The organism is Macrococcus sp. S115, assembly GCF_030067655.1.
GTDB classification, from domain to species: domain Bacteria; phylum Bacillota; class Bacilli; order Staphylococcales; family Staphylococcaceae; genus Macrococcoides; species Macrococcoides psychrotolerans.
Genome location: NZ_JASJES010000002.1, coordinates 57,672 through 115,342, shown reverse-complemented (window position 1 = coordinate 115,342; position 57,671 = coordinate 57,672). Strand labels below are relative to the sequence as shown.

Genomic DNA, 57,671 nt, shown 5'->3' with positions numbered 1-57,671 from the left:
GCATGCGAATGTTGAGATAGAAGTGCAGGTGCATGGAATGACATGTATGTTCCAGTCAAAACGTAATTTACTCGGGAACTACTTTATGTATCAAGATAAAGTAATGAAGATAGAGAATAGAGCACAAGCTGATAGCATGCTGTTATATGATGAAGAGCGTAATAATAAATATCCAATCTTTGAAGATAGTAATGGAACGCATATTATGAGTCCAAACGATATTTGCGTCATCGAAGAATTAGAAGAGCTGCTTGAAGCAGATATCGATAGCTTTAAGATTGACGGTGTATTGCATAGTGAAGATTATATTACGACAGTAACGAGAGCTTACCGTCAGGCAATCGATCTATTTAACGAAGACCCTGATCTATATGATGATGCGAAGTTTGATTTAATCGATATGATTGAAGAAATCCAGCCTGAACATCGTCCACTTGATCAAGGATTCTTATTTAAACAAACTGTTTACTAATATGGAAATTAAGGAATGATAATATGAAAACTGAAATGGAAATCATCAATCAGCAACCAAAAATTAAAAAGCCGGAATTATTAGCGCCTGCTGGAAACCTTGAAAAGTTAAAAATAGCAGTACATTACGGTGCCGACGCTGTCTTTTTAGGTGGACAGGAGTATGGTCTGCGCTCTAATGCTGATAACTTTACAATAGAAGAAATCAAAGAAGGCGTTGAATTTGCCAACCGATATGGTGCAAAAATATATATAACAACAAATATTATTGCTCATGACGAGAACATGCCTGGATTAGAAGAATATTTACAGAAGTTAGAAGGGGCTGGGGCAACAGGTATTATCGTTGCAGACCCGTTAATTATTGAGACGTGTAAGCGCGTCGCACCGAAATTAGAAATCCATTTATCAACACAGCAATCATTATCGAATGTTAAAGCCGTTGAGTACTGGAAATCTGAAGGGTTAGAGCGTGTTGTATTAGCACGTGAGACTAGCGCAGAAGAAATAAAAGAAATGAAAGAGAAAATAGACATCGAGATTGAAGCGTTTATTCATGGTGCAATGTGTATTGCATATTCTGGGCGCTGTACATTAAGTAACCATATGACAGCACGAGACTCAAACCGTGGTGGCTGTTGTCAGAGCTGTCGCTGGGATTATGATCTTATTACAGTTAATGATGGTGAACTGGATGTAGCTTATGAAGGAGATAACGTAACACCATTTGCAATGAGTCCAAAAGACTTGAAGCTTATTGAAAGCATTCCGAAGATGATTGATATCGGTGTTGACTCACTTAAAATTGAAGGACGTATGAAATCAATCCATTATATTGCAACGGTTGTATCCGTTTATCGTAAGGTCATTGATGCTTATGTCAATGACCCGGAAAACTTTAAGATTGATCCAGAATGGTTAGTCGAGCTTGATAAATGTGCGAACCGTGATACAGCCTCTGCTTTCTTTGAAGGTGTACCAGGATTTGAAGAGCAGATGTTTGGACACGAGCAATCTAAGAAAACACCGTATGATTTCTGTGGTTTAGTACTAGATTATGATGAAACAACTCAAATTGCGACCATTCAGCAACGTAATAACTTTAAACCAGGTCAGGAAATTGAATTTTTCGGTCCGGAAATTGAAAATTTCAGACAAGTTGTAACTGAAATTGTCGATGAAGAGGGCAATGTATTAGATGCTGCCCGCCACCCGTTACAAATTGTACAAATTAAAGTAGATCATCCGGTCTATCCGATGAATATGATGAGGAAGGAACTGAACTGATGAGCAAAACGACGATTATCGGCATTGCGGGAGGATCAGGTTCAGGTAAAACTTCCGTGACATCTAAGATATTAAAGAATCTAGAAGGATATAGTGTTGCTCTCATTGAGCAGGATTACTATTACAAAAATCAGGATCATCTCACCTTTGAAGAACGTCTAAAAACAAACTATGATCATCCTTTTGCGTTTGATAATGAACTGCTCATTCAAAACTTGAAAGATTTGCGTAATGGTAAGACGGTAGAAGTTCCGACATATGATTATTCAAATCATACAAGAAGTGAGAAAACGATTACATTTGAACCAAAAGATGTTATTATAGTAGAAGGCATTTTTGCACTGGAAAATAGCGATCTTCGTGACCTCATGGATGTGAAGATCTATGTAGATACCGATGCCGATCTAAGAATACTGCGTCGTATCGTCAGAGATATTAAAGATCGCGGACGCACGATGGAATCTGTTATCGATCAGTATTTGACGGTGGTAAGACCGATGCATAATCAGTTTATCGAGCCAACCAAGAAATATGCTGATATTATCATTCCAGAAGGTGGAAGTAATTCAGTTGCAATCGATATAATGACAACAAAAATACAATCATTAATTCAAGTTTAGAATTAGGAAAGAAGGATTATTTATGGAAATGCAAAAAGAGTACCCAATGACACAAGAAGGTTTTGACAAATTAGAAGTTGAATTAGAACATTTGAAGACAGTACGTCGTCCTGAAGTTGTAGAAAAAATTAAGGTTGCGCGTAGCTTCGGTGATTTGTCTGAGAACTCTGAGTATGATGCAGCAAAGGATGAGCAGGGTTTCGTTGAACAGGAAATTACAAAAATCGAAATGATGTTACGTCATGCTGTAATCATTGAAGATGACGGTTCAAAGTCAGAGGTACAAATCGGTCGAACTGTAACATTTGCAGAAGTACCTGGAAATGAAGAAGAATCATATAAGATTGTCGGTAGCGCAGAAGCTGATCCATTTGAAGGTAAGATTTCTAATGAATCGCCAATTGCTAAAGCGTTACTTGGTAAAAAAGTTGGCGATGAAGTGAACGTGCCGCTTCCAAACGGTAATGAAATGCGAGTAAAAATTGTTGAAATTAGCTAAATAAATGTTGAAAAGGTTGAGCAGGTGTCCTTTGAACCTTTTATGTGGAGGAAAATTATGATTGGTATTATTGGTGCGATGGAAGAAGAGGTTGCAATTTTAAAAAGTGAAATACAAAACTTAACGACTGAAAAAATTGCACATGTTGAAATTTATAGAGGCTTACTTTTGGGCAAGGAAGTTGTTCTGATGCAAAGCGGTATCGGTAAAGTGAATGCAGCCATTTGTACAACTTTACTGATTTCTAATTTTAAACCAGACTATATTATCAATACAGGTAGTGCAGGTGGTTTAGGTTCAGGACTTACGGTTGGAGATGTATTAGTGAGTACAGATGTTCTGCATCATGATGTAGATGCAACTGCATTTGGGTATGCACAAGGTCAGGTGCCGATGATGCCTGAAACTTATAAAGCAGATGACATGCTAATAGATAAAACTAAACGTGCGATATCCAAACATAACTATACTGCACAAACGGGTTTAATCGTTTCAGGAGATAGCTTTATCGGCTCAGCTGAGATGAAAGCATCGATATTAGAGAAGTTTCCTGACGCAATGGCTGTTGAGATGGAAGCAGCGGCAGTTGCACAGACGTGTTATCAGTTTAATACACCATTCATCATTACGCGCGCTGTAAGTGATTTAGCAAATGGTGAAGCTGAGATGAGTTTCGAGCAATTTTTAAAAGTAGCTTGCGTATCAAGTTCTAACATTGTAAAATCATTATTAGAGACATTATAATAAGCTAGGGGGCTTATATATGATATTTATTATGGCATTAGCAGTGATTGCAACTTCTATTATCGGTTTTGTAATCTATAATGGAACTGAAGTAGATTACGCTCCAAATCAAGAAATCGAATAAGTTGTACAGAGCGAATCAATCGTTTGGTTCGCTCTTTTGTTTTACAGAAGGAATAGTGGGTATCATAAATGTAATAAATATAAGAGGTGTATCATGGGAATATTTAAAAAATATTTGTTACCAAGCAAGTATGCAAAGTCAGTATTTGAAATTACGCCGGAAGAATTAACAGGCAGAGGTGTAAAGGCAATAATAACTGATCTCGATAATACGTTAGTCGGCTGGGATGTTGAACTTGCTACGCCTGAAGTGATTGAATGGTTCAATGGTATGCGTGAAGCAGGCATTCAAGTGACGATTGTGTCGAATAACAATCAAGCACGTGTAGCAACGTTTGCAACACCACTTGAAGTTGATTATATCTTTGGAGCACGTAAACCAATGGGACAAGCATTTAAGAAGGCTGTAAAGGCGATGAATGTGAAACCGGCAGAAACAGTTGTTATCGGTGATCAGATGATGACGGATGTTCTAGCTGCCAACTCAAATGGATTCTACTCTATTATGGTCGTCCCGGTCAAAGCAAACGACGAATGGAAAACGAGAGTGAACCGTATGATGGAGCGTAAGTTTTTAGCGTACTTTAAGAAAAAGGGATATATCACGTGGGAGGATTAATTTTATATCGATAATGTAAAATTAATCCTTTACTTTGTAAAATAATTTTTGTATTATTATCTTACAAAGTTGATATATGCGGGTGTAGTTTAGTGGTAAAACCTCAGCCTTCCAAGCTGATGTTGTCGGTTCGATTCCGATCACCCGCTTCTAAATAGGATGGGACGTATGTCTCGTCCTTTTTTATTGTGACTTGCAATACTAATAACATCATTTATGATAAAATATACAATAGTGAGTTTAATAATGGAGGAATATAATTTGAGTGAACACATGAAATGTATCGGTTGCGGTGCAGAACTTCAGTCAGATGATCAGAATAAACCTGGATATGTACCTGCTTCAAGTTTAAAGAAAGAAGACGTCATATGCAAACGTTGCTTTAGATTAAAGCATTATAATGAGATTCAGGACGTAAATATGACAAGCGATGACTTTTTAACGATGTTAAATGCATTGAGCGAAAAACAAGGAATCATTGTTAATGTGATAGATGTATTTGATTTTCAAGGTTCATGGATTAACGGATTAAAGCGTATCGTAGGTAATAAGAAGGTCATCATTGCTGCGAACAAAATGGATCTATTACCGAAACTGATTAACAAACGCCGTGTAAAACTATGGATTGAAAAACAGGCGAAAGCACTTGGTATGAATCCAGATGACGTCGTATTAATTTCGGCACAGAAAAATCACGGTATTGAAGAACTGCTTGAGTCGATTGAAACTTTAAGATCAAATCAGGACGTCTATGTTGTAGGGACGACAAACGTCGGTAAATCGACTTTAATTAATAAATTGATTGAGACGAGCGTGGGTGAGAAAGATGTTATTACGACAAGTCACTTCCCGGGCACAACGCTTGATTTAATCGATATTCCACTCGATGAACATTCATTTCTGTTTGATACACCGGGTATCATCCAGGCACACCAGATGACCCATTACGTTACTGATAAGGAACTCAAAGTAATTATGCCAAAACAAGAAATCAAGCCTCGTAACTTCCAGTTAAACGAAGGACAGACGTTGTTTCTAGGAGGCTTAGTACGCGTTGATTATGTGTCTGGAGGTAGAAGAAGCTTAAACTGTTTCGTAAGCAATTTACTGAACATTCATAGAACAAAGACAGATAATGCGCAAAGTTTGTGGCATCGTCAGATTGGTGAACTATTAGTACCCCCCGGTAGTGGCGAATTTGATTTTGATAATGTGAAGCAAGTTCAGTTATCTGTGAAAGAAGAGAAACAGGATATCATTATTTCAGGCCTCGGTTTTATTACGGTGGATAAAGGTGCGCAAATCATCGTACATGCACCGAAGCAAGTTGATGTATATTTAAGACCGAGCATATTGTAGAGGTGACATTATGAAATTTGCAGTTATAGGTCATCCTATTAAACATTCACTATCACCGTTGATGCACCATGCCAATTTCAAAGCGTTGCAAACTGATGATGAATACACTGCACTTCACATCAATCCGAAACACTTTCATCATTTGAGAGATATTATTCACGAGAAGGCCATTGACGGCTTTAATATTACGATTCCGTATAAAGTGGATATGTTGCAAGTTGTGGATGTAGTAGACACAAAAGCGCAGATGATTGGTGCAATTAATACGGTGCACATTAAAGATGGTGTATGGTATGGCTATAATACAGACGGTGCAGGATTTAAAGCATCTATAGAGGAACATATTGGTGGAAAGAATATTGTCGTACTCGGGGCTGGTGGTGCGAGTCGAGCGATATGTTATACGTTATTTAAAGATAATAAAGTTACTGTACTGAACAGAAATTGTAATCGTGTTGCAGACTGGCCGTTTCAAATAGACGCTTACAAGTATGAGGAGAGTGACGTGATCATTCAGCAAGCGGATATTGTTATCAACACGACACCGGTCGGGATGGAGGGATTTATGTCGGAGACTTTAATCGATATAGCCCAGTTGAAGTCAAGTGCTGTCGTATGCGACATTATATATACACCTGACACGACACCGATACTGCAAAGTGCAGCACAACGAGGATTAAAGATTATCAACGGCCTTGATATGTTTGTGAATCAAGGTGCGCTGAGTTATGAAATATGGACTGGTAAGCAAGCGAATAAAGCAGCGATGAAACAAGCTGTAATAAATCATTTATAAAGGAGCACATTATGTTAACAGGAAAACAAAGAAGATATTTACGCGCAAAAGCTCATAATTTGGACCCAATCTTTCAAATTGGTAAAGGTGGTATTAGCAATAACTTAATTGAGCAATTAAATGATGTACTGGAAAAACGTGAACTCATAAAAGTCAGTGTATTGCAGAATAATATGGATGATAAAGAGGAGCTTGCAGAAACAATTGCACGCCGTGTGTACGGGGAGCTTGTACAAGTCATCGGTTCGACAATTATTCTGTATAAACCTTCAGTAAATCATAAAAAAATAGAACTCCCACGCTAATGGAAATCATACTTTACGGTGGCTCATTCGATCCTGTTCATATTGGTCATGCATTTGTTGCAAATGAAGTGTATCAGCAGTTTAGACCAGATAAATTTATCTTCATGCCAGCAGGACAAAGCCCGCATAAAACATCAAGACCAAACGTATCAGATCAACATCGGTTAAATATGATAGAACAGACGATTGAATATTTAACTTTCGGTGAAATTGATACGTTTGAAATAGAGCAGTCAGGAAAGAGTTATACGTATCATACTGTTTTATATTTGAAGGAAAAGTATAAAAATTGCACGCTAAAAATATTAATCGGATATGATCAGTACGAAGCGATTGATAAATGGTACAATCTAGAAGCAATTACTTCACTTGCATCGTTCATCGTCGTGAACAGATCGCGTGATGAACTGAATTTAAGAGAGCCTTTTATACCTTTTACATTGCCAAGGATGGATGTGAGTGCTACTGATATTAGGAAGCGTATGCTTAATGGACAGTCAGTGAAATGCTTACTACTAGACGATGTAGAGAAGTATATTAGAGAGGAGCACTTGTATGAAGAGAAAAAAAGCGATTAAATTAGTAGAAGAGAAATTACCTAAGAAGCGATTTGAACATTCATTACGTGTTGCTGAAACAGGTGTTAAACTCGCTGAAATGTTCGGTGGTGACAAAGATGTCGTAGAGATTGCAGGGATATTGCACGATTATGCAAAGTATGATGATTTAAGCGTACTTTATCAGGCAGTGACACATTATGAACTTGATAATGAACTACTGGCTTACAACTCAGAAATATTACATGGACCTGTTGCAGCTGAAATTATGAAGCATGAACATCATATTGAAGATGAAGAAATATATCATGCGATCTATCATCACACTTGTGGCCGTAAGCAGATGAGATTAAATGAAAAAATTATATTTGTGAGTGATTATATTGAGCCGGGTAGAACACAGCCTGGTGTTGATGAGATTAGAGACATCGTGTATAACGAGCAAAATTTAGACAAAGCAATATATGAAATTTCAAAACGTACGACACTCTATTTAGTTGAAAATGATAAGACAATTTATCCGAAAACGATTGAATGTCTTAATTATTATAATTTACAAAGATAAAGGATGGATTTAATGAATAGTAAAGTATTATTGGAGCTTGCATTTAATGCATGTGATAACAAACGAGCAGAAGATATTATTGGTATAAATGTCGCAGATGTAACGGGTGTTACGGATTATTTTGTAATCTGTGAGGGAAATTCTGATCGACAAGTACAAGCAATTGCACGCGAAGTTAAAGACGAAGCACAAAAGAATGGCATTGAAGTTAACCGTCTGGAAGGATTTAATGAAGCGCGTTGGGTACTTGTGGATCTTGGAGATGTTGTAGTGCATGTCTTCCATCATGAAGAACGTGATTATTATAATTTAGAGAAATTATTCCGAGATCAGGAAATCATTACGTACGAGTCGGAAACGATATAATGGAATACGGGCAATTTGCGCACATCTATGATCGATTTATGTATGATCAGCCTTATGACACCTGGGCACAGATCGTTCAGCGATATATCCCAGCAGAGGGCTCGATTCTAGATGTTGCGACGGGGACAGGAAAGTTATTGCAGCTCGTCACTGCCAATGAAAAGATCGGTGTCGATCTAAGTGAGGATATGCTTGCTGTTGCTCAGCATAATGTAGGCAATGCACAATTTATTGCACAGGATATGACTGAACTTAATCTTGCGAAATCATTCGATACGATTACGTGTTTATGTGACAGTCTAAACTACCTGCAAGATGAAGATGCTATAGCCCGCACATTTCAAAATGTGTATGCGCATCTGAAACGTGAAGGTACATTTATTTTTGATGTGCATAGTGTTCAGAAGTTTGAGCGCTACTTCAATAATGCAACCTATAGTGACGATCTATCAGACGTTGTGTATATATGGCATGCCATTAAAGGTGAGACACCATTTTCTGTGTATCATGATATGACCTTTTTCGTATCAGATGGAACACGTTATGATAGATTCGATGAATCTCATGAACAACGGACGTTCCCGATTGATTTCTATAAGATGCAGCTCGAACAGGCAGGATTTGATATCGAGAGAGTATTCTTTGATTTTAATGAAGCGCAAGTGACGGAAACTGACGACGTAGAACGCGTATTTTTTGTCGCAAAAAAACGATGATAGATAAAATAAATTTTAAATTGTTACAAATAAGAGATTTTGTTCACTTCCTGATATAACTATTCAGGAGGTGTTTTTTTGCAGAAATTATTAAATTTCGGGACGCTACTAGACAGATACAATGTGAACAAGCAGATGATCGGATTAACAATCGTAACCTTTATCGTTGGGATGATTGTATTGATGAAATCAATATCAAGTACAGAAATTAGTGAGGAAGAAATACAACAACCGGCTGAAACTTCTGAGGTAGCCTTACAGAAGGAAGAAGAGACTGAGGAAAGTGCAGCACAGAATATTAAAGTTGATGTGAAAGGCGCTGTCAAGTATGGCGGTGTCTATGATGCACAGCAAGGTGAGCGTGTACATGATGTATTAAAACATGCTGAAGTACTGCCGAATGCAGATCTGGAGGCAGTGAACTTATCTCAAGAAGTACGTGATGCCCTTGTGATCTATATTCCATTTAAAGGTGAAGTGAAGACGGACAAATATACGCTCTATCAGAATACCGGGGGTCATCCTGAAAGTAATTCTGGAAGCAACGTACAGAGTAAGATTAATATTAATCAGGCAGAACAGTCTGAGCTTGAGGAAATACCTGGAATTGGTCCGAAGAAAGCGCAGGATATTATTAAGTACAGAACAGATAACGGAGGGTTTAAAGCTATCGAAGAAATTAAAGAAATACGAGGTATAGGAGACAAGACATATGAAAGTTTAAAGGAATATATAGAAGTATGATTGATTTAGCATAAATATCATATTACAATTGTATCAAAATGACTTGGAGTGGATGTTATGGAACGTATACAGTGGAAAGAGTACTTTATGGCGCAAAGTCAGTTGTTAGCATTACGCTCAACGTGTACAAGACTCAGTGTCGGTGCAACAATTGTCAAGGATAATCGTATTATCGCAGGTGGATACAACGGTTCAGTATCAGGTGAAGTGCACTGTATAGATGCAGGATGCTATGTTGAAGATGGACACTGTATCAGAACGATACATGCCGAGATGAATGCATTATTACAATGCGCTAAAATGGGTGTAACGACTGAAGGCGCTGATATTTATGTCACACACTTTCCGTGTATTCATTGTACGAAGTCACTCATTCAGGCAGGCATTAAGAAAATTTACTATGCAGAGGATTATAAGAATCATCCTTATGCCATAGAACTGCTGGATAAGAATCACGTTGATACTGAGAAGATTGACTTTAATCCACAGCATGTTGTCCATTATTTTGAACAAATGTAGAACGGAGGATATGTGGGCTTAATTGCAGTTCTTGTAGTGATATCTGCAGTTTTATGTCAGTATGATTATTTAAGCAGCGTTATGTTGATGTTCGTAGGGGTAATGATTATCTATAAGAAGCGTTTATCACGCTTTATTTATATTTATGCAGCATTATTTTCATGTACGTACCTTTATTATGAGAGCCATTCATTCAGCCGGATTGTTACTCAGTTTAATGACCAATCGGATATTAAGATAAATACGACCGGCTATTTTACAACGCAGTTTAAAGTGGATGGCAACTTGATGATGGGTGATATTGTCATTGATAACGATACGTATAAGTTCGTTTATAGGATTAAAGATCAAGCTGAACAATTACGTCTTAAACGTGGAATCCACATCTATCAGCAATGTGCATTCAGTAGTGCAGCTGAATCGCCATTGCCGAATACAAATCAGCCGGGCTTTCATTATGATGAATATTTATATTATGGCACCTATAAAGGCACACTTACAATCGAAGAGGTTAATTTTGATTCATGCAGACAACACCCGTTAACGATATTGGATCACATACGTCTGTATCGCTATCACTTAGGCGAACAGATGGTGCAATTAAAGTACGGTGCCTATATCACGGCGCTGACTACAGGCGATACGAGATATTTAGATCATAAGACATTAAATGATTTGAAAACATTAGGCATCTATCATCTCTATGCGATTAGCGGCAGCCACGTTGCACTGGTTACAGTTCAGCTCTATTATTTGTTTAAACGACTTTATGTACCGTTACATATAAGCAAATTGATGATATTAATTATTCTGCCGGGCTATGTTATATTGACAGGAGAAGCACCAGCCGTTGTGCGTGCAGCACTATTTATGGCATTCGTATTGGTGAAGCCAAGATTTATCTCGATGCTCGATGCACTCGCAATTACATTTATCGTAAATTTAATAATGACACCTTTTATAATCTTTAACATTGGATTTCAGCTATCTTATATTATCTGCTTTTCGTTTATCTTCATATTACAAAGCTATGAATTAACGCCAATCAAACTTTTTTTATTAACCAATTTCATTTCACAAGTTGCAACGTTACCCATTCTTTTTTATCATTTCAATATCGTCTATTTTATCGGATTGTTGACTAATCTTTTATTTATACCACTTTTCTCTTTCGTTATTTTCCCGCTTTGTACTTTCATTTTACTTTGTTTAATGTTGTTTAATTTTATACCGGAGATACTGGACGCATTGACCCACTATGCATTCTTATTCCATGATATATGTGTAGAAAAATTTTTGTCGTTACATGCATTGCCACTTGTTATTAAATCACAGCATATAATCTATTATGTCATCATGATAGGCGTAATCTATTATTTATTTCATCAGAAACCCCGTATTCAAGTGACTGCAATATGTCTATGTATAGCGCTTATTCTTATTAGTCGCATACAAAATGAAGACGCACTACATGTTCTGGATGTTGGGCAGGGGGATTGTATCGTTATTGAATATAATGGCAGAGTTGTGATGGTGGATACCGGCGGTAAGTTTGATTTCAATGAAGGGTGGGAGAAACGGAGAGACGCACGTTCCATCAGTGAGAAAATTATCGTACCATTCCTATATCATAAAGGGATCACACAAATCGATGATTTAATATTGACACATCCGGACTTGGATCATATCGGAGAAGCAGAACAACTTATAAAATTAAAGTTTGTAAAGCGCATTATCATAAATAAAACAGCTGCATCGATACCGAAATACACATCACTTCAAGCGATTGCTCATCAATACAACGTTCCAATATTCGATGAATCAGAGGTCAAGATAGCTGGGATTGATTTAATTACAGCAAGTAAAGGGGATGATATTAACGACGAAAGCATCGTCACATTTATTCAAGGAGAAAAAGTCAATGCATTGCTGACGGGAGATTTGAGCAAAGCGCAGGAAGAAGAGGTGCTGGCTCATATTTCATCAAGGATCGATATCGTTAAGATTGGCCATCACGGATCCGATACAAGTACAGGTGATGCACTATTAAAACGTGAATTTAAAACAGCAATGATATCTGCCGGGCGAAACAACAGGTATGGTCATCCGCATGAAGAGACAATCAAACGACTAATTGAGTATAATAAGCTGATTTATAATACGCAGTCAGATGGCAGAATAACAGTAAAGTTAGGCCAAAATGAAATCTCTACGATGCGCAAGGAATTAAAGGATAATAAATAAAAACCCGAGCAATAATGGCACGATAGTGTGCATTATTATTCGGGTTCGTGTGATGTACGAAACGGACACACAGATAAGTACATTATTTTGCAATCAGGTCAAAGATTTGAGCGATGATGTAAATTGTGGCAAATCCACCAAATCCAAATAAGAATGCATAACCAGAATCTTGTACGTCATTATTTTTTGATTGAACATTTTTTTCGAATTGATTCATAATTTCTCAACCTCCTAATGTATCTATTTAAGTATATGATAACATATAAAAAAAAGCTATAATGAAATAGAGATTTTTATTTTAAGGAGTAAATGATGCGCTATATTTATTTAATACATGGAAGTACGAAGCCTTTAGTTGAATCAGAAACAGAGCAGCTGGTTGCAAAGTTAATCGGTACGAAAGATGAATTTAATTATAGTCAGTACGATATGAAGGAAACCGAAGTTAAACCGATATTAGAAGATGCGATGACAATTCCTTTTCTGTCCGATGCGAAAGCGATTGTCATACATAATGCTTTTGTGTTTACAGGCGAGAAAGTCAAGACGACATTTGAAATCGATATAGATGAAATATTGGCGTTTATTGAAAGATTTGAAGGCCCGAACTATGTCATCTTCACCGTATATTCAGATAAGCTCGATGAACGTAAGAAGATTGTGAAGAAAATAAAGGCCAACCATGAAGTGAAGAAGATTGAACCACTGGATGAACAAGGGATAAAAAAAATTATTAAATCAACTTTAAATGAAAATTTTAAGGATATTAAAGAAGATGCACTTAATGAAATGATCCATCTCACCGGGATCGATTATGGAGCGGTTATGAAGGAACTGGATAAGCTAGTGTTATATAGTGGCGACGCACCTATAATAACGAAAAGCGATGTGTCACAGGTCGTCAGCAGAAGCCTTGAACAGAATGTGTTTTTGCTCACAGACTACATAACGTCAGGGAAGAAGGCAGAAGCTATTCATCTATTGAAAGACTTGATACATATGAAAGAAGAACCGATTAAACTGCTCGCGCTTATAACAAGTCAGTATCGATTGTACTATCAGGTGAAGATATTGTCTGAAAAAGGATTTTCTGAGCAGCAGATCGCACGCGAAGTGAAGGTGCATCCATATCGTGTAAAACTATCGATGCGTAAAGTACGACAAATTCCGTTAAAGCATCTGCTGAATGTTATCGATGCATGTGCCGAAGCAGATTATGAACTGAAGTCATCTTATATGGATAAAGTATTGATACTGGAACTGTTTATCTTGAAGGTATAAAAAACAAGGCGATAGTGAAACTATCGCCTTGTTTCTCTTGTGACAGAACACTTCTGTCACGACATTTTATTTACTTTTCATGATTTGTGATTTTAAACGGTCAGCTTTGTTTGAGTGGATTAAGTTGCTTTTCGCAGCTTTATCAATCTTTTTAACAGCTACTTGTACTAATTCTGATTTATTGTCAGCGTTGTTTTCAATTGCCGCTTTAGCGTTTTTCACAGCAGTACGCATATCATTTGTTTGAGAAATGTTAGCATCGTGTGCTTTGTTACTTGTAGTAACGCGTTTAATTGCAGATTTGATGTTTGGCATAAATTTCACCTCCTAAAAATGTCTTACACTTGCATAAAATTATAAATTTGATTGCAACAAGAAATATTTTATCAAATTCAAGCGCTATATGCAATCTAATTTTTTGAAAACTGATTGATACACTTACATTTAGTTGTTATAATCAAATATACGAACAATTTAAGAAAGTTGGACAATAACTATGAATAATGAACAACGTTTAAAGCGTCAGGAACGAATTAGAAACTTTTCGATTATTGCCCACATCGACCACGGGAAGTCGACTTTGGCGGATAGAATTTTAGAGAATACGAAATCTGTAGCAACGCGTGAGATGAAAGCACAGCTTCTTGATTCTATGGATCTTGAACGTGAACGCGGGATTACAATTAAATTAAATGCAGTACAGTTAAATTATACAGCGAAAGATGGCGAGACCTATATCTTTCATTTAATCGATACACCTGGTCATGTGGACTTCACATATGAAGTTTCTCGTAGTTTGGCTGCATGTGAAGGTGCGATTCTCGTAGTGGATGCGGCACAAGGAATTGAAGCGCAAACGCTGGCAAACGTTTATTTAGCACTTGATAATGAGTTAGAACTTATTCCTGTTATCAATAAGATAGATTTACCAGCAGCAGAACCTGAGCGTGTGCGCCAGGAGATTGAAGATGTTATCGGTCTTGATGCGAGTGATGCGGTGCTTGCGAGTGCGAAGGCAAATATCGGTATTGAAGATATTTTAGAACAGATTGTTGAACTTGTTCCGCCGCCGATGGGTGACCCAGAAGCACCGCTTAAAGCGTTGATCTTTGATAGTGCCTTTGATGCTTATCGTGGTGTTATTTCATCAATCAGAATTATTGATGGGACGGTTAAGGCAGGCGATAAGATTAAGATGATGGCGACAGGTAAAGAATTTGAAGTTGTCGAAGTAGGAATCAATACACCGAAGCAAATGCCGGTTGCTGAATTAACGGTTGGAGATGTTGGTTATTTAACAGCATCGATCAAGAATGTTGGCGATTCACGTGTCGGTGATACAATCACACATGCCAGCAATCCTGCTCTTGAGCCACTTCAAGGATATAAGAAGATGAACCCGATGGTATTCTGTGGGGTGTATCCGATTGATACGGGTAAATATAATGATCTTCGTGAAGCATTAGAGAAACTTCAGTTAAACGATGCATCGCTAGAATTTGAACCAGAAACGTCTCAAGCGTTAGGATTCGGCTTCCGTGTCGGCTTCTTAGGGCTATTGCATATGGAAATTATTCAGGAACGTATTGAACGTGAGTTTGGTATTGAATTAATTGCGACTGCGCCGAGCGTTATCTACAAATGTGAGATGACAGACGGTAGTGAAATTGTTGTAGACAATCCTTCTAAGATGCCGGACCCACAGAAGATCGACAAAATTTATGAACCATACGTTAAAGCAAGTATTATGGTACCGAATGATTATGTTGGTGCAGTGATGGAACTATGCCAGAAGAAACGCGGAAACTTCCAGACGATGGATTACTTGGATGATATTCGTGTTAACATCATTTATGAAGTGCCGCTTTCAGAAGTTGTATTTGATTTCTTCGACCAGCTGAAATCAAGTACCAAAGGGTATGCTTCATTTGATTATGAATTGATTGGCTATCAGGAAAGTAAGCTTGTGAAGATGGATATATTATTAAACGGTGAAACAGTAGATGCACTAAGTTTTATCGTGCATAGAGACTTTGCATATGATCGTGGTAAAGTCATCGTTGAGAAACTAAAGACTTTAATTCCAAGACAGCAGTTCGAAGTCCCTATACAAGCAGCAATCGGTCAGAAGATTATTGCACGTACAAATATTAAATCGATTGGTAAGAACGTACTTGCGAAATGTTACGGTGGGGATATCAGCCGTAAGCGCAAATTACTTGAAAAACAAAAAGCAGGTAAAGCAAAGATGAAATCAGTAGGATCGGTTGAAATTCCTCAGGATGCATTCTTAGCTGTACTGAAAATGGATGAAGAATAAAGACGTGGGTAACCATGTCTTTATTTGTTAGGAGGCATAATGAGAAGTTTATATATTCATATTCCATTTTGTAATCGTATATGCACGTACTGTGATTTTAATAAGTTCCTCATTAAAAATCAGCCAGTAGATGAATATCTGGACTGTTTAATCAAAGAGCTTTCATCCATTGATGAACGCGATTTGCTAACGGTATTTATTGGTGGAGGTACACCTACAGCGCTGAATGAAGGACAACTTGAACGATTGCTCAGTTATATTGAACAGTCATTTACGATACATGAAGAATTTACGATGGAAGCAAATCCTGATGAATTGACGCGTAACAAGATTGCATTAATGAAGCAGTACGGTGTCAACCGTCTATCACTCGGTGTACAGACGTTTGATAATGATCTATTAAAGTCGCTTGGCAGAACACATCAAGAACAAGATATATTTAACGCGGTGAACGCCGCAAACGAGCTGGGTATAGAATCTATCAGTCTCGACTTAATGTATCATTTACCGACACAGACATTAGAGCAATATCGTCGTGATCTAGCACTTGCGACATCACTGGATATACACCATATTTCAAGTTACTCCCTAATATTAGAGCCGAAGACACAGTTTTATAATATGTATAAAAAGGGCATGCTTCAGCTGCCGGATGAACAGCTCGCTGCAGAGATGTATACGCTCACGATGAATACTTTAAGAGATCGTGGCTTTCATCAATATGAAATCTCTAATTACGCTAAAGGACACCATGAATCAATACACAATAAAGTATACTGGCAGAATAAAGAATATTATGGTGCCGGTGCTGGAAGTCATGGGTATATCGACGGAGTACGCTATTATAACATTGCACCTGTTCCACACTATATTAAGGCGATGCATAAAGGAAATGCGGTTAAAGAACGTATACCTGTCACAGTTGATGCTGCGATGGAGGAGTTTATGTTTTTAGGGTTAAGGTTGAATGATGGCATCAGCAAGAATGAATTTCTTGCGCGATATAAAACGTCGTATGATAATGTGTTTAAAGATGTCACGACCAAGCTCGTAAATGAAGGGTATTTAATTGAAACAGATGACCGAATCTCTTTAACAGCACTTGGAAGAATGCGTGGGAATGATGTATTTGAGAAGTTTCTACTTACTGTTTAGTAAATAGAAACTTCTTTTTTTATAATTATGAGTGTTAATGTTGACATACTTTGACCAATTTGATAAATTAGTATTAGCACTTGAGGTAAGAGAGTGCTAACGAGGTGAAATATGCTAACAGATAGACAATTACATTTGTTGAACGTAATTGTTGAGGATTTTGTTGATAGTGGAACGCCTATAGGATCTAAGAAGTTGATTGATGATCATCACTTTAATGTCAGTCCTGCAACCATACGTGCAGAGATGAAACGTCTAGAAGATTTTGGTTTGATCGAGAAGATGCACACATCTTCAGGACGTGTTCCTTCAGAAACGGGTTACAAGTTTTATGTAGAATCGCTGCAGGAAGAATTTCCTTATGAACCGAACTTTGATATTAATAACAGTGATGCACTTGACTTCAGAAGACTTGCACAATTAATCGCAAGAGATACAAGACATTTGTCTATTGCAACAACATCTCAAATCGATATGAAGTCTATTTCCCAGATTCATTTAACATACTTAACACCGACGAAGCTGGTGTTGATTATCGTATATGAGAACGGAAATGTTGAACATCAGCAAATTTCATGGCAGGTACGTTTAACGAGACTTGAAATTGAGAAGATGAATAATTTTCTGAATGCGAATTTGGCATCAATTAATAAGTCGAATTTACATCAGGAAGGATATCCGTCGATAAAGCAACTTCCTTTAACACATATTAAATCAGAGATTATTAAGAAAGCGACAACGAATACGAACGCGGTGTTCTTTGAAGGTCGTGAGTATTTATACGAAATTATGGACTCTGATAATCTAGAAGCGATTAGAGAAATGTTGAAGCTTATCGACTCTAATACATTACCAGATCTAATAGAATCAAAGCAGTCGAATCAGATTGAAGTAATATTAGGTCAGGAGATTAGTGAGAATTTACAAGGGATATCGATTGTAACGACACCGATTCATATGCATAATATGAATGGTAACATTTCAATCATCGGACCAACTCAAATGAGTTACCGTGATATATTTAATAAATTATCGAATTTACATCGAATGTTTAAGGAGGACTAGATTTGTCAGAAGAAAATAAGCAGGATGTAATGAAAGACGAAAGCATCACAGAAACGAATGAAACTGAAAGCAATGAAACAGATGTTGCATCAACTGAAACTCCAGATGAAACAGTAGTAAGTGAGGCGCCTGTTGAAGATGAAAGTACCGATCCGGTAGCTGAACTTGAAGCAAAGCTTGAGCAGTCAGAAGAGAAGTATTTAAGACTGTATGCAGAGTTTGAAAACTATAAGAAACGCACGCGTCAGGAATTAGATACCGAAAGAACATATCGTGCGCAGAGTGTGTTACGTGATATATTACCAGCAATTGATAATATTGAACGTGCATTAGCGCAGCAAGGTGAAACAGATGAGTTTAAATCACTTCACAAGGGTGTAGAGATGGTTTATGAAAGTCTGTTACATTCACTTAAAGAGAATGGATTAGAAGTCATAGAAGCACTTGACCAGCCATTCGATCCAAATCTTCATCAAGCAGTGATGCAAGAAAGTGATGAGCGTAAAGATTCAGGTATCGTACTTGAAGAACTACAGAAGGGCTATAAATTAAAAGAACGTGTACTAAGACCGTCAATGGTTAAAGTAAACGAATAATTTTTAGTTTTATAACATTTCATAAATTTTAAATTAATGGAGGAATTATACAATGAGTAAAGTAATTGGTATTGACTTAGGAACTACAAATTCATGTGTATCTGTATTAGAAGGTGGAGAGCCAAAAGTAATCGCAAACCCAGAAGGTAACCGTACAACACCTTCAGTTGTAGCATTCAAAAATGGTGAAACACAAGTCGGAGAAGTGGCGAAGCGTCAAGCAATCACTAACCCTAATACAATCATTTCGATTAAACGTCATATGGGTACAGACTACAAAGTAAACATCGAAGGTAAAGAATACTCACCACAAGAACTTTCAGCAATGATCCTACAAAACTTAAAAGCAACAGCCGAAAGCTACTTAGGTGAAAAAGTAACGAAAGCAGTTATTACAGTACCTGCATATTTCAACGATGCAGAACGTCAGGCAACTAAAGATGCTGGTAAAATTGCAGGATTAGAAGTTGAGCGTATTATTAACGAACCAACTGCTGCAGCGCTTGCTTATGGCTTAGATAAAACCGATAAAGAACAAAAAGTATTAGTATTCGACTTAGGTGGCGGTACGTTTGACGTATCTATCCTTGAACTTGGTGATGGTGTATTTGAAGTATTGTCTACTTCAGGTGACAACAAATTAGGTGGAGATGACTTTGACCAAGTAATCATCGACTACTTAGTAGAAGAATTCAAAAAAGAAAATGGCTTAGATTTATCTCAGGATAAAATGGCAATGCAACGTTTAAAAGATGCTGCTGAAAAAGCGAAAAAAGACTTGTCAGGTGTATCTTCAACACAAATTTCATTACCATTCATCTCTGCAGGTGAGGCAGGACCACTTCACTTAGAAGTGACGTTATCACGTGCGAAGTTTGAAGAACTATCTCATACATTAGTAGAACGTACGATGGGTCCTACACGTCAAGCGATGAAAGATGCTGGATTATCAAATGCAGATATCGATGAAGTAATTCTTGTTGGTGGTTCAACTCGTATTCCAGCAGTACAAGAAGCAATCAAGAAAGAATTAGGTAAAGAACCAAACAAAGGTGTTAACCCAGACGAGGTTGTAGCGATGGGTGCTGCAATTCAAGGTGGCGTTATCACTGGTGATGTAAAAGATGTTGTATTATTAGACGTAACACCATTATCATTAGGTATCGAAACAATGGGTGGTGTGTCTACAGTGTTAATCGAACGTAATACTACAATTCCAACATCTAAATCACAAGTGTTCTCAACTGCAGCGGATAATCAGCCAGCAGTAGACATTCACGTATTACAAGGTGAGCGTCAAATGGCAGCAGATAACAAAACGTTAGGCCGCTTCCAGTTAACTGACATTCCACCAGCACCACGTGGTATGCCTCAAATCGAAGTGACGTTTGATATCGATAAGAATGGTATCGTAAACGTTACAGCGAAAGATCTAGGTACGCAAAAAGAACAGAAGATTACAATCCAGTCTTCATCTTCATTAAGTGACGAAGAAATCGATCGTATGGTTAAAGATGCAGAAGCAAATGCTGAAGCAGATAAGAAGCGTCGTGAAGAAGTAGATTTACGTAACGAAGCAGATCAACTTGTATTTGCAACGGATAAAGCAATCAAAGATTTAGAAGATAAAGTAGATGCTGCTGAAAAAGAAAAAGCAGAAGCAGCAAAAGAAGACCTTAAAAAAGCGTTAGAAGGTAATGACCTTGAAGAAATTAAAACGAAAAAAGACACACTAAACGAAATTGTTCAAGGCTTATCTATGAAACTTTATGAGCAAATGGCACAACAGCAAGGCGAAGGAGCACAAAGTGCTGAATCTAAAGATGACGATGTTGTAGATGCTGATTTTACTGAAGTGAAAGACGACGATAATAAATAAGTACTCTTTTAAAGTCAAAGTCAATTTATTGGCTTTGACTTTTTCTTTTAAAACATGCGATACACTGATATAGTAATAAAGAAATAAGAAAGGGAGAATGAAACGTGGCGAAAAGGGATTACTACGAAGTCCTTGGATTATCTAAAGGTGCTTCTAAAGAAGAGATAAAAAGAGCATATAAGAAACTATCAAAGAAATACCATCCGGACATTAATAAAGAAGCGGATGCTGAAGATAAATTCAAAGAAATTGCTGAGGCATACGAAGTGTTAAGTGATGATCAGAAAAAAGCACAGTATGATCAGTTCGGTCATGCAGGTATGGGCCAAAGTGCAGGATTTAGTGGCCAGGACTTTGGTGGTTTCGGTGGATTCGAAGATATCTTCAGTTCATTCTTCGGTGGCGGCGCACGTCGTGACCCGAATGCACCGCGACAAGGGAATGATTTGCAGTATCAGATGAATGTAACGTTTGAAGAGGCTGTATTTGGTGCTGAGAAAGAAATTTCAGTGAAGAAGGAAGTCGAATGTGATACGTGTGATGGCAGTGGTGCGAAACCAGGAACAAATATTAAGACATGCGCTACTTGTGGTGGACGTGGAAATGTGCATGTTGAACAGAACACACCATTTGGTCGCGTGAGAAGTGAACGTACTTGTCCAGATTGTGGTGGTACTGGTAAAGAGTTTGAAGAGAAATGTTCAGATTGTGGTGGTACTGGCAGAAAGATTAAGACAGTTAAGATTAGTGTGAAAGTACCAGCAGGTGTCGATACAGGTCAGCAAATTCGACTATCAGGTCAAGGTGAACCAGGTATAAATGGTGGACCGGCTGGAGATTTATATGTTGTATTTAACGTACAGGACCATGCTTACTTTGATCGCTCCGGTGAGGATATATTCTATACACTTGAACTCTCAATCGCTCAAGCAGCGCTTGGTGATGAAGTCGAAGTGCCAACGTTAGAAGGTAAAGTGAAACTAACAATTCCAGCAGGAACACAAACGGGCAAACGTTTCCGATTAAAGGAAAAAGGTGTTCAGAACGTACACGGCTATGGTCGCGGTGATGAATATGTAACGGTTAAAGTGATGACGCCTGTTAAGATGACGAACAGACAGGCAGAGTTATTAAGAGAATTCGCAGAGATCGACGGACATGATATTACAGAACAGCCTTCAAATTTCTTTGATAAAACGAAACGCTTCTTTAAAGGAGAATAAAGATGAACTATGTAGAGATAACGATGATGATCAATCATGAACTTGAGCCATTTATTGCAGAGATCCTGAATGAAGTCGGTGCGAATGGTGTAGTGATTGAAGATAGTCTTGAACTTCAGAAAGGTCGTATTGAAACATTCGGGGAAATTTATGAATTAAATCCGGATGATTTTCCAGAAGAGGATGTACGCGTTAAAGTTTACTTTAGTGAACTAGATTATGATGCGTCTGTTATCGAGCAAATTAAAGAAAAAGTAGACGCATTAAATGATGTCGACGTCACTCGTCTGGAATTCAGTACACATACCGTGCAGGAAGAAGACTGGGCTAATGAATGGAAAAATCATTTCCATGCCTTTAAAGTTTCAGACAAGTTCGTTATCGTACCGAGCTGGGAAAGCTATGACGGTTTACAGGACGGTGAGCATGCGATACACCTAGATCCTGGTATGGCATTTGGTACTGGTGATCATGCGACGACTTCGATGTGTCTCAAGTTAATTGAGAAGTATGTAGAAAGTGATCAGTCTATAGTTGACGTAGGGACTGGGTCTGGCATACTAAGTATCGCTGCACATAAACTTGGAGCAAAGCCAATTAAAGCACTCGATTTAGATTCTGTTGCTGTGAAAGTAGCAGAAGACAATTTCGAGAAGAATGACTGTCTTGACGCGATACAAGCAGAACCAGGGAATCTCCTTAAAGGTGAGACAGAGAAACGCGATGTAATATTTGCTAATATATTAGCTCATATCGTGGATATGATGATTGATGATAGTTATGCATTATTAAATGATAATGGTCTGCTTATAACGTCAGGCATCATTGACGAGAAAGAAGAGATGATCATCGACCACTTAAAACGCGTCGGTTATACGATTGTTGAAGTGATGCACGATAGCGGATGGGTTGCCATTGCAGCAAGAAAAGAGGCATAGTATGCAGCGTTATTTTCTTGGTATAAAAAGTGTTATAAACGAAAAATATCGGATCAGTAGTAAGGACGACGTCCATCATATTAAAAACGTTATGAGACAGCAAACGGGAGATAAGGTGATCGTTAACTTTACGAATGCAACGATGATCTGTGAAATTACCGATATTCAGGCTGAGATTACAGTGAAACCGATTGAGCACATTGATATTCAGACAGAGATGCCTGTGTCTGTGACGATTGCCAGCGGGTTGCTTAAAAATGATAAGTATGAATGGATGATACAGAAGGCGACAGAACTTGGAGCTGCGTCGTTTATGCCGTTTGTTAGTGAAAGAACGATCGTAAAAGTGGACGAAAAGAAGTTCCAGAAGAAGTTAGAGCGTTTTACGAAGATTGTTAAGGAAGCGGCTGAGCAGAGTTACAGACAAATTGTCCCGTCTATTGAGTTTGTCGCGAGCGGGAAAGCATTAGGACAAAAGCTGAAAGACTTTGATCATGTGCTGATTGCATATGAAGAAACAGCGAAGTCAGGTGAGATGAAAAGCTTTACTGAAGCGTTACAAAATGTGCAGCATGGTGATAAAGTGTGCGTGATATTCGGTCCGGAAGGTGGACTGAGTGAAGCGGAAGTGGCTCAGTTTGGAAGTATGGTTATTGGACTCGGACCACGTATATTAAGAGCTGAGACCGCGCCGTTATATGCATTGTCAGCAATGAGCTTTCATTTTGAGTTGAATTAGACACTGAACTTTCAGTGTCTTTTATTGTATATCAATAACATTCCATGCAATGACATTGAAAGTTATTGATATTCATGGTATTTTTATATAATGCAAAGAATTATAAATGAGGTGAACATATGTCAACAGTTGCATTTCATACGTTGGGTTGTAAAGTAAACCATTATGAAACAGAAGCGATTTGGCAGTTATTTAAAGATGCTGATTATGAGCGCGTTGATTTTGAACAAAGTGCAGATGTCTATGTTATTAATACGTGTACAGTAACGAACACGGGTGATAAGAAGAGTCGTCAGGTGATCCGTCGTGCGGTTCGTCGCAATCCTGATGCGGTCATTTGTGTTACGGGGTGTTACGCACAGACGTCATCTGCAGAAATTATGGATATTGCCGGTGTAGATATTGTTGTCGGTACACAGGATCGTCATAAGATGCTTCCTTATATCGAACAGTATCGCGCGGAACGTCAACCGATTAATGGTGTGACGAATATTATGAAGAATCGTACATATGAGGAGTTAGATGTACCTTACTTTACGGACCGTACGCGTGCGTCACTTAAGATTCAGGAAGGGTGTAATAACTTCTGTACGTTCTGTATTATTCCTTGGGCGCGTGGTTTAATGCGTTCTCGTGATCCTAAAGAGGTTGTCCGTCAGGCAACGCAGCTTGTACAGTCTGGTTATCAGGAGATTGTATTAACAGGGATTCATACGGGTGGTTATGGTGAAGATTTAAAGGATTATAATTTGGCACAATTACTCCGTGATCTAGAGACGATTGATGGTTTGAAGCGTATTCGTATTTCTTCTATCGAGGCGAGTCAGCTAACGGATGAAGTGATTGATGTAATTGACAAGAGCAATAAAGTTGTGCGTCACCTACACATTCCGCTTCAGTCCGGTAGTGATACGGTATTAAAGCGTATGCGTCGTAAATATACGATGTCACATTTCTCAGAGCGTCTGAAGAAGCTGCATGCCATTATGCCAGGTCTTGCTGTTACGAGTGATGTTATTGTCGGTTTCCCTGGTGAGACTGAAGCAGAGTTCCAGGAGACATATGACTTTATTTTAAAGCATGGTTTCAGTGAACTACATGTCTTCCCGTATTCAATGCGTACGGGTACGCCTGCTGCAAGAATGACGGATCAAATTGATGAATCTGTGAAGAATGACCGCGTACATCGTTTAATTACATTAAGCGATCAGCTTGCAAAAGAATATGCAGGTCGTTTTGAAGGTGAAGTGCTGGAAGTGATTCCAGAAGAGAAGGCTAGTAATGGTAATATGCTTGTTGGTTACACGGATAATTACCTTAAGGTACAGTTTGAAGCAGATGAGCATTTAATCGGTGAGCTTGTTAAGGTGAAGATTGACAAGAGCGGCTATCCAATAAATGAAGGAACGTTCGTAACGGTCATACCAAATACTTATAAGAAGTCAGAGATGCAAGTTCAATAACCTTCAAATTCGTTATTGACCTCGTGTAACTGTTGTATTATAATGTTTTAGTACATAGAATATTTTACTTATATCTATGTTTAAAATGTTCCGTTGATATTTGGAGGGAGGGAAATTATATGTCTAAAACTGTAGTTCGTAAAAACGAATCAATTGAAGATGCTTTACGTCGTTTCAAGCGTACTGTTTCTAAAAATGGTACAATTCAAGAAGTACGTAAACGTGAATTCTACGAAAAACCAAGTGTAAAACGCAAAAAGAAATCAGAAGCAGCGCGTAAACGTAAAGTCAAATAATATTTGCTCCCTCAAATGTTATTAATAGATGTAGAAGTCTGGATTATCCAGGCTTCTTTTTTTGTAACTGTTATTTGTGAATTTTTCATAAATTTTATGTTTATACATATATTGTGAGTGAATTTTCTGTATAATGAAAATAAGGAGGTGTTCAGTTGGATTTACAATTACAGGATATCATCCTGCTTATGTTAATGATTGTTATGACAGTGTCATGCATATGGCAGCTTTATACTCCGAGAATCAGCAGTGCTGGAATAATATGCGCAATTGCGAGTTTATTATTTTTTGTCATGAACATCTATAACGGTGATATGGAAGCACTGGCGATTATTTTGTTTATCGGTGGTATACTTCTTGTCATTTTAGAGTTGTTTATTATCGGTGCTATTATTGGAATTATCGGTATTATATGCATTATCATCAGTTTTCTGCTTATTGGAGACAACATGACGATGATGACTTTATTCGTATCGATCTGTTTAATCGTCGCACTTATAGAATGGGTGATCATAGTGAAGTTTTTCAAGAAGAGAGTTCCTCTGCTTCAGCAAGTCGTGTTACATGACTCAACGAATAAGGAGGCAGGCTACACATCTCATGATGACAGGTCATATTTAGTAGGGCAGGTAGCTGTTTGTCTAACTGACTTAAGACCTTCTGGTATTATCGTGCATAATGATAAGCGTATTGACGCCGTGAGTGAAGGTGCATTTATCAAAAAAGATACTTCGGTGAAGATAACCGAGGTTGAAGGTACGCGTGTTGTAGTAAAAACATTATAAATAAAGGAGTGGAATGAATGTCAGGTTTAATAGGTATTGGAATAATTACATTTATCGTTATCGTCTTCTTGATGATATTATTCTCGTTTGTACCAGTAGGGTTATGGATTTCGGCGTTAGCTGCAGGTGTTAAAGTCGGCATTGGTACACTTGTTGGTATGCGTTTACGTCGTGTATCGCCACGTCGCGTTATTGATCCATTGATTAAGGCGCATAAAGCAGGTTTATCATTGACGACGAACCAGTTAGAGTCGCATTATTTAGCAGGTGGGAACGTTGACCGCGTCGTAGATGCAATTATTGCAGCACAACGTGCAGACATTAACTTACCTTTCGAGCGTGGTGCTGCGATTGATTTGGCAGGACGTGACGTGCTAGAGGCGGTACAGATGTCAGTTAACCCGAAAGTTATAGAAACGCCATTTATCGCCGGCGTTGCGATGAATGGTATTGAAGTTAAGGCGAAAGCGCGTATTACAGTGCGTGCAAACATCGAGCGCCTTGTTGGTGGTGCAGGTGAAGAGACGATTGTAGCCCGTGTCGGAGAAGGTATCGTTTCGACAATCGGTTCAAGTCGTTCCCACACATCTGTATTAGAGAACCCGGATATGATTTCTCAGACAGTATTAGGAAAAGGTCTAGACTCTGGAACAGCGTTTGAGATTCTGTCGATTGATATTGCTGATGTAGATATCGGTAAGAATATTGGTGCAGATCTTCAGACAGAGCAAGCGATGGCAGATAAGAATATCGCACAGGCGAAAGCTGAAGAACGACGTGCGATGGCGGTTGCGCAGGAGCAAGAGATGAAAGCGCGTGTTCAAGAGATGCGTGCGAAAGTTGTGGAAGCGGAAGCAGAAGTGCCGCTTGCAATGGCTGAAGCATTAAAGTCTGGTAATATCGGTGTTAAAGAATACTATAACTTAAAGAATATCGAATCAGATACAGGTATGCGCAACGCGATTAACAAGATGACAGATAAGAATGATGATACGCCTAAAAAATAAAGGGTGATTACATGAGTGTAGGTACGATAATATTTATATTGATTGCGGTAATTAGCGGTGTGTCTTCTTTGTTAGATAATGATAAGAAAAAGACCGCTCCTGGTAAAAAGGCTGGAACATCAAAAGGTTTGCGATCAGAATTTCAGAAACAGTTACAGCAAATCGAGGCAACGATAAATCAAGGTATGAATGATAAGTCGACTCGTAATGCCACTACTCAAGCGCGTGGGCAGACAGTTGGTCAAGTGAAGCCGAAGAAAGTTGTGCAGCATCAAAGCAATATAAGAGAGAATGTGAAAGCAAAGGCAGAACAAGCAAGTCTTTCAAGACAGAGTAAGACAGTTGTAACCCAAACTTTCACGTTGGCTGAACAAATCTACAAAATTGAAAATGATCAGAATCTCACACCACGCCAAAAACAGAATCGCATTCAAAGTTTAGTGATGGCACAGGACATTGAAGTTGCAGTAGACGATTTGACGTTTGACAAAGCTGCAGTATTAAATGGTATTATTATGAGCGAAGTGCTCGGCAAGCCGAAATCAATGCAATAATGGTTAACCTTAAGTGATTGTTTCAGTCACTTAAGGTTTTTTAATTTTAATGATGATAATTTATTAGTTTATAGAGAAACTATTAACGTATCATGAATAAAATTTGATAAAATAGAGGTAAGAGGTGATGGCATGAGATATAAAAGTATCGTCAATTCATTTCAGAAGTCGCTACTCGTCATTATTGTTACACTCGTTTCCATTGCATTCTATTTAAATCCATTGACGAGTGGTGTCGCTTCTTTTGTACTTGGGAGTCTCCTTATCTATACGCTGTTAAATGAATTTTATGATATAGAGGGAAATGCGCTTAATATTACGAAAGGTTTTGAGCGTAAAGCGATTAATATTCATGATATTGAATTGTTAAATTGTATGAAAGTACGAGATAATGTGCTGGTAGAAATTTATGGTAAAGAGCAGAAGGTTGTTGTGAAACCTAAGTTAACCTTAGAATTTATTGCGCACTTGAAGAAGGTTAATCCGGATATTCGCATTCAGAACTTCAGTTTAGCCGATTCAATGCTTGATAGAGTCGCTGATATAAAATAATTGTGTGTTATTTCCCAAACTGATAAAGTTAAGGTAACGATAAATAAAGGAGTTTTTGAATGTCTGATATCATTCGCTTTGACAATATAAATGAAGCCCAGGCAATGCTTGGCAATAACGACGAACATTTAAATTATCTTGAGGAATTTTATGGTGTGGAATTGCATACGCGTGGTCAGGAACTTACGATACATGGTCAAGCTGATGCGATTTCGAAGGCTGAGGTCGTTATCAGAAGTTTGCTTAAGATTATTCAAAAAGGTACGAATATTACGTTACGTGATGTACAGTCTGCTGTTCAGATGTCTGAGAAAGGCACGATTCATTATTTAAGTGATCTGTACGATGAAGAAATAACAAAAGACGCTACTGGAAAGTCTATCCGTGCAAAGACGATGGGTCAACGATTATATGCCCATCAGATAAAGAAGAATGATCTCGTGATTGGTATTGGACCTGCTGGGACAGGGAAGACATTTCTAGCAGTTGTAATGGCCGCCCAGAGTTTACGTAGCGGAAAGGTGAAGCGTATCGTATTAACACGTCCAGCTGTTGAAGCGGGTGAGTCCCTTGGATTCTTACCCGGAGACTTGAAAGAGAAGGTAGATCCATACTTACGTCCGTTATATGATGGCTTGCATTTTGTACTCGGTGCAGAGCATACAGCTCGACTCATTGAACGTGGGGTGATTGAAATTGCACCGCTTGCATATATGCGTGGCCGTACATTAGAAGATGCCTTCGTTATATTGGATGAGGCACAGAATACGACACATGCTCAAATGAAGATGTTCTTAACACGACTAGGGTTTGGCTCTAAGATGGTCATTACGGGTGATGAAACACAAATTGACCTACCTAAAGGTGTTAAGAGTGGTCTGATTGAAGCGGTTCACCGCTTAAACGGTGTAAAAGGGATAGAAATCCATTATTTTGATGGTGCTGATGTTGTGAGACACCCGCTCGTTGGAAAGATAATCAATGCATACGAAGGAGACGTTTAAATGTTAACAGTAGATTTTATTGATGATAATGCACAAATTGATGCAAAGCACTTACCAGAAATTGAGCGTTTGCTCATTTTTGCTGCCGAGCAGGAAGGAATTAATGAAGAGGCTGAAGTTGCAGTGTCATTTGTAGACGAAAATGAAATTCAGGCAATTAATAAAGCATACCGCAATAAGGATGCAGTAACAGACGTCATCAGTTTTGCCCTTGAAGAAGGCGAGGATGACTTTGAAATGCCTGATGCACCACGTGTGCTGGGAGACATCATTATCTGTGTAAAAAGAGCTTTGGAACAGGCTGAAGAGTATGGTCATTCTTTTGAGCGTGAGCTAGGTTTCTTATCGTTGCATGGTTTACTACATCTTCTAGGATATGATCATATGAATGAAGCAGATGAAACACGTATGTTTGGGCGTCAGGATGAAATATTAAATGCATTCGGATTACGAAGAGATGTATGATCAAACGATTTAAACATCCAATTGCAGGACTTGTTATATTATTACAAAAGGATAAAAATTTTATCCTGCATTTAATTGCTGCTTTATTCGTAATCATTATTAGTGTATTATTTAATATCACGAGAACGGAATGGTTGTTTATCATTATTGCAATAAGTGCAGTTCTCTTTATGGAAGTGATCAATACGTCTGTTGAATATGTTGTAGATCTCGTAACAGATGAGTATCACCCGTTAGCGAAGTACGCAAAAGACACAGCAAGTCTTGCGGTATTAATTGCATCCATGATGAGCCTGCTTATTGGTATGATTATTTTTATACCGTACATATTGAAGTTATTCTAGGAGGAATGATCATGGAATTCAAACAGGAATGGTTAGAGGGCGTAATTCGCGCTCAGGAAAAAGCACATGCACCGTATTCAAACTTTAAAGTAGGTGCCTATTTAATTACGAAGGACGGCAAAACTTTCGATGGTTGTAACGTAGAGAATGCTGCATATGGTGACTGCATCTGTGCGGAGCGTACAGCGCTAGTATCAGCGATTGCAGATGGTTATAAGCCAGGTGACTTTGAAGTATTGGTTGTTACAACAGATACTGATGCACCATCATCGCCATGTGGTTCATGTCGACAAGTGATCAAGGAGTTATGCGATGATGAAATGCCTGTATTCTTAACGAATGTTAAAGGTGATGTTATCGCACGTACTGTCGACGATTTATTGCCGCTTGGTTTCTCAGGAAAGGATTTGAAATAATGTCAAATGAATTTAAGTCAGGGTTTGTTGCGATTATTGGACGCCCGAATGTAGGGAAATCTACATTTATGAATAAAGTACTTGGACAGAAAGTAGCGATAATGTCAGATAAAGCACAGACGACACGCAATAAAGTACAAGGTGTTTTAACGACAGAACAGTCACAAATCATCTTTATCGATACACCTGGTATTCATAAACCGAAACATATGCTTGGTGATTATATGATGAAAGTAGCGAAGAACACGTTACGTGAAGTTGATGCAATCATGTTCATGGTCAATGTAGAAGAGAGTATCGGCCGTGGAGATGAATTTATTATTGAACTACTTAAGAATAACCGCACACCGATATTCTTAGTATTAAACAAAATCGATAAGATACATCCTGACGAGCTGATTAAAGAAATCGAGAAGTATAAGGACTTATTGCCGTTTGCAGAGATTGTACCGATTTCAGCATTACAAGGTAATAATGTTGACCATCTTGTAAAAGTCATTGAAGGATATATGCCGGAAGGACCGATGTACTATCCGAAAGATCAGATTTCAGATCATCCGGAAGAGTTTATCGTGGCAGAACTTATCCGTGAAAAAGCGCTTCATTTAACAAGCCAGGAAATCCCGCATGCAATTGGTGTGCAGGTGGAGAAGATGGTCAAAGAATCAGAAGAACGTGTTCATATTGAAGCGACGATCTATATCGAACGAGATTCTCAAAAAGGGATTATTATCGGTAAACAAGGGTCAATGCTTAAAAAGATTGGACAGCTTGCCCGTAAAGATATCGAGATGTTACTAGGTTCTAAAGTGTATTTGGAGCTATGGGTGAAAGTACAGAAGGACTGGAGAAATAAACCGAATTTCATACGACAAATTGGCTATAGAGAAGACGAGTATTAATGCTTAAGAAAGCTGTAGGTATCGTCATTAGACGTGTCGCTTATGGTGATAATCATCTGATTATCACCTTTTTGAATGAAGCGGGGGTTAAAGTTGCGTTAATGGCAAGGAATGCCCGTAAATCAACAAAGTATGGTGCGGGATTAGATTTGTTCTATGAAAATTTGTTTATTTTCTCTCAGTTCAAAGGAATGGGTACATTGTCTTCGGTGGATACAATTAACAGTCATTATGAAATACGTGAAGATATCTATGTGATGACGTATGCACAGTACGTTGTTGAACTGATTGATCGTGCACTTGAAGAAGATGAGACGAATCCATATGCATATCAGTTACTTAAAGTCGCGTTGACACATATGGAGCGAAGTGATAATGCGAGACTTATTGCGCTGCTAGTGAGTATTAAATGTATGCCGCTCTATGGCTATGTACCAAATTTTAAGTACAGTACTTATGATGGCAACATGGCACATAAAGATTTTATTGCGTATTCGTTTCAATTTAATAGCGTGATAACGCAAGAGGCACTCAATGAAGATCCACATGCAATCCCTATGACGAATAAGAGTCTCTATATGCTTTATCTGCTCAGTGAAGTACCGATTGAAAGTTTAAGCTCTATAAATATTGAACACAGTTTAATCGACGAGATGGAAACACTCGTGTATAAGATGTATGATGAATTTATAGGTGTCTTTATCAAGTCTAGGAAGATTCTGGAGCAGATGAGAAGACTAGATAATTGTAAATAAAGAAGCGAGTTCATGAAAATGAACCCGCTTTTATCATTTTAAAACTTAATTTTTTCATCTAAAAATGCTTTTACTTCGCTGATTGGCATACGTACTTGTTCCATCGTATCACGGTCACGAACTGTAACTTGATTATCTTCTAACGAATCAAAGTCAAATGTGATACAGAATGGTGTACCGATTTCATCTTGTCTTCTGTAACGTTTACCAATTGACTGACTTTCATCAAAGTCGATGGCAAAGTATGTGCTGAGTTCTTCATATACTTTCATCGCATCTGGTGAGAGCTTTTTACTCAGTGGTAAGATCGCAGCTTTATATGGTGCGAGTGCCGGATGGAAGTGCATCACTGTACGTGTATCTCCACCTTCTAATGTCTCTTCTTCAAATGCATCGCATAAGAATGCTAACGTTACACGGTCTGCCCCTAATGAGGGTTCAATACAGTATGGTACATATTTTTCGTTCGTTTCCTGGTCGTGGTAGCTGAAGTCATCTCCACTTGCTGCCATATGCGCTTTTAAGTCGAAGTCTGTACGGCTTGCGATACCCCATAGCTCACCCCAGCCGAATGGGAACTTATATTCGATATCTGTTGTTGCATTAGAGTAGTGAGATAATTCGTCTTCATCATGGTCACGAAGTTTCGTATTCTCTTCTTTAATACCTAAATCTTTCAGCCATTTCGCTGCAAAGTTCTTCCAGTATTCCTGCCACTCAATTTCAGTGCCTGGTTTACAGAAGAATTCTAATTCCATCTGTTCGAATTCTCGTGTTCTGAAGATAAAGTTACCTGGTGTGATTTCATTACGGAATGATTTCCCTACTTGTGCAATACCGAATGGAAGTTTCTTACGCATTGAGCGTTGAACGTTCTTGTAATTTACAAAGATACCCTGTGCTGTTTCAGGGCGTAAGAAAATCTCATTTGTAGATGATTCAGTGACCCCTTGGAATGTTTTGAACATCAAGTTGAACTGGCGGATTTCAGTCCAGTTTGCTGTACCTGATACAGGACATACAATCCCTTTGTCATCGATAAATTGTTTCATTTCGTCAAAGCTCATACCGTCAGCGATAAAGTGTTCATCACCTTGTGCGTGCATATAATCTTCAATTAATTTATCTGCACGGTAACGAATCTTAGAATCTTTGTTATCGATCATAGGATCGTTAAAGTTAGATAAGTGACCACTCGCTTCCCAAGTTTTTGGGTTCATCAGAATCGCGGCATCAAGACCTACGTTATAAGGTGATTGCTGAACGAATTTTTGCCACCATGCACGTTTTACATTGTTTTTAAGTTCTACACCTAACGGACCGTAATCCCAAGTGTTAGCAAGCCCACCGTAGATTTCGCTGCCAGGAAAGACGAAGCCTCTGTGTTTTGCAAGATTAACAATTGTTTCCATGTTTTTTTCTGCCATAATATGACCTCCTATTAATTTAGAGTAAACAAAAAAGTCCCAAGGCAATCAAGCCTTGGGACGAGTATATAAACCCGCGGTTCCACCCAAATTAGTGTTTACTCACTTTTATAAATGTTAAGTTATGATATTGCGCCAATTATTCTGTTAAGCTCACACCACCCTTAACTCGCTTAATATGAATATATCATCTTTCTTACTAAGACTCAAGATGTTAGACATGTCATTTGTAAAAATTGCAGTTGATGGGTATAATAAAGTTATTAAATTGTGCATGTTTGGGGTGTTTACGATAGAACTGAATAAAAGGCAGGAAAAGATAATACAGATTGTAAAAAACAATGGCCCCATTACTGGAGAGAAGATTGCTGAGAAATTGAGTTTAACACGAGCAACATTAAGACCAGATTTAGCAATCCTGACTATGGCTGGCTACTTAGATGCGAGACCACGAGTGGGTTACTTTTACACGGGTAAGTCAAGCACACAGCTCTTATCAGCTTCTATTAAGAAGTTTAAGGTGAAAGATTTTCAGTCTATACCGGTCGTCATCCACGAAGACATTTCAGCTTATGATGCAATTTGTACGATGTTTCTGGAGGATGTAGGTACACTTTTTGTGACAAATCATGAAAATCATCTTGTTGGTGTATGCTCTCGTAAAGATCTGCTCCGTGCATCGATGGGTAATCAGGAGATTCATAATCTGCCGGTAAATGTCTTTATGTCCCGTATGCCAAATATTTCTGTATGTGTACAGGATGATCTGCTCATATATGCGGCAAATCTATTGATAGAGAAACAGATTGATTCGTTACCAGTTGTACAGAAGTCAGGAGAACATTATGAAGTGACAGGGCGTATCACTAAGACAACGATTACGCGTGCCTTTGTGTCACTAATTGAGGATGAATAGGGGATAAATTTATGAAAGAAATTAGGTTAATCATCGCATCGGATTCTGTAGGGGAGACTGCAGAACTCGTTACGAAAGCATGTGTATCTCAATTTAATCTACTTAATAATGTGATTGATACGATACGACTACCTTATATCGAGACAACCGAGAATGTTGATGAAGTTATTAATCTGTCAAAGGAACAGGAATCGATTGTTGTCTATACACTTGTTAAACCAGCGATCAGAAAGTATATGCAGCAGCAGCTTGAGGCTTTTGCTATTAAGAGTGTCGATATAATGGGTCCTTTGATGACAGTGCTGGTTGATGTTTTAGACGAGCATCCCTTAAATGAACCAGGTATCGTACATAAGTTAGATGAAGATTATTTCAAGAAAATAGAAGCCATTGAATTTGCCGTAAAATACGATGACGGAAGAGATGTGCGTGGTTTAGCTAAAGCAGATATCGTGCTGGTAGGCGTCTCTCGTACATCTAAGACGCCGCTAAGTCAATACTTAGCGCATAAGCGATATAAGGTAATGAACGTGCCGCTTGTACCCGAAGTTGATCCACCTGAGCAGCTGTTTGATATAGATCCATCCAAGTGCATCGCCTTAAAAATTGATCCAGCTAAGCTAAACAAGATAAGAGTGGAACGTCTTGCTCAACTTGGGTTAAAGAATGATGCGAACTATGCTAAGGATGACCGTATTCATGAAGAACTTGACTATTTCCATTCGATTGTCGATAGAATTGGATGTAAGGTGATTGATGTTTCGAATAAAGCGATAGAAGAAACAGCGAACGAAATTATTAAGATTGTTACTGAGAATCAACGTTAAAGAGGTGCATAATTTGCATATAGAGCCAGAGTTAATACATGAAATCCAACAGAAGAACGATATATTGGACGTTGTCAGTCAATATGTGAAATTAGAAAAAAGGGGACGAAACTACATCGGTTTATGTCCCTTTCATGATGAAAAGACTCCTTCGTTTTCTGTCTCGGTAGAAAAACAGATCTGCCACTGCTTCGGCTGTAAAAAAGGTGGTAATGTTTTTCAGTTTATAGAGCAGATTGAAGCCATCAGCTTTATAGAAGCGGTGAAGATACTAGGTGAGCGTGCAGGGATAGAAGTTAAGACTGACGACGGTACGCCTCAAGCAGATAATGAACAGAGCAAGATGATTGCGATGCATGAAGCGATGGCACATTATTATAACTATGTGCTTAAGGCGATTGAACAAGCTGAGCCGGCACTTAAGTATTTGTATTCAAGAGGATTTACAGATGAACAGATTGCACGTGAGAAAATAGGTTATAGTCCTAACGTGTCAACATTTACCCGTGATTATTTAAAGAATAAAGGCTATGATGAGGCACTTGCCTATGATGCAGGTCTGCTGAGTCGTAATGAAGAAACGATATCCTACTTTGACCGGTTTAGAAACCGTATCATGTTTCCTATCAAGGACTTCCGCGGTAAAGTTATCGGTTTTTCGGCGCGCTCGATTGATGGGAGCGAACCCAAGTATTTAAACAGTCCTGAAACTTTAATTTTCCAAAAAAGAAATGTGCTTTATCACATTGATGTTGCAAGAAAACCGATTCGTAATCAAGATGAAGTTATTTTGCTGGAAGGATTTATGGACGTCCTTAAACTTAATGAAACTGGAATATTAAACGCGATTGCAACGATGGGTACGGCACTTAGCCGTGAGCATATCCTACAGCTGAAGAAACTGGCATCGAATATTACATTGATGTATGATGGCGACCGAGCGGGTATCGAAGCCACTCTTAAAATCGGTAAGCAGTTAAATCAAGAAGGTATGAATGTATTTGTTGTACCGATGAAAAAAGGATACGATCCTGATGAGATGATTACAGAACTTGGAACGGATAAATTTTTAAGTTATTTTAATCATAATAAGCTTACTTATGTGAGCTTTTATATGCGCCATTATCTCGATGAAATTAAGAATAATGATCTTGCCTATGAAAAACATTTGAATAACGTTATCGAAGATGCTAAACTAATGAATTCCGAGCATTTACAGAAAAAAGTATTGCATGAAATCACCGAGTTGTTTAATGTAGACTTTGACAGCTTAAAATTCAAAGTACAGAAGGATAATAGAAGACAAGCGCGTATGCCGACATTTGAAAGTGAGACACTGTCACGACAATTGTTAGCTGAGCGTACTGTGCTGAAATATTTTATGAATGATCGTATGCTTTTTATGCAATTTGAAGATCAGATTACAGAAGAGCATTTTAGCGTCAAAGTTCATGAGATGATTTATAAAGCATTAAGTGGGTACTATAAAATAGAAGAGACATTTATGCTAAGCAAATTCTCATCACATGTTCCACATGAATGCCATGAAACTTGTCTGAAAATTGATGCTATGCTCGTAAATCATGAGCCTTCTATCGAAGAAGTCAATGATTACCTTTATGTCTTTCAGCAGGAACCGAAAGAAATAGAACAGCTGCAATCGTTAAAGGCACAACTTAGCGATGCTGTAAGTACAGAGAATCATGAAAAGCGTGCGCAGCTTATGCGTGAAATTATTAATTTACAACGACAAAAGAAACAGTAGATTCTACAGGGGGTTAAACATTATGGCCAAAAAAGAAACGAAAAAAAATAAAGACGATGTATTATTAACAATTGACCAGGTTAAAGCACAGTTGATAGAGACTGGTAAGAAAAATGGTCATCTCAGTCACGAAGAGATTGCAGATAAACTGCAGAACTTCGAAATGGATTCTGATCATATGGATGAATTCTTTGAAGCAATTGCTGAGAATGATATTACATTAATTAATGAAAAAGATGCACAAGATACGGACGACAAGATTAATTTAAACGATCTTTCAGCACCACCAGGTGTTAAGATTAATGACCCTGTACGTATGTATCTAAAAGAAATTGGTCGTGTAAATTTATTAAGTGCAGAAGAAGAAATTGAACTTGCGAAACGAATTGAACAAGGTGATGAAGAAGCGAAAGCGAGACTTGCAGAAGCAAACTTACGTCTTGTGGTTAGTATTGCGAAGCGTTATGTTGGGCGTGGTATGCTGTTCCTTGATTTGATTCAGGAAGGAAATATGGGTCTTATAAAAGCGGTTGAGAAATTTGACTTTACAAAAGGCTTTAAATTTTCGACTTACGCAACGTGGTGGATTCGTCAGGCGATAACACGTGCAATTGCTGACCAGGCACGTACAATTCGAATTCCGGTTCATATGGTTGAAACAATCAATAAGTTAATTCGTGTACAACGTCAGTTACTGCAAGATTTAGGTCGTGATCCTTCTCCAGAAGAGATTGGCGAAGAAATGGATCTGCCAGCGGAAAAAGTAAGAGAAATCTTGAAGATTGCTCAGGAACCAGTTTCTCTTGAAACACCGATTGGAGAAGAAGATGACAGCCATCTAGGTGATTTCATTGAGGATCAGGATGCACAAAGTCCCGCAGATCATGCAGCTTATGAACTTCTGAAAGAACAGTTAGAGGACGTACTTGATACCCTGACGGACAGAGAAGAAAATGTCCTGCGCTTAAGATTTGGACTAGATGATGGTCGTACACGCACACTTGAGGAAGTTGGTAAGGTGTTTGGAGTAACACGTGAACGTATCAGACAGATAGAAGCAAAGGCACTCAGAAAGTTACGTCATCCATCAAGAAGTAAACGCTTAAAAGATTTTATGGATTAATTAAATTAAATTGTGAAAAGTCTTTGACAATCCTACTTTTTAATATAAAATAGATATGTATATGGTGAATTTAAAGGGAGGTTAATTGAATGAATCGTAATCCAGTGATACCGTTTATACTTATTATGCTTATGGGTGTAGGTCTTATTTTCTTTATGTCAGCACACGGTGCAAACAAAGGAGAAGAGAAGGGCGAAGACGGTGCTAAAACTGAACAGAAATTTGATGCAAAAACATTTGCTAAAGACAACTGTACTTCTTGTCATGGTCAAAACTTAGAAGGCGGTATGGGTCCTAAATTAGCGGGGAACTCTAAAGACGCAGGTGCTTTAAAGAAAGTTATCCGTGAAGGTAAAGGTGCGATGCCAGCACATGACGAAGCAACAATTTCTGATAAAGATCTAGATACTTTAGTTAAGTATCTTAAAGATGGTGCTAAATAATAATTTACAATATGAGAGGATGGGACAACGTTGTCTCATCCTCTTTTAGATTGAATGAAATGAAAGGATAAACGCGATGATAAATAACAGATTATTGGCAGTTGCAACATATATCAATCACGAAAAACTAGCAGATATCGGTTCAGACCATGCGTATCTTCCGATATATGCAATAGAACAAGGCAAAGTAAAAAGTGCTGTTGCAGGTGAAGTTGTAAAGGGTCCATTTATGTCAGCAGTAGAAAATGTAAAGAAGTATGCACTGGACAGTAAGATAGATGTCAGACTTGGAGACGGCCTTGATGTAATTGAGCAGAATGAAGTAGACTGCATTACCATTTGCGGGATGGGTGGTCCATTAATCAGTGAGATTTTAAATAACGGTAAAGGAAAACTTACACATTATCCGACACTTATACTGCAAAGTAATATTCATACAGAAGCAGTTAGGCGTAGATTGATAGCATTAGGCTACATGATAAAAGATGAAGTCATTATGAAAGAGCGTAAACACGTATACGAAATTATCGTTGCTGAACGAAATGATATAGACGTAACGTATAATGAAAGAGAGTTAAAGTTTGGTCCGGTGTTATTAAATAAAAAGGACGATGTTTTTAAGGAGAAGTGGTTACGTGAGTATCATCATCTGCAAACAGTATATGAAGCGATAAAATTAGAAGAAAGACACTCTGAAAAAGCATCACAGCTACTGAACGATATTGAAACTCTAAAGGAGGTCTTAGACATTGAAAATTTGTGAATTACAGCAGATTATTCATAACGAAATTCCGAAGTACACAGCGGAATCCTGGGACAATGTTGGACTATTAATCGGAGATGAATCGACAGAAGTGACAGGGGTTCTGACAACATTAGACTGTACAGAGGAAGTTATTGATGAAGCAATTACGTATGGTATCAATACAATTATTTGTCACCATCCGCTTATTTTTAGCGGCATAAAACAAATTAATGCCGGAGGATACGGCAATGTCATGCGCCATGCAATTAAGCATGATATTCAAGTGATTGCGATGCATACAAATTTAGATAACTACAAATATGGTGTGAGTTATATGATCGGTAAACAAATTGGTTTGAAGGATCAGACGATTCTGTTACGTGAATCTAGAAAGCTTTGCAAATTACAGTTGTTTGTACCGAATGATCATGCCGCGCAAATGAAAGGTGCATTAGCGCAAATTGGTGCCGGACAAATTGGAGAATATGCACATTGCTTCTATACAACAGAAGGTACAGGAGAATTTATGCCATTATCAAGTGCAAATCCATTTGTAGGTAAGAAAGGTGAGATCCATTACGAACAGGAAATGAAGATTGAGTGTGTATTTGAACCTCAATTAAGGCAGCAAGTAGAGAAAGTCATTATGGATGTACACCCGTACGAAACGCCTGCATATGATATATTTGAATATGACGTTCCGGCAGATTATGGTACGGGGACTATCGGTAGGATTGAAGAAATGAAGGTTCACGAGCTTGCTGAAATTTTAAAAGATAAGCTTGATATTCCGTCTGTTAAAGTAATTGGTAATTTAAATGCCCAGCTTACGTCAATTTCTATTATTGGTGGTGCCGGCGTATCGTATATGGATCAAATTGCAGGACGAGCTGATGTGTTTTTAACTGGGGATATCAAGTACCATGAAGCACATGATTTACTGATGAAAGGACAAATCGCAATTGATATCGGTCATTATAGTGAATATGTAATGAGAGAAGGACTGAAAGTGATAATTCATGGCCTGATACCTGAAATTACAGTTATCGCATCAACGACAAATACTAATCCGTTTAATGAAATATAAATAAAAGTGCCATCGTCTACTGACGATGGCACTTTTGTTAATCTAATATTTTGACAGGGGCTGCGTTTTTAATTTTAGGTAAGATCTTTTCAACTGGTACACCAGACGTTTCAGGTATAGGAGTAATATTTAGTGGATCATAGCCTTTAATATAGTCAATCACTTCTTTAACGATCGGTGTAGGTGTAGAAGCTCCTGCTGTAACTGCAATCGTTGATTTTCCCTCAAGCCACTCTAACTTTAATTCACTGATATCTGAAATACGATAGGCTTCGGTATGTGCGATTTCTTTTGAAACTTGTGCGAGTCTGTTAGAGTTATTACTTTTAGGGTCACCGACAACGATTAGAACATCCGCACTTGGAGCCTGATTTGCAACGGCTTCCTGTCTCACTTGTGTTGCGAGACATATTTCTTCATGCACTTCAATATGCGGAAACTTCTCTTCTAAGTCTTCCATCAGATGTTTAACATCCCACTGACTCATTGTTGTTTGATTTGTTACAATGAGTTTCTGATCATTTAATGATTCAGGTAATTGTTCGATATCCTGCTTGTTTTCTACAAGATGAACGATATCCGGAGCAACACCCACTGCTCCTTCAGGTTCAGGGTGACCTTTCTTACCGATATAGATGACATGATATCCGTCAGCTTTCTTACGACGAATCAATGTATGTGTATTTTCAACATCTGGACAAGTGGCATCGATACAGACAAGGCCTTTTTCTTTTGCAAGACGTTTTACTTCTGGACTTACACCATGTGCTGTGAAGATGACCGTTCCAGTTTCAATCTGTTCTAAGATTTCAAGTCGGTTAGGACCATCCAATGTAATAATGCCGTCACTTTCAAATGCATCTGTGACATGTTTATTATGAACGATCATACCAAGTATATAAATAGGACGTGGTAGGGTTTTGTCTAAGGATGCGTTACGTGCGATGACCATTGCATCGACTACGCCATAACAATAGCCACGAGGTGTAATTTTAATGATTTCCATTATTGTGCCTCCAATTCATGAATCAGTACCATTATCATACCATTTATAATATGGTTTTAAAAATGTTTACTTTCTTTTTAGTAATGTTTCCTATATAATACATTAGATGAAGAAAAAGAGGAGGATTATGATGGACAAACACCCATTTGAACATTTTGAACTTGCACCATATTTAATAGAAGCGGTGAAGGATCTAAATTTCAACCAGCCCACAGAAATCCAGAGAAGAGTTATTCCAAAATTAAAAAAAGAAACACATTTAATCGGACAATCTCAAACTGGTACAGGTAAATCACATGCATTCCTGTTGCCGTTAATTAATAAAATTGATAAAGATTTAATTCAGCCGCAAGTGATTATTCTAGCGCCGACACGTGAACTTGCAAAACAATTATATGATGCAAGTGAACATCTTATTTCCTTTACTGAAGGCATTAAAGCAGGCCTGTACATCGGAGGAACAGATAAGAATAAAGATATACAGAAATCAAAAGTACAGCCACAAATCGTAATTGGCACACCAAACCGTATTAAAGATCTAGCTGAGGAAAATGTACTGCATATTCATTTGGCGAATGCAGTGGTAATTGATGAAGCGGATTTAATGATAGATCTTGGATTCTTACCAACAGTTGATAAAATTGCTGCGAACGTATCACGTGATGCTCAGATTGCTGTCTTTTCAGCAACGATTCCTAAAGCATTACATCCATTTTTAAACAAATATCTATCAAAGCCGGAATTTATCGAAATCGAACCAGATAGTAAGACGAATAAGAATATTACCTTCTACCTCGTTCCAACAAAGAGTAACGACAAAAAAGAGAAGCTAGTGAGCGTTATGAACACGTGTAACCCATATTTAGCCATTATCTTTGCGAATAGTCGTGACCGCGCAGATGAACTTGCTGAGTACTTACAGGATCAAGGAATGAAAGTAGGTATCATGCACGGAGGACTGGCACCTCGTGAACGTACTCAGATGATGAAACGTGTCAAGAACTTAGAATTTCAATATATTATAGCAAGTGACCTTGCAAGCAGAGGGATTGATATTGATGGTGTAAGTCATGTATTTAACTATGATATTCCAAAAGATATCGATTTCTTCACACACCGTGTAGGGCGTACAGGACGTGGTAATTACACGGGCGTTGCGATCACACTTTACACGCCTGACGAAGAAGACTTAATCAACCAGATTGAGAAAAAAGGGTTCTCATTCATTCATTCGGATATTAAAAATGGTGAACTTACAGAAATTAAGGATCGTACTGAGCGTAGAAGTCGTCAGAAAAAAGAAGATAATATTGAAAAATCTTTAGTTCATAAAGTGAAAAAGAAAAAGAAAGTAAAACCAGGTTATAAGAAGAAGTTCAGATATGAATTAGATAAGGTTAAACGTAATGAAAAGAGAGCGCACTCCAAACGTGTAAACAAGCAGAACAGAAAAGGTTAAGGTGAAACTTATGTTAATCGGATCACATGTTTCAATGAGCGGAAAGAAGATGCTCCTGCAGGCATCAGAAGAGGCGGCAAGCTACGGTGCTTCTACCTTTATGATTTATACAGGTGCACCTCAAAATACTCGACGTAAAGCAATTGAAGACTTAAATATTGAAGCAGGACAGGCACATATGCAAGCAAACGGTTTATCAAATATTGTTGTCCACGCACCATATATTATCAATATTGCAAATACAGTAAAACCTGAAGTATTTGCTTTAGGTGTTGAATTTTTACAAAAGGAAATCGAGCGTACTGAAGCACTTGGTGCAAAAGATATTGTGCTGCATCCAGGTGCACATGTAGGAGCTGGAGAAGAAGCAGGTATTAAGAAGATCATCGAAGGTTTGAATGAAGTTTTATCGAATAATAACGATGTGCGTATTGCACTTGAAACAATGGCGGGTAAAGGCTCTGAATGTGGTAAATCATTTGAAGAACTTGCCGAAATTATTTCAGGTGTAACACATAATGAACGACTCTCTGTATGTTTTGATACATGTCACACACATGATGCGGGATATGATATTATCAATAACTTAGATGGGGTATTACAGGAATTTGATGACGTCGTTGGATTAGATCGTATTAAAGTTGTGCATGTGAACGACAGCAAAAATGTTACAGGTGCAAGAAAAGATAGACATGAAAACTTTGGTTTCGGAAATATTGGTTTTGATGCATTAACAAAACTCGTTTATCATGAAGCATTTGAAAATATTCCTAAGATTCTAGAAACCCCTTACGTTCAAGTTGGAGACGATAAGAAAAATAAAAAACCGCCTTATAAATTTGAAATCGATATGATTAAAAGTAGAACTTTTGATCCTGAATTATTAGAAAAGATTAAATTGCAGTAGAATTTGACAATAGAAACAGGGATTAATCTATGATTAATGCTTGTTTTTGTTTATAGAAGGATGAGGATATGGAACCCGTATTTGAAATTAAAGATGTATCTTACAGTTATCCAGATAAGAAAGCGTTATCCCATATTAATATTAGTGTCTATCAAGGTGATTTTCTGGCAATTGTGGGTCCGAATGGGTCTGGGAAATCAACTTTGCTGAAACTGATACTTGGTATCTTGAATTTGCAGGATGGCAGTATTCTGATGAATGGTACGGACATTCGCAAGCTAAAGAATCGTACGGGCATTGGTTACGTGTCACAAAAATCAAATGCAGGGAATTCAGGTTTCCCGGCAAATGTTTTTGAAGTTGTAAGAAGCGGTTTAATACAGATAAAACCTATGTTTAAAAGATTTGACAAGAATGATCATAAAAAAGTGGATGACATTTTAAGACGTCTCCATATCGATCAGCTAAAAGATAAAAATATATCTGATCTTTCTGGTGGACAACAGCAGCGTGTATATATCGCGCGAGCCTTGATATCAAATCCATCGGTGCTTGTGCTCGATGAACCGACAGTAGGGATTGATGCAAAAAATGTGGCGGAATTCTATGCGTTACTTGAACAGCTGAAACAAGAAGGTATCACAATTCTACTTGTCTCCCATGATATTGGTGTAGTTGTTGATACAGCAACACAAGTCGCTTGTCTCAACGAACATCTGCATTTCCACGGAACAACACATCAATTTAAATCGCTTGATGAAGTAGAAATTTCTAAAATTTATGGTCATCCTGTACAGTTCATCGATCATAGTGGACATGATAGGGAGTGCTGTTTATGAGTCTGATTGATGCGCTAATAGAATTTGACTTTATTCGTTATTCATTTATATCTGGAATCCTGATTGGATTACTTGCACCATTAATAGGAACTTTTATCGTTGTCAGAAGACTGTCATTAATAGCGGATGCACTCAGTCATGTTACACTTGGTGGTATCGCATTTGGTATGTTATTGACTAAAGTATTGGCATTTACGATTAATCCTGTATGGACGGGGATATTATTTTCAATTGCAGGTTCACTTATGATCGAAAGATTACGAAGTGTCTATAAACATTATCAGGAGCTTGCAATTCCGATAATTATGAGTCTTGGTATCGGATTGAGTGTTATATTTATTTCTTTTGCAGATGGTTTCAATCAGGATTTATTCGGCTATTTATTTGGAAGTATCAGTGCAGTAACGTTCAATGATGTTGTAGTCATCTTTTCTATTTTTATAGTCGTAGTGTTGTTTATTGGACTGCTGTACAAAGAATTATTCATCCTTTCATTTGATGAAGAATATGCTTCGATTATTGGCGTGCCAAGGTATGTACATATTTTGTTTATGCTTATGGTCGCGCTTGTTATCTCTGCATCTATGCGTGTCGTGGGAATACTGCTAGTATCTAGTTTAATTACGTTACCTGTCGCTAGTGCCATGCGACTGACAAGAAGTTATAAAGAACTGATGGTATGGAGTGTCGTCATCGGTGAATTTGCTGTTATTGCTGGTTTAGTAACAGCATTCTATCTTGATATAACGCCAGGCGGTGTTATTGTCATGTTACTTGTAGCGATTTTGATATTATCGATTATAATCAAGAAAAATAAAGAAAAAGCAGGTAGTTTAAATGGAAATTAATGATGCAATTCAAATATTGAAGGACAATGGGCACAAATATACTGACAAAAGAAAAGATATGATTACTCTTCTGCATGATAATAGTAAATATTTAAACGCTAAACAGATGCAGCAAGCTCTGAACGATAAATATCCTGGTATTTCATTTGACACAATTTATCGCAACCTACATCTATTTGAATCATTAGGGATTATAGAAACAACTGAGTTAGAAGGAGAGAAGAAGTTCAGACTTGCCTGTAGTCATCATCATCATCATCATTTTATCTGCAGGCATTGTGGAGATACGCGTGTTGTGGAACATTGTCCAATTGAAATATTTAAGGATGAACTTCCGGATGTTGAAATAGAAAGTCATAAAATTGAACTCTATGGATTATGTGAAAAATGCAAATAAAAAAGATGCCGAGAGGCATCTTTTTTATTTTGTATTAAAATGTTGTTGAATAAGTCGATTCGTTTCAATCCAGGAGTGCACACGAAACACATCTTCAGGTAACTCTGCCTGGTTGTATGGTGTATCAAACAGATAGACCGGAATATCAAGCGCCTGTTGAATATCAAGTGCATTATCAAGTTTATCTTCAAAGAAAGCATCTACCTTTAGATTGCGCGCCGCTTCAATTTTATTATGCGAACCTGTAAGTTCGATATGGTGATAGGGGATATTATGTCTATCAAACCAATCATAGGTGATATCTGTTAGTAAAGTATGTCTTGCACTGATAAAGAATAGCTCAAATTGTTCTGACCACTGTCTTAATATTAAATCCGCATCTTTATGCACAGGCGAATCTTTATATAAAGCACGCTCGTTTTCTTTGAACCACTGTGCAACTTCATCATTGCTAATGCCTAGTACAGTTGTTAGTTCGTATGCAGTAATATCTTCGTACTTAAAGTGGGGGTTAAAGGATTTCTGAAGATATGGGACAAGTGCTGTCGGACATGTGACAGTACCATCAATATCAATGCCAAATCTTATTTTATTTTTCTGCATTCGCTAACTTTTCTGCTTCCTGTTTTTTAAAGTATTCTTCAGCAAGTTTGTCGATTTCCATCTTCAATTCTTCAACCATTGTCTCTTCAGGCACTTTTCTTACCGTCTTACCTTTCATAAACAATAATCCTTCTCCACGTGCCCCTGCGATTCCAATATCAGCTTCTCTTGCTTCTCCCGGGCCATTTACAGCACACCCTAATACTGCGACTTTGAGCGGTGCTTTGATCGTTGAAATGTATTCTTCAACTTCGTTGGCAATTGAAATTAAGTCGATTTCAATACGACCACAAGTAGGACATGAAATAAGCGTTGCTGCATTACTTGCCAGACCGAAAGATTTCAGTAGTTCTCTCGCCACTTTAACTTCTTCTACAGGATCTGCAGATAATGAAATACGTAACGTGTTACCAATACCTAAACTCATAATTGCACCGAGACCTGCTGCCGATTTTACAGTCCCTGCAAATAATGTTCCGCTTTCTGTAATACCTAAATGTAGCGGATAATCAAATGCTTGCGCAGCTTTTGTATATGCCTCGATTGCTAAGTTAACATCACTTGCTTTCATCGAAACGATAATATCATGGAAATCCAGGTCTTCTAATATTTTAATATGATGCAGTGCACTTTCCACCATACCATCTGCTGTAGGATAACCATATTTTTTCAATATATGCTTCTCAAGCGAACCTGCATTTACTCCGATACGAATTGGAATACCTTTCGCTTTACAAGCTTTTACAACTTCTTCAACTTTTTCACGGCGACCGATATTTCCCGGATTGATACGAATTTTATCTGCGCCACCTTCAATTGCGAGCAATGCAAGTTTATAGTCGAAATGAATATCGACGACTAATGGAATATTAATTTGTTTTTTGATTTCTGCAATTGCAAGTGCATCTTCTTCTTTAGGACAGGCTACACGGACAATTTGGCATCCCGCTTCTTCAAGACGTTTGATCTCTGCAACTGTAGCTTCAACATCATGTGTCTTCGTTGTCGTCATACTTTGGATTACAAGTTCATTTGAGCCCCCAATAGTAAGATCACCGACTTTAACCGGGCGTGTATTTTTTCTATGTGTAATTTCAGGCATTATAATTCTCCTTCATAATTTAAACTTATTAATTACTATCCTTACTAGAATAACACTTCTATTATATAGTTGGAAATCAAATTTGTTTAGCTTTATGCTTGTTTTTCGGTAGATTCTTGATAGTTACTAGGTTAAGTATTATTAAAGCAATCCATGAAGCTATTGTTAAGACGACAGAGTTTAGGATAATACCGAACAGCAATATTAAAGTAGGCAGTGTGAGCAAGAATGTATTGATTTTCAGCCAGTTCATATAGCGTGATTTTTTGTTTGATTTATTTGAAATGATATGGCTGACTATGCTTATGATGATAATCTTTAATATAATAATTACATATTGGGAACTGATTATCAGTATTGCCAGGATGAAGAAATAAAAATAAATCGAGTCTGTAAATGTTTTAAGAAACTGAATCAATGTCTCCTTATCCTGGAACATATTGATGTTTGAATATTTTACACGTGAGCTTTTACTGATTAAAATTTCATCCTTATCTAAGATGATAAAGTTTGAACGTGGCTGTACATTTTTTTCGGTGAAAAATAAAGTGACTGCACTCAGTTCAATCTGCTTTTCCTGTGAAAGGATAAGCGAGTGATCTACAACTTTAAAATCTGGAATAGCAGAAAGTTCCTCATGACTAATATGATTAATAGACTGAAATGTTTGAAAATAATTAATCATTGCTGGCGAAGACATGGCTATTGAAAGTATCAATATATGTAGTAAAATATATCTCATCTTGACAATTCTATATAAAGGATATCGTTTTGGCTGGAATAAACGTTTTAGATGTTGTTTATACAATGGATTACCTCCTGACTTCTATTATTTTATCAGAAATCGTCTCAAAATAAGCAAACTATTTGAGAACATTCGATGAAATTGATACTATTTAATTGTAAACAATTTTCGTAAAACACAGGAGGATGATTTATTATGGCATTTGAACTACCAAAATTAGAGTATGCATATGATGCATTAGAACCACACATCGACAAAGAAACGATGGAGATTCACCATACAAAACATCATAATACTTATGTAACGAAATTAAATGATGCAGTGGCAGGTACGGAGTTTGAGAATGTATCTATTGAAGATTTAATGAAGAGAATTGATGAAGTTCCTGCAGATAAGAAAACTGCTGTAGTTAATAATGGCGGTGGTCATTATAATCACTCATTATTCTGGACATTACTTGCTCCAGGTAAAGAAGCAAAAGGCGAAGTTGTTGATGCGATTGAATCAAAATTTGGGTCTTTAGATGCATTTAAACAAGAATTTGCTGATGCTGCAGCTGGTCGCTTCGGTTCAGGCTGGGCATGGTTAGTTGTTAATAACGGAGAGCTTGAAGTAACTTCAACGCCAAACCAGGAGAATCCATTAATGGAAGGTAAAACACCAATCTTAGGATTAGATGTTTGGGAACATGCTTACTATTTAAACTACCAGAACAAACGTCCAGATTATATCGCAGCATTCTGGAATGTTGTTAACTGGGACAAAGTAAACGAATTATACTTAGCAGCGAAGTAAAGTTTTTAAAACACCGTTCTTATGAACGGTGTTTTTTTATGTTTATTATAGAAAACTGACAGCATTTCATATATTATAGAAGGATAATGTATCAATGGGGGATTTTTTTTGAAACGTGTTAAACAGGAATCCAATGAACTAAAGCAAAAACGAATGACTAATCGAAGAATCGGCGTCATTTTTATGGCAATTGTTTCCTTGCTTATAATTCTTGTATTAAGATTAGGTTATTTGCAGATTGTAAAAGGTGAAGCGTATCGACAGGCAGTAGATAATAATGAAAATATTGAAGTCAATGAATCAGTACCACGTGGAAGAATTTATGATAGGAATGGTAAACTACTAGTCGATAATACATCAAAAAAATCAATCACATATACAAGAGATCGTATGACGACGAGTAAAGAAATATTAGTCGTTGCAAAGAAACTGCAAAAGATAATTGATATGCCAACAGGGGCACTCACTCAAAGAGATAAGCAGGATTTCTATATATTGACGCATAAAGAAGCGATAGATCAATTGATGAAGAAAGAGAATACGTTACTTAAAAATGGAGAAATTACTGAAGAGACTTATAACACAGCGCTCTATAAAAAATTAACGGAACAGCAAATCAATAAACTATCGAAAAAAGAACTGCAAGTCGCTGCAATTTATAGAGAAATGTCTAGTGGCAGCCAATTAAGTCCACAAATAATAAAGAATGAAGATGTTACAGAAAAAGAATATGCATTGGTATCTCAGAACCTAGGAGAGTTACCGGGCGTCAATACGTCTATGGACTGGGATAGAAAGTATTTATATGGTGATACGCTGCGTACTCTGTTTGGTCGTGTATCCTCTAAAGAAGAAGGATTACCTAAGGAACTTACAGATTATTATTTAGCGAAAGGGTATTCTAGAAATGACCGAGTTGGGCAAAGCTACCTAGAATATCAATATGAAAATGTCCTGCGCGGTAAAAAGAAAAAAATGAGGTATATTACGAATAAATCAGGTAAGATTATCGATTCAGAAGTCCTCGCAGAAGGGTCCAGAGGAGACGACCTCGTTTTATCCATCGATATAGAATTGCAGCTCAAAGTAGAAAAATTAGTCGATAATAACATTCGAAAACTGAGAAGCATGGGTGCTAGAGATATGGATAAAGTACTGGTCGTTGTACAGGATCCTCATAATGGAGATATATTGGCGTTAGCAGGCCGTCAGATTGATAAATCAGGTAAGATAACCGATTATCATTATGGCACATTCACTTCACAATATGCAGTAGGGTCTTCGGTTAAAGGTGCTACGTTACTCACAGGATACAGTAATGGCGCAATTAATGTCGGAGAGACGATGACGGATGAGCCGTTAGTATTTAAAGGTGGGATACAGAAACGTTCTTATTTTAACCAAAGTGGGAGTCTTGCTATTAATGATAAGCAGGCATTGATGCACTCATCAAACGTCTATATGTTTAAGACGGCGCTCAAACTTGCTGGACTCGATTATTCATCTGGAATGAGCTTACCAGATGATATAACTGAGGCAGGGCAGAAATTAAGAAAAGGTATGAACCAATTTGGTTTAGGTGTAAAGACAGGCATCGATCTGCCGAATGAAGTGACAGGACAAACTGGTATTCTAAAAAATAATCCAGGGAATTTTCTGGATTTAGCAATTGGACAGTATGATACATATACACCATTACAGCTTTCTCAATATGTATCTACAATTGCTAATGACGGGTATCGTATTCAGCCGCATATCGTCAGAGAAATTAGAGGAGCGTCTAAAACAGGTAAAATAGGTCCCATTAAAAGTCACTTTAATGGAAAAGTGTTAAATAAGATTAATAATACAGATAAAGAAATTGAACAAGTAAAGTCTGGTTTCGAAATGGTCTTTAACCAAGCAGAAGGGACAGGATATGCTAGTTTTAATGATACTGCTGTTAAAGCTGCAGGTAAAACAGGTACAGCTGAAGTAACTCAAGATGGTGAAGCTCGAGTAAATTCAACATATATAGGGTATGCGCCAGTGAAAAAACCTGAAATGAGTTTTTCTATCATTTATACGAATCAGCCAGTACCACCTCCATGGTTACCAGGTGGAGATCTAGGTAAAGAAATTATCAATGAATACTTTAAAGATAAAGAAGCAGCCGATAAATAGTCGGCTGCTTTTTAATTTGTGCGTTCTTTACAAAATATTTACAATACATTCACTCTAAATTAACAATAAATCTATATAGTTAGAAATGTAATAACAAATCAAAAAATTTATTCGTCTTTATATTAGGAGGATTCTTAACAATGAAAAAGTGGCAATTAGTAGGATCAACAACTGTTTTAGGTACTGCATTATTATTAGGTGCATGTGGTGGTGCAGCTGAAAATTCTGACTCAAAGAGTGAAGATAAAGCCACAGACACAGCAGCTAAAGATGTTAAAGGTGAAGTAAATGGTGACGGATCGTCTACTGTAGCTCCTGTTACTGAAAAAATTAACGAGCAATTCAATGCTGAATATCCAGATGTTACTGTTTCAATCGGTACTTCAGGAACTGGTGGTGGTTTCGAGAAATTTATCGCTGGAGAAACAGATTTCTCAAATGCATCTCGTGATATTAAAGATGAAGAGAAGAAGGCACTAGAAGATAAAAAAATCGAGTATACTGAATTCAAAATTGCAAGTGACGGTTTAACTGTTGCAGTTAATAAAGAGAATGACTTTGTTGAGTACTTAACGTTTGATGAGTTGAAAAAAATCTATTCTGGTGAAGCGAAAACTTGGAAAGATGTTCGTGCTGACTTCCCGGCTGAAGAAATTAAAGCATTCTCTCCAGACCAATCACATGGTACTTACGACTTCTTCAGTGAAGAAGTTTTAGATAAAGGTGAAATTACAGCTGAGAAAAATGCTGATACTAACGTTATCGTTAAATCTGTACAAGATAATAAAAACGGTGTTGGATTCTTCGGATATAACTTCTACCAAGAAAACAAAGATAACTTAAAAGCGGTTAAGATTCAAAAAGAAAGTAAAGGTGAAGGTGTTGAAGCAACTGAAGAAACGGTTAAAGATGGTTCATACCCATTAAGCCGTCCTTTATATATCTATGCGAAAAACGAATCACTTAAGAGTAATGAAGCATTTAAAACATTTATGAAGTTTACTCTAGATAATGCTAAAGATGCTTCTAAAGAATCAGGTTATGTGCCTTTAGAAGATAAAGTTTACGAAGAAGATCTAAAGAAATTAGAAGAAGTTAAATAGTTAATAATATATAAGAAATTTTTCAGGGACGAAATTTTTCGTCCCTTTTTAAAATGAAGGAGTCAATGCTATGGAAAATAAAGTATCTGTACAGGAATTGATTCAGCAGCGTCAAAGTAAAGGTTCTAAAAATATTATCGAGAAATTTATCCCGATAATACTTGCTGTAATTGCATCTATTTCTATATTAACTACAATTGGGATTCTGATTACATTATTAACTGAGACGATTACTTTCTTTACAAGAGTATCATTCAGTGAATTTTTCCTTGAGAAGACATGGAATGCTTTCGGACAGGATCCAAAATACGGAATTATCTCTTTAATTTTAGGAACATTGAAAGTAACACTTATTGCGACAATTTTTGCTGTTCCGGTTGGATTAGGCGCAGCGCTTTACTTAAGTGAATATGCAAGTGACAAAGTAAGAAGAATCATTAAACCAATTTTAGAGATTCTTGCAGGGATTCCAACAATTGTATATGGATTTTTTGCATTAACTTTTGTTACACCGATGCTTCGTTCTGTTTGGACAGACTTAGGTTCATTTAATGCAATCAGTCCTGGTCTAGTCATCGGTATTATGATTGTGCCAATGATTGCGAGTCTTTCTGAAGATGCGATGAGTGCAGTACCACAAGCAATTAGAGAAGGGGCGCTAGGACTAGGTTCAACCCGATTAGAAACGGCGCTTAAAGTTGTGTTTCCAGCTGCCTTATCTGGTATTTTAGCATCAATCGTCCTCGCTGTATCACGTGCAATTGGTGAAACGATGATCGTATCACTTGCAGCAGGTAGTTCACCAGAATTCTCATTAGATTTTACAAATTCATTGCAGACTATGACAGCATTTATCGTACAAGTTGCTACTGGTGATGCAACATTTGGTTCAGATATTTACTATAGTATCTATGCAGTTGGATTTACATTGTTTGTATTTACATTAATTATGAATATGATTTCACAATGGATCACAAACAAATTCAGAGAGGAGTATTAGAATGGAATTAATTAATCAGGAAAGAGTCGCGAAAAAACTCTCTGGACGTCTGACTAAAAACGCGATAGTTAAGTTTATTTTCTTCTTATGTACGATTATCGGATTAATTGTTCTAGCAATGCTTCTTTTTGACATTATCAGAAAGGGTGCAGGTTATCTAACACTAGAGTTCTTTACGAACTTCTCTAGTACTACACCTTCAAAAGCTGGTATTAAAGGGGCTTTAATCGGTACATTATGGCTTATGATGACGATTGCACCGATTGCAATTACTCTAGGAGTTGCGACAGCTATTTATATGGAAGAGTATGCTAAAGATAATTTCTTTACACGCTTTGTTAAAGTAAATATTGCAAACCTAGCGTCTGTACCATCTGTAGTATTTGGTTTATTAGGATTAACACTATTCGTTCGTGGTGGCGGAATAGAAGCACTTTCATTAGGAAAATCTGTTTTAGCTGCAGCATTGACGATGTCTCTTATGATTCTGCCGGTTATTATTGTATCGTCACAAGAAGCAATTCGTGCAGTGCCAAACGCCATTCGTGAAGCATCTTTAGGATTAGGTGGAACGAAATGGCAGACGATAACGAACGTTGTACTTCCGGCGTCTATTCCTGGGATATTAACTGGAACGATTCTTGCACTATCCCGTGCAATTGGTGAAACAGCACCATTAGTAGTTATTGGTATTCCGACGATCTTTATGAAAACACCAGATAGTATTATGGACCGTTTTCAGGCTTTACCAATGCAAATCTTTACTTGGGCGAAATTGCCAAAAGCAGAGTTTCAGTTTGTATCATCAGCAGCGATTATCGTGTTACTTATTATTTTAATTGCAATGAACTCAATCGCTATATTTATCCGCAATAAATATCAGAAAAAATTCTAGCTCATTTTTGAGAGGAGTCAATATAATGAATTCAAAAGTAAACGTTATTAATAGAAATGAAACTTCAACTGAGAATAAGAAAATTGTTGCTGAAAGTCAACCTGCATTAACGAATAATGAACATACGATAGTTACAGGAGAGACACCAAATCCAAATAATCGTAAGATCGTTTATCAGACAAGAAATTTAAATCTTTGGTACGGTGACCATCATGCTTTACAAAATATCAATCTTGATATTTTAGAGAATGAAGTAACTGCAATTATCGGGCCATCTGGTTGTGGTAAGTCGACGTATATTAAAACGCTCAATCGCATGATAGAATTGATCCCTAGCGTGCGTACTTCAGGTGAAATTCTTTACCGTGGAGATAATATCTTTGATAAAAGCTATAAAGTTGAACATTTAAGAACCCGTGTAGGAATGGTCTTCCAAAAACCAAATCCATTCCCAAAATCTATCTATGATAACATTACGTATGGTCCTAGAATTCACGGTATTACTGATAAGAAAATATTAGATGAAATTGTTGAAAAATCTTTACGTGGTGCTGCAATCTGGGATGAGACGAAAGATCGTCTGGACAAGAATGCTTACGGCTTATCTGGTGGGCAGCAGCAACGTGTCTGTATCGCACGATGCTTAGCAATTGAACCAGATGTTATCCTGATGGACGAGCCTACATCAGCATTAGACCCAATTTCTACATTAAAGGTGGAAGAATTGGTACAGGAAATCAAAGATAAGTATTCAATTATCATTGTTACGCATAATATGCAGCAAGCTGCACGTATCTCTGATAAAACCGCATTCTTCTTAAATGGATATGTAAATGAATATGATGCAACAGATAAGATCTTCTCTAACCCAGCTGATGAACAGACTGAGAGATATATCTCAGGAAGGTTTGGTTGATATGAGAGAGATTTACGAAGAAAGTTTACAGCATCTGGAGGCAAGTGTTCTTAAACTGGCTGATGAAGTATATAGAGCAATCGAAAAAAGTATCAATGTACTGAGTGATAGTGATAAAGCGATGGCTAGAGAAATTATCGAACATGACCGTGTTATCAATTCGATGGAAAGCGATATTGATGACCAGATAATTAGTTTGATTACAAAGCAGCAGCCAATCGCTACAGATTTAAGGGTTATTCTTTCTTCAAGTAAAGTATCATCTGAACTAGAAAGAATGGGTGATAATGCAGCCAACATTGCTAAGATTCGTAAACGTGTGAAGATTGAAGATGCATATATTCTCACGCGTCTGCAAACGATGGGAAAGCTTAGTATGATGATGCTCGCTGATTTAAAGGAAGCCTATGAGAGTAAAGATGTTAATTTGGTTAAAGAGATTATTGAGCGTGATAATGATATAGATGACTTATATAAAGAAATCATTAACAGTGCTTACTTAATTGATAATGATCCATATATTTCAGGTCAGGCCCATTTAGCAGGTAGATATCTCGAGCGCATTGGTGATCATATTACAAATATTGCGGAAAGTGTTTATTTCACGATTACTGGTGAAAGATTTGCCTAAATCACAAATTTACACTAGATAAATCATGCTTCTCATGGTATTATATAAAAGTCGTATGGATATTTAGAAACGTGAGGAGGGAACAACTATGCGCGTTAATGTTACTTTAGCTTGTACTGAATGTGGTGACCGTAACTACATCACTAAAAAAAATAAACGTAATAACCCAGAACGTATTGAAATGTCAAAATACTGTGCAAGAGATAATAAGAAAACTTTACACAGAGAAACTAAATAATATTTTAAACAGACACATTTTGTGTCTGTTTTTTTGTTAAATCATAAAATTTTGATCAGTTTATTGTATAATTATATATGGGTGATGTTATGACTAAGAAAGAGTTAAGGAAGGCAACGATAAATCAGTTAAAATCGTTAACAGACAAATACACTAAAGAAAATATGATCATTGAGAAATTAATAAAGCACCAACATTTTAAAGATGCGGAGTCTATTGGTATAACGTTATCAATGGATCATGAGATGGATACACGATTTATCATCCGTTATGCACAAATGCTTGGTAAGACTGTATTTGTCCCAAAGTGTGATTACAGTAAACAACAAATGTATTTTACGTACTTTACATCTGCGGAAGATATAGTTGAAGATCGTTTTGGAATTGATGTAATGAAACATGATGACGGAAAAAATGAACAGCCAGCACTTCTTATTGTTCCGGGTGTACGTTTCGATGAATCAGGATACCGTATAGGTTATGGTGGCGGTTATTATGATAAATATTTAAGTACGTATGAAGGGCATACAATTAGTCTTGTATTTGAAGCGCAGATAGGAGAAGTGATCATTGAGCCACATGATATTCCCGTAGCGTATATCATTACTGAAGAAAGAGAATGGCATACAGGTACGAAACAATGATAGAACAAAAAAAGATATGGAGAACGATTTATGAATACACAAAATACAGTGATTTTGAGTACTTTACACACGGAGAAGCAGAAGACGATATATGGCTGATTAATAGAAAAAAGGGTATCATTAAAAGGGTTATCCTAAAAAAAGAGACAGCACAGTCCACACTCTTTATGGTACAAAAAATTATGGATCATTTTAATGATATTGAGGATACAGTAGGTCATACAATCAATAGATTTGAAATTATTCTCGTAAATCAGACAAATCATTTTCAGGATAACATGCCGAATCATATATTTATCGAACAGTGTAATGACGAGAGCGATTTAAAGCGCCTATTTGGACATCCATATCAGAAGATTACAGGCAAGAATAAGGATAAGGCAATTAAAACGTATAAGAAAAGTGTATTAAATGGAAATATGATTGAAAATGCAATCAGAAAGTTTTCCCCGCTGACATATTTAATTATGCTGCTCAATGTCGTTATTTTTATTCTTATGAGTATCGTTCAACATATTCATAAAGTAGAAATGATAATTGATAAAGGAGGGCTGACACATTTTAATTTTGTGCATGGAGATTACTATAGGATCATTACTTCTATCTTCATACACTTCGATGTGCAGCATCTGCTTTACAATATGATGACGCTTTTTATATTTGGTAAGCTTGTAGAATATTTATATACGCGCTGGCAATATTTATGTATTTATTTTATAGGTGGTATTATTGGTAATCTGATTTCTTTGACATTTGATAATATATCGATATCTG

General features: G+C 37.4%; 66 protein-coding genes and 1 tRNA gene (2 of these 67 cut by a window edge). 60 read left to right on the top strand and 7 right to left on the bottom strand.

Annotated features, from left to right (window positions below):
* From QNJ52_RS03760 to QNJ52_RS03680, 17 genes are all read left to right on the top strand, one after another.
* On the top strand, positions 1-472 hold the 3' portion of the coding sequence (locus QNJ52_RS03760; RefSeq protein ID WP_219492263.1) for a peptidase U32 family protein. The gene continues 452 nt to the left of window position 1, outside the view; the window shows 472 of its 924 coding nt (coding positions 453-924); its start codon lies beyond the left edge, outside the window; its stop codon occupies positions 470-472.
* A 23-nt stretch (positions 473-495) separates the two neighbouring features.
* The gene (locus QNJ52_RS03755) at positions 496-1,758 is read left to right on the top strand and encodes a peptidase U32 family protein (RefSeq protein ID WP_219492260.1); all 1,263 of its coding nucleotides are present in this window, start codon (positions 496-498) and stop codon (positions 1,756-1,758) included.
* The gene (gene udk / locus QNJ52_RS03750) at positions 1,758-2,378 is read left to right on the top strand and encodes a uridine kinase (RefSeq protein WP_219492257.1); all 621 of its coding nucleotides are present in this window, start codon (positions 1,758-1,760) and stop codon (positions 2,376-2,378) included. Before QNJ52_RS03755 ends, udk begins: the two co-directional genes overlap by 1 nt.
* A gap of 22 nt (positions 2,379-2,400) precedes the next feature.
* The gene (greA, locus tag QNJ52_RS03745) at positions 2,401-2,877 is read left to right on the top strand and encodes a transcription elongation factor GreA (RefSeq protein ID WP_012657154.1); all 477 of its coding nucleotides are present in this window, start codon (positions 2,401-2,403) and stop codon (positions 2,875-2,877) included.
* A 57-nt stretch (positions 2,878-2,934) separates the two neighbouring features.
* Positions 2,935-3,621 (top strand): 5'-methylthioadenosine/S-adenosylhomocysteine nucleosidase, encoded by a 687-nt coding sequence (gene mtnN, locus QNJ52_RS03740; protein WP_219492254.1) that lies wholly within the window; start codon positions 2,935-2,937, stop codon positions 3,619-3,621.
* 217 nt (positions 3,622-3,838) lie between these two features.
* Entirely contained in the window at positions 3,839-4,363 is a 525-nt protein-coding gene (locus QNJ52_RS03735) for a YqeG family HAD IIIA-type phosphatase (RefSeq protein WP_283721910.1), read from the top strand.
* Positions 4,364-4,441: 78 nt separating this feature from the next.
* A tRNA-Gly gene (locus tag QNJ52_RS03730) sits at positions 4,442-4,512 on the top strand.
* A gap of 112 nt (positions 4,513-4,624) precedes the next feature.
* Entirely contained in the window at positions 4,625-5,722 is a 1,098-nt protein-coding gene (yqeH, locus tag QNJ52_RS03725) for a ribosome biogenesis GTPase YqeH (protein WP_219492250.1), read from the top strand.
* Between the two features lie 10 nt (positions 5,723-5,732).
* Positions 5,733-6,518 (top strand): shikimate dehydrogenase, encoded by a 786-nt coding sequence (gene aroE / locus QNJ52_RS03720; RefSeq protein WP_283721909.1) that lies wholly within the window; start codon positions 5,733-5,735, stop codon positions 6,516-6,518.
* A gap of 11 nt (positions 6,519-6,529) precedes the next feature.
* Positions 6,530-6,823, top strand: coding sequence for a ribosome assembly RNA-binding protein YhbY (gene yhbY / locus QNJ52_RS03715; protein WP_219492245.1), 294 nt, complete (start codon positions 6,530-6,532; stop codon positions 6,821-6,823).
* Entirely contained in the window at positions 6,823-7,401 is a 579-nt protein-coding gene (nadD, locus tag QNJ52_RS03710; protein ID WP_219492242.1) for a nicotinate (nicotinamide) nucleotide adenylyltransferase, read from the top strand. The genes yhbY and nadD overlap by 1 nt, the downstream gene beginning before the upstream one ends.
* Positions 7,379-7,945, top strand: a complete 567-nt coding sequence (gene yqeK / locus QNJ52_RS03705) for a bis(5'-nucleosyl)-tetraphosphatase (symmetrical) YqeK (protein WP_283721908.1) — start codon at positions 7,379-7,381, stop codon at positions 7,943-7,945. The genes nadD and yqeK overlap by 23 nt, the downstream gene beginning before the upstream one ends.
* A 12-nt stretch (positions 7,946-7,957) precedes the next feature.
* Complete coding sequence (rsfS, locus tag QNJ52_RS03700) at positions 7,958-8,311, top strand: ribosome silencing factor (protein ID WP_283721907.1); 354 nt, start codon at positions 7,958-7,960, stop codon at positions 8,309-8,311.
* Complete coding sequence (locus tag QNJ52_RS03695) at positions 8,311-9,027, top strand: class I SAM-dependent DNA methyltransferase (RefSeq protein WP_283721906.1); 717 nt, start codon at positions 8,311-8,313, stop codon at positions 9,025-9,027. The genes rsfS and QNJ52_RS03695 overlap by 1 nt, the downstream gene beginning before the upstream one ends.
* A gap of 78 nt (positions 9,028-9,105) precedes the next feature.
* Positions 9,106-9,771 carry a helix-hairpin-helix domain-containing protein gene (locus QNJ52_RS03690; protein WP_283721905.1) on the top strand — a complete coding sequence of 222 codons (666 nt, stop codon included), beginning with the start codon at positions 9,106-9,108 and terminating at the stop codon, positions 9,769-9,771.
* Between the two features lie 57 nt (positions 9,772-9,828).
* Positions 9,829-10,290 carry a ComE operon protein 2 gene (locus QNJ52_RS03685; protein WP_219520878.1) on the top strand — a complete coding sequence of 154 codons (462 nt, stop codon included), beginning with the start codon at positions 9,829-9,831 and terminating at the stop codon, positions 10,288-10,290.
* Positions 10,291-10,302: 12 nt separating this feature from the next.
* Entirely contained in the window at positions 10,303-12,534 is a 2,232-nt protein-coding gene (locus QNJ52_RS03680) for a DNA internalization-related competence protein ComEC/Rec2 (RefSeq protein WP_283721904.1), read from the top strand.
* A gap of 82 nt (positions 12,535-12,616) precedes the next feature.
* Here QNJ52_RS03680 and QNJ52_RS03675 read toward each other — a convergent pair whose 3' ends face one another.
* Positions 12,617-12,751, bottom strand: coding sequence for a YqzM family protein (locus QNJ52_RS03675; RefSeq protein ID WP_083754277.1), 135 nt, complete (start codon positions 12,749-12,751; stop codon positions 12,617-12,619).
* A 92-nt stretch (positions 12,752-12,843) separates the two neighbouring features.
* Between QNJ52_RS03675 and holA the strand changes: the two genes are divergently transcribed.
* A complete protein-coding gene (gene holA / locus QNJ52_RS03670) occupies positions 12,844-13,815 on the top strand; it encodes a DNA polymerase III subunit delta (protein ID WP_219492225.1) in 972 nt (323 codons plus the stop codon).
* Between the two features lie 66 nt (positions 13,816-13,881).
* Here the strand turns inward: holA and rpsT are convergent, their stop codons facing one another.
* A complete protein-coding gene (gene rpsT / locus QNJ52_RS03665; RefSeq protein WP_283721903.1) occupies positions 13,882-14,130 on the bottom strand; it encodes a 30S ribosomal protein S20 in 249 nt (82 codons plus the stop codon).
* Between the two features lie 181 nt (positions 14,131-14,311).
* Between rpsT and lepA the strand changes: the two genes are divergently transcribed.
* From lepA to recO, 20 genes are all read left to right on the top strand, one after another.
* Positions 14,312-16,135, top strand: a complete 1,824-nt coding sequence (lepA, locus tag QNJ52_RS03660) for a translation elongation factor 4 (protein WP_219492222.1) — start codon at positions 14,312-14,314, stop codon at positions 16,133-16,135.
* Positions 16,136-16,174: 39 nt separating this feature from the next.
* Complete coding sequence (gene hemW / locus QNJ52_RS03655; protein WP_283721902.1) at positions 16,175-17,290, top strand: radical SAM family heme chaperone HemW; 1,116 nt, start codon at positions 16,175-16,177, stop codon at positions 17,288-17,290.
* 111 nt (positions 17,291-17,401) lie between these two features.
* The gene (gene hrcA, locus QNJ52_RS03650) at positions 17,402-18,355 is read left to right on the top strand and encodes a heat-inducible transcriptional repressor HrcA (protein ID WP_283721901.1); all 954 of its coding nucleotides are present in this window, start codon (positions 17,402-17,404) and stop codon (positions 18,353-18,355) included.
* Positions 18,356-18,357: 2 nt separating this feature from the next.
* Entirely contained in the window at positions 18,358-18,951 is a 594-nt protein-coding gene (grpE, locus tag QNJ52_RS03645) for a nucleotide exchange factor GrpE (RefSeq protein WP_283721900.1), read from the top strand.
* Positions 18,952-19,003: 52 nt separating this feature from the next.
* Positions 19,004-20,830, top strand: a complete 1,827-nt coding sequence (dnaK, locus tag QNJ52_RS03640) for a molecular chaperone DnaK (RefSeq protein WP_219492209.1) — start codon at positions 19,004-19,006, stop codon at positions 20,828-20,830.
* Between the two features lie 104 nt (positions 20,831-20,934).
* Positions 20,935-22,053, top strand: coding sequence for a molecular chaperone DnaJ (gene dnaJ / locus QNJ52_RS03635; protein WP_283721899.1), 1,119 nt, complete (start codon positions 20,935-20,937; stop codon positions 22,051-22,053).
* A 2-nt stretch (positions 22,054-22,055) separates the two neighbouring features.
* On the top strand, positions 22,056-22,991 hold the full coding sequence (prmA, locus tag QNJ52_RS03630) for a 50S ribosomal protein L11 methyltransferase (protein WP_283721898.1): 936 nt from the start codon (positions 22,056-22,058) through the stop codon (positions 22,989-22,991).
* 1 nt (position 22,992) lies between these two features.
* Positions 22,993-23,730, top strand: a complete 738-nt coding sequence (locus QNJ52_RS03625; RefSeq protein ID WP_283721897.1) for a 16S rRNA (uracil(1498)-N(3))-methyltransferase — start codon at positions 22,993-22,995, stop codon at positions 23,728-23,730.
* A 119-nt stretch (positions 23,731-23,849) separates the two neighbouring features.
* Positions 23,850-25,193: a tRNA (N(6)-L-threonylcarbamoyladenosine(37)-C(2))-methylthiotransferase MtaB gene (gene mtaB / locus QNJ52_RS03620; protein ID WP_283721896.1), complete on the top strand. Its 1,344-nt coding sequence runs from the start codon at positions 23,850-23,852 to the stop codon at positions 25,191-25,193.
* A 119-nt stretch (positions 25,194-25,312) separates the two neighbouring features.
* Positions 25,313-25,489 carry a 30S ribosomal protein S21 gene (gene rpsU / locus QNJ52_RS03615; protein WP_219492197.1) on the top strand — a complete coding sequence of 59 codons (177 nt, stop codon included), beginning with the start codon at positions 25,313-25,315 and terminating at the stop codon, positions 25,487-25,489.
* 155 nt (positions 25,490-25,644) lie between these two features.
* Positions 25,645-26,274, top strand: coding sequence for an NfeD family protein (locus tag QNJ52_RS03610; RefSeq protein ID WP_219492196.1), 630 nt, complete (start codon positions 25,645-25,647; stop codon positions 26,272-26,274).
* Positions 26,275-26,291: 17 nt separating this feature from the next.
* Positions 26,292-27,281: a flotillin-like protein FloA gene (floA, locus tag QNJ52_RS03605; RefSeq protein WP_219492193.1), complete on the top strand. Its 990-nt coding sequence runs from the start codon at positions 26,292-26,294 to the stop codon at positions 27,279-27,281.
* 11 nt (positions 27,282-27,292) lie between these two features.
* Entirely contained in the window at positions 27,293-27,835 is a 543-nt protein-coding gene (locus QNJ52_RS03600) for a hypothetical protein (protein WP_283721895.1), read from the top strand.
* A 132-nt stretch (positions 27,836-27,967) separates the two neighbouring features.
* Complete coding sequence (locus tag QNJ52_RS03595; RefSeq protein WP_283721894.1) at positions 27,968-28,387, top strand: PH domain-containing protein; 420 nt, start codon at positions 27,968-27,970, stop codon at positions 28,385-28,387.
* A gap of 59 nt (positions 28,388-28,446) precedes the next feature.
* The gene (locus QNJ52_RS03590; RefSeq protein ID WP_219492186.1) at positions 28,447-29,391 is read left to right on the top strand and encodes a PhoH family protein; all 945 of its coding nucleotides are present in this window, start codon (positions 28,447-28,449) and stop codon (positions 29,389-29,391) included.
* Entirely contained in the window at positions 29,392-29,856 is a 465-nt protein-coding gene (ybeY, locus tag QNJ52_RS03585; protein ID WP_219492183.1) for an rRNA maturation RNase YbeY, read from the top strand.
* A complete protein-coding gene (locus tag QNJ52_RS03580; RefSeq protein WP_241427514.1) occupies positions 29,856-30,200 on the top strand; it encodes a diacylglycerol kinase family protein in 345 nt (114 codons plus the stop codon). The genes ybeY and QNJ52_RS03580 overlap by 1 nt, the downstream gene beginning before the upstream one ends.
* 11 nt (positions 30,201-30,211) lie before the next feature.
* Entirely contained in the window at positions 30,212-30,616 is a 405-nt protein-coding gene (cdd, locus tag QNJ52_RS03575) for a cytidine deaminase (RefSeq protein ID WP_283721893.1), read from the top strand.
* Positions 30,616-31,518 carry a GTPase Era gene (era, locus tag QNJ52_RS03570; protein WP_120785658.1) on the top strand — a complete coding sequence of 301 codons (903 nt, stop codon included), beginning with the start codon at positions 30,616-30,618 and terminating at the stop codon, positions 31,516-31,518. Before cdd ends, era begins: the two co-directional genes overlap by 1 nt.
* Positions 31,518-32,273, top strand: a complete 756-nt coding sequence (recO, locus tag QNJ52_RS03565) for a DNA repair protein RecO (protein WP_283721892.1) — start codon at positions 31,518-31,520, stop codon at positions 32,271-32,273. Before era ends, recO begins: the two co-directional genes overlap by 1 nt.
* Positions 32,274-32,311: 38 nt before the next feature.
* Here the strand turns inward: recO and QNJ52_RS03560 are convergent, their stop codons facing one another.
* Positions 32,312-33,700 carry a glycine--tRNA ligase gene (locus QNJ52_RS03560; RefSeq protein ID WP_219492174.1) on the bottom strand — a complete coding sequence of 463 codons (1,389 nt, stop codon included), beginning with the start codon at positions 33,698-33,700 and terminating at the stop codon, positions 32,312-32,314.
* 283 nt (positions 33,701-33,983) lie between these two features.
* Between QNJ52_RS03560 and ccpN the strand changes: the two genes are divergently transcribed.
* From ccpN to QNJ52_RS03525, 7 genes are all read left to right on the top strand, one after another.
* Positions 33,984-34,616 (top strand): transcriptional regulator CcpN, encoded by a 633-nt coding sequence (gene ccpN / locus QNJ52_RS03555; protein WP_219494835.1) that lies wholly within the window; start codon positions 33,984-33,986, stop codon positions 34,614-34,616.
* A gap of 11 nt (positions 34,617-34,627) precedes the next feature.
* Complete coding sequence (locus tag QNJ52_RS03550; protein WP_219492172.1) at positions 34,628-35,443, top strand: pyruvate, water dikinase regulatory protein; 816 nt, start codon at positions 34,628-34,630, stop codon at positions 35,441-35,443.
* 13 nt (positions 35,444-35,456) lie between these two features.
* Positions 35,457-37,208, top strand: a complete 1,752-nt coding sequence (gene dnaG / locus QNJ52_RS03545; protein ID WP_283721891.1) for a DNA primase — start codon at positions 35,457-35,459, stop codon at positions 37,206-37,208.
* Between the two features lie 22 nt (positions 37,209-37,230).
* Entirely contained in the window at positions 37,231-38,331 is a 1,101-nt protein-coding gene (rpoD, locus tag QNJ52_RS03540; RefSeq protein WP_219492167.1) for an RNA polymerase sigma factor RpoD, read from the top strand.
* An 89-nt stretch (positions 38,332-38,420) separates the two neighbouring features.
* Positions 38,421-38,774, top strand: a complete 354-nt coding sequence (locus tag QNJ52_RS03535; RefSeq protein ID WP_219492164.1) for a c-type cytochrome — start codon at positions 38,421-38,423, stop codon at positions 38,772-38,774.
* 76 nt (positions 38,775-38,850) lie between these two features.
* Complete coding sequence (locus QNJ52_RS03530) at positions 38,851-39,537, top strand: tRNA (adenine(22)-N(1))-methyltransferase (RefSeq protein ID WP_219492162.1); 687 nt, start codon at positions 38,851-38,853, stop codon at positions 39,535-39,537.
* Positions 39,524-40,606, top strand: coding sequence for a Nif3-like dinuclear metal center hexameric protein (locus QNJ52_RS03525; RefSeq protein ID WP_283721890.1), 1,083 nt, complete (start codon positions 39,524-39,526; stop codon positions 40,604-40,606). The genes QNJ52_RS03530 and QNJ52_RS03525 overlap by 14 nt, the downstream gene beginning before the upstream one ends.
* Before the next feature lie 37 nt (positions 40,607-40,643).
* Here QNJ52_RS03525 and QNJ52_RS03520 read toward each other — a convergent pair whose 3' ends face one another.
* Positions 40,644-41,612, bottom strand: coding sequence for a 4-hydroxy-3-methylbut-2-enyl diphosphate reductase (locus QNJ52_RS03520; protein WP_283721889.1), 969 nt, complete (start codon positions 41,610-41,612; stop codon positions 40,644-40,646).
* Between the two features lie 130 nt (positions 41,613-41,742).
* Here QNJ52_RS03520 and QNJ52_RS03515 point away from each other — a divergent pair, with 130 nt between their 5' ends.
* The 5 genes from QNJ52_RS03515 to QNJ52_RS03495 all read left to right on the top strand — a co-directional run bounded on the left by QNJ52_RS03515 (position 41,743) and on the right by QNJ52_RS03495 (position 46,062).
* Entirely contained in the window at positions 41,743-43,071 is a 1,329-nt protein-coding gene (locus tag QNJ52_RS03515) for a DEAD/DEAH box helicase (protein ID WP_101140302.1), read from the top strand.
* 10 nt (positions 43,072-43,081) lie between these two features.
* Positions 43,082-43,978 carry a deoxyribonuclease IV gene (locus QNJ52_RS03510; RefSeq protein ID WP_101140303.1) on the top strand — a complete coding sequence of 299 codons (897 nt, stop codon included), beginning with the start codon at positions 43,082-43,084 and terminating at the stop codon, positions 43,976-43,978.
* Between the two features lie 68 nt (positions 43,979-44,046).
* Positions 44,047-44,817 (top strand): metal ABC transporter ATP-binding protein, encoded by a 771-nt coding sequence (locus QNJ52_RS03505; protein ID WP_101140304.1) that lies wholly within the window; start codon positions 44,047-44,049, stop codon positions 44,815-44,817.
* Positions 44,818-44,819: 2 nt separating this feature from the next.
* Positions 44,820-45,665, top strand: coding sequence for a metal ABC transporter permease (locus QNJ52_RS03500; RefSeq protein WP_165980776.1), 846 nt, complete (start codon positions 44,820-44,822; stop codon positions 45,663-45,665).
* Positions 45,655-46,062 (top strand): Fur family transcriptional regulator, encoded by a 408-nt coding sequence (locus QNJ52_RS03495; protein WP_219492154.1) that lies wholly within the window; start codon positions 45,655-45,657, stop codon positions 46,060-46,062. Before QNJ52_RS03500 ends, QNJ52_RS03495 begins: the two co-directional genes overlap by 11 nt.
* 24 nt (positions 46,063-46,086) lie before the next feature.
* Here the strand turns inward: QNJ52_RS03495 and QNJ52_RS03490 are convergent, their stop codons facing one another.
* The 3 genes from QNJ52_RS03490 to QNJ52_RS03480 form a co-directional block, all read right to left on the bottom strand.
* On the bottom strand, positions 46,087-46,665 hold the full coding sequence (locus QNJ52_RS03490; RefSeq protein WP_219492152.1) for a 5' nucleotidase, NT5C type: 579 nt from the start codon (positions 46,663-46,665) through the stop codon (positions 46,087-46,089).
* The gene (gene ispG, locus QNJ52_RS03485) at positions 46,652-47,758 is read right to left on the bottom strand and encodes a flavodoxin-dependent (E)-4-hydroxy-3-methylbut-2-enyl-diphosphate synthase (RefSeq protein ID WP_174804805.1); all 1,107 of its coding nucleotides are present in this window, start codon (positions 47,756-47,758) and stop codon (positions 46,652-46,654) included. Before ispG ends, QNJ52_RS03490 begins: the two co-directional genes overlap by 14 nt.
* An 85-nt stretch (positions 47,759-47,843) precedes the next feature.
* Positions 47,844-48,575 carry a DUF1189 family protein gene (locus QNJ52_RS03480; RefSeq protein WP_219492149.1) on the bottom strand — a complete coding sequence of 244 codons (732 nt, stop codon included), beginning with the start codon at positions 48,573-48,575 and terminating at the stop codon, positions 47,844-47,846.
* A gap of 132 nt (positions 48,576-48,707) precedes the next feature.
* Here QNJ52_RS03480 and QNJ52_RS03475 point away from each other — a divergent pair, with 132 nt between their 5' ends.
* The 10 genes from QNJ52_RS03475 to QNJ52_RS03430 form a co-directional block, all read left to right on the top strand.
* The gene (locus tag QNJ52_RS03475; RefSeq protein ID WP_219492147.1) at positions 48,708-49,307 is read left to right on the top strand and encodes a superoxide dismutase; all 600 of its coding nucleotides are present in this window, start codon (positions 48,708-48,710) and stop codon (positions 49,305-49,307) included.
* A gap of 153 nt (positions 49,308-49,460) precedes the next feature.
* Complete coding sequence (locus QNJ52_RS03470) at positions 49,461-51,470, top strand: peptidoglycan D,D-transpeptidase FtsI family protein (protein WP_219494834.1); 2,010 nt, start codon at positions 49,461-49,463, stop codon at positions 51,468-51,470.
* A gap of 140 nt (positions 51,471-51,610) precedes the next feature.
* Entirely contained in the window at positions 51,611-52,573 is a 963-nt protein-coding gene (locus QNJ52_RS03465) for a PstS family phosphate ABC transporter substrate-binding protein (RefSeq protein WP_283721888.1), read from the top strand.
* A 70-nt stretch (positions 52,574-52,643) separates the two neighbouring features.
* On the top strand, positions 52,644-53,573 hold the full coding sequence (pstC, locus tag QNJ52_RS03460; protein WP_219492141.1) for a phosphate ABC transporter permease subunit PstC: 930 nt from the start codon (positions 52,644-52,646) through the stop codon (positions 53,571-53,573).
* A 1-nt stretch (position 53,574) separates the two neighbouring features.
* On the top strand, positions 53,575-54,468 hold the full coding sequence (pstA, locus tag QNJ52_RS03455) for a phosphate ABC transporter permease PstA (RefSeq protein WP_219492139.1): 894 nt from the start codon (positions 53,575-53,577) through the stop codon (positions 54,466-54,468).
* A gap of 25 nt (positions 54,469-54,493) precedes the next feature.
* The gene (gene pstB, locus QNJ52_RS03450) at positions 54,494-55,384 is read left to right on the top strand and encodes a phosphate ABC transporter ATP-binding protein PstB (protein WP_283721887.1); all 891 of its coding nucleotides are present in this window, start codon (positions 54,494-54,496) and stop codon (positions 55,382-55,384) included.
* Entirely contained in the window at positions 55,377-56,015 is a 639-nt protein-coding gene (phoU, locus tag QNJ52_RS03445; RefSeq protein ID WP_257886416.1) for a phosphate signaling complex protein PhoU, read from the top strand. The genes pstB and phoU overlap by 8 nt, the downstream gene beginning before the upstream one ends.
* 88 nt (positions 56,016-56,103) lie before the next feature.
* Positions 56,104-56,253, top strand: a complete 150-nt coding sequence (rpmG, locus tag QNJ52_RS03440) for a 50S ribosomal protein L33 (RefSeq protein ID WP_041636027.1) — start codon at positions 56,104-56,106, stop codon at positions 56,251-56,253.
* A gap of 89 nt (positions 56,254-56,342) precedes the next feature.
* Entirely contained in the window at positions 56,343-56,897 is a 555-nt protein-coding gene (locus QNJ52_RS03435) for a 5-formyltetrahydrofolate cyclo-ligase (RefSeq protein ID WP_219492134.1), read from the top strand.
* Positions 56,873-57,671 carry the 5' portion of a rhomboid family protein gene (locus QNJ52_RS03430; protein ID WP_219492131.1) on the top strand. It continues 650 nt past the right edge of the window, so the window shows 799 of its 1,449 coding nt (coding positions 1-799); it begins with the start codon at positions 56,873-56,875; its stop codon lies off the right edge, out of view. Before QNJ52_RS03435 ends, QNJ52_RS03430 begins: the two co-directional genes overlap by 25 nt.

Excerpts from the sequence above, each read along its gene's own strand:
- QNJ52_RS03695 (WP_283721906.1), top strand. The coding sequence starts at position 8,311 with ATGGAATACGGGCAATTTGCGCACATCTATGATCGATTTATGTATGAT.
- prmA (WP_283721898.1), top strand. The coding sequence starts at position 22,056 with ATGAACTATGTAGAGATAACGATGATGATCAATCATGAACTTGAGCCA.
- QNJ52_RS03530 (WP_219492162.1), top strand. The coding sequence starts at position 38,851 with ATGATAAATAACAGATTATTGGCAGTTGCAACATATATCAATCACGAA.
- QNJ52_RS03510 (WP_101140303.1), top strand. The coding sequence starts at position 43,082 with ATGTTAATCGGATCACATGTTTCAATGAGCGGAAAGAAGATGCTCCTG.
- QNJ52_RS03505 (WP_101140304.1), top strand. The coding sequence starts at position 44,047 with ATGGAACCCGTATTTGAAATTAAAGATGTATCTTACAGTTATCCAGAT.
- dnaK (WP_219492209.1), top strand. The coding sequence starts at position 19,004 with ATGAGTAAAGTAATTGGTATTGACTTAGGAACTACAAATTCATGTGTA.
- QNJ52_RS03465 (WP_283721888.1), top strand. The coding sequence starts at position 51,611 with ATGAAAAAGTGGCAATTAGTAGGATCAACAACTGTTTTAGGTACTGCA.
- recO (WP_283721892.1), top strand. The coding sequence starts at position 31,518 with ATGCTTAAGAAAGCTGTAGGTATCGTCATTAGACGTGTCGCTTATGGT.
- QNJ52_RS03550 (WP_219492172.1), top strand. The coding sequence starts at position 34,628 with ATGAAAGAAATTAGGTTAATCATCGCATCGGATTCTGTAGGGGAGACT.
- QNJ52_RS03735 (WP_283721910.1), top strand. The coding sequence starts at position 3,839 with ATGGGAATATTTAAAAAATATTTGTTACCAAGCAAGTATGCAAAGTCA.
- ybeY (WP_219492183.1), top strand. The coding sequence starts at position 29,392 with ATGTTAACAGTAGATTTTATTGATGATAATGCACAAATTGATGCAAAG.
- nadD (WP_219492242.1), top strand. The coding sequence starts at position 6,823 with ATGGAAATCATACTTTACGGTGGCTCATTCGATCCTGTTCATATTGGT.
- rsfS (WP_283721907.1), top strand. The coding sequence starts at position 7,958 with ATGAATAGTAAAGTATTATTGGAGCTTGCATTTAATGCATGTGATAAC.
- rpoD (WP_219492167.1), top strand. The coding sequence starts at position 37,231 with ATGGCCAAAAAAGAAACGAAAAAAAATAAAGACGATGTATTATTAACA.
- QNJ52_RS03600 (WP_283721895.1), top strand. The coding sequence starts at position 27,293 with ATGAGTGTAGGTACGATAATATTTATATTGATTGCGGTAATTAGCGGT.
- greA (WP_012657154.1), top strand. The coding sequence starts at position 2,401 with ATGGAAATGCAAAAAGAGTACCCAATGACACAAGAAGGTTTTGACAAA.
- QNJ52_RS03675 (WP_083754277.1), bottom strand. The coding sequence starts at position 12,751 with ATGAATCAATTCGAAAAAAATGTTCAATCAAAAAATAATGACGTACAA.
- yhbY (WP_219492245.1), top strand. The coding sequence starts at position 6,530 with ATGTTAACAGGAAAACAAAGAAGATATTTACGCGCAAAAGCTCATAAT.
- rpsT (WP_283721903.1), bottom strand. The coding sequence starts at position 14,130 with ATGCCAAACATCAAATCTGCAATTAAACGCGTTACTACAAGTAACAAA.
- QNJ52_RS03515 (WP_101140302.1), top strand. The coding sequence starts at position 41,743 with ATGGACAAACACCCATTTGAACATTTTGAACTTGCACCATATTTAATA.
- QNJ52_RS03520 (WP_283721889.1), bottom strand. The coding sequence starts at position 41,612 with ATGGAAATCATTAAAATTACACCTCGTGGCTATTGTTATGGCGTAGTC.
- udk (WP_219492257.1), top strand. The coding sequence starts at position 1,758 with ATGAGCAAAACGACGATTATCGGCATTGCGGGAGGATCAGGTTCAGGT.
- mtnN (WP_219492254.1), top strand. The coding sequence starts at position 2,935 with ATGATTGGTATTATTGGTGCGATGGAAGAAGAGGTTGCAATTTTAAAA.
- mtaB (WP_283721896.1), top strand. The coding sequence starts at position 23,850 with ATGTCAACAGTTGCATTTCATACGTTGGGTTGTAAAGTAAACCATTAT.
- rpmG (WP_041636027.1), top strand. The coding sequence starts at position 56,104 with ATGCGCGTTAATGTTACTTTAGCTTGTACTGAATGTGGTGACCGTAAC.
- QNJ52_RS03490 (WP_219492152.1), bottom strand. The coding sequence starts at position 46,665 with ATGCAGAAAAATAAAATAAGATTTGGCATTGATATTGATGGTACTGTC.
- QNJ52_RS03495 (WP_219492154.1), top strand. The coding sequence starts at position 45,655 with ATGGAAATTAATGATGCAATTCAAATATTGAAGGACAATGGGCACAAA.
- rpsU (WP_219492197.1), top strand. The coding sequence starts at position 25,313 with ATGTCTAAAACTGTAGTTCGTAAAAACGAATCAATTGAAGATGCTTTA.
- QNJ52_RS03535 (WP_219492164.1), top strand. The coding sequence starts at position 38,421 with ATGAATCGTAATCCAGTGATACCGTTTATACTTATTATGCTTATGGGT.
- pstA (WP_219492139.1), top strand. The coding sequence starts at position 53,575 with ATGGAATTAATTAATCAGGAAAGAGTCGCGAAAAAACTCTCTGGACGT.
- QNJ52_RS03625 (WP_283721897.1), top strand. The coding sequence starts at position 22,993 with ATGCAGCGTTATTTTCTTGGTATAAAAAGTGTTATAAACGAAAAATAT.
- QNJ52_RS03595 (WP_283721894.1), top strand. The coding sequence starts at position 27,968 with ATGAGATATAAAAGTATCGTCAATTCATTTCAGAAGTCGCTACTCGTC.
- QNJ52_RS03590 (WP_219492186.1), top strand. The coding sequence starts at position 28,447 with ATGTCTGATATCATTCGCTTTGACAATATAAATGAAGCCCAGGCAATG.
- pstC (WP_219492141.1), top strand. The coding sequence starts at position 52,644 with ATGGAAAATAAAGTATCTGTACAGGAATTGATTCAGCAGCGTCAAAGT.
- hemW (WP_283721902.1), top strand. The coding sequence starts at position 16,175 with ATGAGAAGTTTATATATTCATATTCCATTTTGTAATCGTATATGCACG.
- QNJ52_RS03560 (WP_219492174.1), bottom strand. The coding sequence starts at position 33,700 with ATGGCAGAAAAAAACATGGAAACAATTGTTAATCTTGCAAAACACAGA.
- aroE (WP_283721909.1), top strand. The coding sequence starts at position 5,733 with ATGAAATTTGCAGTTATAGGTCATCCTATTAAACATTCACTATCACCG.
- era (WP_120785658.1), top strand. The coding sequence starts at position 30,616 with ATGTCAAATGAATTTAAGTCAGGGTTTGTTGCGATTATTGGACGCCCG.
- QNJ52_RS03435 (WP_219492134.1), top strand. The coding sequence starts at position 56,343 with ATGACTAAGAAAGAGTTAAGGAAGGCAACGATAAATCAGTTAAAATCG.
- hrcA (WP_283721901.1), top strand. The coding sequence starts at position 17,402 with ATGCTAACAGATAGACAATTACATTTGTTGAACGTAATTGTTGAGGAT.
- QNJ52_RS03685 (WP_219520878.1), top strand. The coding sequence starts at position 9,829 with ATGGAACGTATACAGTGGAAAGAGTACTTTATGGCGCAAAGTCAGTTG.
- floA (WP_219492193.1), top strand. The coding sequence starts at position 26,292 with ATGTCAGGTTTAATAGGTATTGGAATAATTACATTTATCGTTATCGTC.
- yqeK (WP_283721908.1), top strand. The coding sequence starts at position 7,379 with ATGAAGAGAAAAAAAGCGATTAAATTAGTAGAAGAGAAATTACCTAAG.
- lepA (WP_219492222.1), top strand. The coding sequence starts at position 14,312 with ATGAATAATGAACAACGTTTAAAGCGTCAGGAACGAATTAGAAACTTT.
- cdd (WP_283721893.1), top strand. The coding sequence starts at position 30,212 with ATGGAATTCAAACAGGAATGGTTAGAGGGCGTAATTCGCGCTCAGGAA.
- pstB (WP_283721887.1), top strand. The coding sequence starts at position 54,494 with ATGAATTCAAAAGTAAACGTTATTAATAGAAATGAAACTTCAACTGAG.
- QNJ52_RS03475 (WP_219492147.1), top strand. The coding sequence starts at position 48,708 with ATGGCATTTGAACTACCAAAATTAGAGTATGCATATGATGCATTAGAA.
- holA (WP_219492225.1), top strand. The coding sequence starts at position 12,844 with ATGATGCGCTATATTTATTTAATACATGGAAGTACGAAGCCTTTAGTT.
- QNJ52_RS03755 (WP_219492260.1), top strand. The coding sequence starts at position 496 with ATGAAAACTGAAATGGAAATCATCAATCAGCAACCAAAAATTAAAAAG.
- QNJ52_RS03470 (WP_219494834.1), top strand. The coding sequence starts at position 49,461 with ATGACTAATCGAAGAATCGGCGTCATTTTTATGGCAATTGTTTCCTTG.